Source organism: Modestobacter excelsi (assembly GCF_005930495.1).
Classification (GTDB): domain Bacteria; phylum Actinomycetota; class Actinomycetes; order Mycobacteriales; family Geodermatophilaceae; genus Modestobacter; species Modestobacter excelsi.
On record NZ_SJEX01000009.1, the window covers coordinates 55,361 to 100,354 of the forward strand.

Annotated in this window: 46 protein-coding genes, 2 pseudogenes and 1 riboswitch; of the genes and pseudogenes, 26 read left to right on the forward strand and 22 right to left on the reverse strand. The window is 74.8% G+C overall.

Features of this window, described 5'->3' with window-relative positions; translation table 11 throughout:
- The first annotated feature begins 100 nt into the window (after positions 1-100).
- Positions 101-694 carry a mycofactocin system transcriptional regulator MftR gene (gene mftR / locus FHL80_RS05385; RefSeq protein ID WP_138732424.1) on the forward strand — a complete coding sequence of 198 codons (594 nt, stop codon included), beginning with the start codon at positions 101-103 and terminating at the stop codon, positions 692-694.
- Positions 695-744: 50 nt separating this feature from the next.
- Here the strand turns inward: mftR and FHL80_RS05390 are convergent, their stop codons facing one another.
- On the reverse strand, positions 745-1,299 hold the full coding sequence (locus FHL80_RS05390; RefSeq protein ID WP_138732425.1) for a hypothetical protein: 555 nt from the start codon (positions 1,297-1,299) through the stop codon (positions 745-747).
- Positions 1,300-1,592: 293 nt separating this feature from the next.
- On the opposite strand from FHL80_RS05390, the gene FHL80_RS25235 reads away from it, so the two are divergent.
- The 4 genes from FHL80_RS25235 to FHL80_RS05405 all read left to right on the forward strand — a co-directional run bounded on the left by FHL80_RS25235 (position 1,593) and on the right by FHL80_RS05405 (position 3,887).
- Complete coding sequence (locus tag FHL80_RS25235) at positions 1,593-1,742, forward strand: hypothetical protein (RefSeq protein ID WP_216870442.1); 150 nt, start codon at positions 1,593-1,595, stop codon at positions 1,740-1,742.
- Positions 1,743-1,752: 10 nt separating this feature from the next.
- Positions 1,753-2,469, forward strand: coding sequence for a mycothiol-dependent nitroreductase Rv2466c family protein (locus FHL80_RS05395; protein WP_246078475.1), 717 nt, complete (start codon positions 1,753-1,755; stop codon positions 2,467-2,469).
- A gap of 13 nt (positions 2,470-2,482) precedes the next feature.
- Positions 2,483-3,091 carry a dihydrodipicolinate synthase family protein gene (locus FHL80_RS05400; protein WP_138732427.1) on the forward strand — a complete coding sequence of 203 codons (609 nt, stop codon included), beginning with the start codon at positions 2,483-2,485 and terminating at the stop codon, positions 3,089-3,091.
- A 409-nt stretch (positions 3,092-3,500) separates the two neighbouring features.
- On the forward strand, positions 3,501-3,887 hold the full coding sequence (locus tag FHL80_RS05405; protein ID WP_138732428.1) for a hypothetical protein: 387 nt from the start codon (positions 3,501-3,503) through the stop codon (positions 3,885-3,887).
- Between the two features lie 220 nt (positions 3,888-4,107).
- Here the strand turns inward: FHL80_RS05405 and FHL80_RS27185 are convergent.
- The 3 genes and pseudogenes from FHL80_RS27185 to FHL80_RS05420 form a co-directional block, all read right to left on the reverse strand.
- Positions 4,108-5,570, reverse strand: a pseudogene (locus FHL80_RS27185) (HNH endonuclease signature motif containing protein).
- Between the two features lie 50 nt (positions 5,571-5,620).
- The gene (locus FHL80_RS05415; protein WP_138732429.1) at positions 5,621-6,844 is read right to left on the reverse strand and encodes a cysteine desulfurase-like protein; all 1,224 of its coding nucleotides are present in this window, start codon (positions 6,842-6,844) and stop codon (positions 5,621-5,623) included.
- On the reverse strand, positions 6,841-8,292 hold the full coding sequence (locus FHL80_RS05420; protein ID WP_138732430.1) for a bifunctional 3-(3-hydroxy-phenyl)propionate/3-hydroxycinnamic acid hydroxylase: 1,452 nt from the start codon (positions 8,290-8,292) through the stop codon (positions 6,841-6,843). The genes FHL80_RS05415 and FHL80_RS05420 overlap by 4 nt, the downstream gene beginning before the upstream one ends.
- A 65-nt stretch (positions 8,293-8,357) precedes the next feature.
- Here FHL80_RS05420 and FHL80_RS05425 point away from each other — a divergent pair, with 65 nt between their 5' ends.
- Positions 8,358-8,753 carry a DUF3224 domain-containing protein gene (locus tag FHL80_RS05425; protein WP_216870443.1) on the forward strand — a complete coding sequence of 132 codons (396 nt, stop codon included), beginning with the start codon at positions 8,358-8,360 and terminating at the stop codon, positions 8,751-8,753.
- A 9-nt stretch (positions 8,754-8,762) separates the two neighbouring features.
- Here the strand turns inward: FHL80_RS05425 and FHL80_RS05430 are convergent, their stop codons facing one another.
- Positions 8,763-9,125, reverse strand: coding sequence for a hypothetical protein (locus FHL80_RS05430; RefSeq protein ID WP_138732432.1), 363 nt, complete (start codon positions 9,123-9,125; stop codon positions 8,763-8,765).
- Positions 9,126-9,328: 203 nt separating this feature from the next.
- Here FHL80_RS05430 and FHL80_RS05435 point away from each other — a divergent pair, with 203 nt between their 5' ends.
- The 5 genes from FHL80_RS05435 (at position 9,329) to FHL80_RS05455 (ending at position 13,951) form a co-directional block, all read left to right on the forward strand.
- Positions 9,329-10,459: an NDMA-dependent alcohol dehydrogenase gene (locus tag FHL80_RS05435; RefSeq protein ID WP_138732433.1), complete on the forward strand. Its 1,131-nt coding sequence runs from the start codon at positions 9,329-9,331 to the stop codon at positions 10,457-10,459.
- A gap of 143 nt (positions 10,460-10,602) precedes the next feature.
- Positions 10,603-11,454: an AAA family ATPase gene (locus FHL80_RS05440; RefSeq protein ID WP_138732434.1), complete on the forward strand. Its 852-nt coding sequence runs from the start codon at positions 10,603-10,605 to the stop codon at positions 11,452-11,454.
- 98 nt (positions 11,455-11,552) lie between these two features.
- Positions 11,553-12,491, forward strand: coding sequence for a vWA domain-containing protein (locus FHL80_RS05445; RefSeq protein ID WP_246078476.1), 939 nt, complete (start codon positions 11,553-11,555; stop codon positions 12,489-12,491).
- Between the two features lie 89 nt (positions 12,492-12,580).
- Complete coding sequence (locus FHL80_RS05450; protein WP_216870444.1) at positions 12,581-13,612, forward strand: SPFH domain-containing protein; 1,032 nt, start codon at positions 12,581-12,583, stop codon at positions 13,610-13,612.
- Positions 13,613-13,621: 9 nt separating this feature from the next.
- Entirely contained in the window at positions 13,622-13,951 is a 330-nt protein-coding gene (locus FHL80_RS05455; protein ID WP_138732435.1) for a hypothetical protein, read from the forward strand.
- A gap of 201 nt (positions 13,952-14,152) precedes the next feature.
- Here the strand turns inward: FHL80_RS05455 and FHL80_RS27190 are convergent.
- The 3 genes and pseudogenes from FHL80_RS27190 to FHL80_RS05470 form a co-directional block, all read right to left on the reverse strand.
- Positions 14,153-14,500, reverse strand: a pseudogene (locus FHL80_RS27190) (molybdenum cofactor biosysynthesis protein); the annotation flags it as partial.
- Complete coding sequence (locus FHL80_RS05465; protein WP_216870445.1) at positions 14,497-14,772, reverse strand: ATP-dependent Clp protease proteolytic subunit; 276 nt, start codon at positions 14,770-14,772, stop codon at positions 14,497-14,499. The gene FHL80_RS05465 and the pseudogene FHL80_RS27190, both read right to left, overlap by 4 nt.
- Complete coding sequence (locus tag FHL80_RS05470; RefSeq protein WP_216870446.1) at positions 14,769-14,915, reverse strand: helix-turn-helix domain-containing protein; 147 nt, start codon at positions 14,913-14,915, stop codon at positions 14,769-14,771. The genes FHL80_RS05465 and FHL80_RS05470 overlap by 4 nt, the downstream gene beginning before the upstream one ends.
- A 38-nt stretch (positions 14,916-14,953) precedes the next feature.
- On the opposite strand from FHL80_RS05470, the gene FHL80_RS05475 reads away from it, so the two are divergent.
- Entirely contained in the window at positions 14,954-16,348 is a 1,395-nt protein-coding gene (locus FHL80_RS05475) for a M20 family metallopeptidase (protein ID WP_138732437.1), read from the forward strand.
- A gap of 28 nt (positions 16,349-16,376) precedes the next feature.
- On the opposite strand, the gene FHL80_RS05480 is transcribed toward FHL80_RS05475, so the two are convergent.
- From FHL80_RS05480 to FHL80_RS05500, 5 genes are all read right to left on the reverse strand, one after another.
- Positions 16,377-17,498 carry an XdhC family protein gene (locus tag FHL80_RS05480; RefSeq protein WP_138732438.1) on the reverse strand — a complete coding sequence of 374 codons (1,122 nt, stop codon included), beginning with the start codon at positions 17,496-17,498 and terminating at the stop codon, positions 16,377-16,379.
- Entirely contained in the window at positions 17,498-18,700 is a 1,203-nt protein-coding gene (locus tag FHL80_RS05485; protein WP_246078477.1) for a vWA domain-containing protein, read from the reverse strand. The genes FHL80_RS05480 and FHL80_RS05485 overlap by 1 nt, the downstream gene beginning before the upstream one ends.
- The gene (locus FHL80_RS05490) at positions 18,690-19,580 is read right to left on the reverse strand and encodes an AAA family ATPase (RefSeq protein WP_246078478.1); all 891 of its coding nucleotides are present in this window, start codon (positions 19,578-19,580) and stop codon (positions 18,690-18,692) included. Before FHL80_RS05490 ends, FHL80_RS05485 begins: the two co-directional genes overlap by 11 nt.
- Before the next feature lie 39 nt (positions 19,581-19,619).
- Positions 19,620-19,889, reverse strand: a complete 270-nt coding sequence (locus FHL80_RS05495) for a hypothetical protein (RefSeq protein WP_138732440.1) — start codon at positions 19,887-19,889, stop codon at positions 19,620-19,622.
- Between the two features lie 103 nt (positions 19,890-19,992).
- Complete coding sequence (locus FHL80_RS05500) at positions 19,993-21,039, reverse strand: NAD(P)-dependent alcohol dehydrogenase (RefSeq protein WP_138732441.1); 1,047 nt, start codon at positions 21,037-21,039, stop codon at positions 19,993-19,995.
- A gap of 364 nt (positions 21,040-21,403) precedes the next feature.
- Between FHL80_RS05500 and FHL80_RS05505 the strand changes: the two genes are divergently transcribed.
- Entirely contained in the window at positions 21,404-22,699 is a 1,296-nt protein-coding gene (locus tag FHL80_RS05505) for a M18 family aminopeptidase (RefSeq protein WP_138732442.1), read from the forward strand.
- Positions 22,700-22,756: 57 nt separating this feature from the next.
- Positions 22,757-22,821: riboswitch (guanidine-III (ykkC-III) riboswitch) on the forward strand.
- Positions 22,822-22,831: 10 nt separating this feature from the next.
- Entirely contained in the window at positions 22,832-23,146 is a 315-nt protein-coding gene (locus FHL80_RS05510) for a DMT family transporter (RefSeq protein WP_138732443.1), read from the forward strand.
- Positions 23,147-23,183: 37 nt separating this feature from the next.
- On the opposite strand, the gene FHL80_RS05515 is transcribed toward FHL80_RS05510, so the two are convergent.
- Positions 23,184-24,059: a patatin-like phospholipase family protein gene (locus tag FHL80_RS05515; RefSeq protein ID WP_138732444.1), complete on the reverse strand. Its 876-nt coding sequence runs from the start codon at positions 24,057-24,059 to the stop codon at positions 23,184-23,186.
- A gap of 65 nt (positions 24,060-24,124) precedes the next feature.
- Here FHL80_RS05515 and FHL80_RS05520 point away from each other — a divergent pair, with 65 nt between their 5' ends.
- The 4 genes from FHL80_RS05520 to FHL80_RS05535 all read left to right on the forward strand — a co-directional run bounded on the left by FHL80_RS05520 (position 24,125) and on the right by FHL80_RS05535 (position 28,058).
- Positions 24,125-24,934 (forward strand): ArsR/SmtB family transcription factor, encoded by an 810-nt coding sequence (locus tag FHL80_RS05520; RefSeq protein WP_216870447.1) that lies wholly within the window; start codon positions 24,125-24,127, stop codon positions 24,932-24,934.
- Between the two features lie 83 nt (positions 24,935-25,017).
- A complete protein-coding gene (locus FHL80_RS05525; protein WP_138732446.1) occupies positions 25,018-25,407 on the forward strand; it encodes an STAS domain-containing protein in 390 nt (129 codons plus the stop codon).
- Positions 25,408-25,509: 102 nt separating this feature from the next.
- A complete protein-coding gene (helR, locus tag FHL80_RS05530; RefSeq protein WP_138732447.1) occupies positions 25,510-27,660 on the forward strand; it encodes an RNA polymerase recycling motor ATPase HelR in 2,151 nt (716 codons plus the stop codon).
- Between the two features lie 11 nt (positions 27,661-27,671).
- Complete coding sequence (locus tag FHL80_RS05535) at positions 27,672-28,058, forward strand: YchJ family protein (RefSeq protein WP_216870448.1); 387 nt, start codon at positions 27,672-27,674, stop codon at positions 28,056-28,058.
- A gap of 16 nt (positions 28,059-28,074) precedes the next feature.
- On the opposite strand, the gene FHL80_RS05540 is transcribed toward FHL80_RS05535, so the two are convergent.
- Positions 28,075-29,016 (reverse strand): serine/threonine dehydratase, encoded by a 942-nt coding sequence (locus FHL80_RS05540; protein WP_138732448.1) that lies wholly within the window; start codon positions 29,014-29,016, stop codon positions 28,075-28,077.
- Between the two features lie 96 nt (positions 29,017-29,112).
- On the opposite strand from FHL80_RS05540, the gene FHL80_RS05545 reads away from it, so the two are divergent.
- Complete coding sequence (locus tag FHL80_RS05545; protein WP_138732449.1) at positions 29,113-29,760, forward strand: FMN-dependent NADH-azoreductase; 648 nt, start codon at positions 29,113-29,115, stop codon at positions 29,758-29,760.
- A 108-nt stretch (positions 29,761-29,868) separates the two neighbouring features.
- Here FHL80_RS05545 and FHL80_RS05550 read toward each other — a convergent pair whose 3' ends face one another.
- Complete coding sequence (locus FHL80_RS05550; RefSeq protein WP_246078479.1) at positions 29,869-31,812, reverse strand: non-ribosomal peptide synthetase; 1,944 nt, start codon at positions 31,810-31,812, stop codon at positions 29,869-29,871.
- Positions 31,813-31,991: 179 nt separating this feature from the next.
- Between FHL80_RS05550 and ppk2 the strand changes: the two genes are divergently transcribed.
- Positions 31,992-32,981, forward strand: coding sequence for a polyphosphate kinase 2 (gene ppk2 / locus FHL80_RS05555; protein ID WP_138732450.1), 990 nt, complete (start codon positions 31,992-31,994; stop codon positions 32,979-32,981).
- A 122-nt stretch (positions 32,982-33,103) separates the two neighbouring features.
- Here the strand turns inward: ppk2 and FHL80_RS05560 are convergent, their stop codons facing one another.
- Positions 33,104-34,063 (reverse strand): PRC and DUF2382 domain-containing protein, encoded by a 960-nt coding sequence (locus FHL80_RS05560; RefSeq protein ID WP_138732451.1) that lies wholly within the window; start codon positions 34,061-34,063, stop codon positions 33,104-33,106.
- 235 nt (positions 34,064-34,298) lie between these two features.
- Here FHL80_RS05560 and FHL80_RS05565 point away from each other — a divergent pair, with 235 nt between their 5' ends.
- Positions 34,299-35,177: a DUF3097 domain-containing protein gene (locus FHL80_RS05565; protein WP_246078480.1), complete on the forward strand. Its 879-nt coding sequence runs from the start codon at positions 34,299-34,301 to the stop codon at positions 35,175-35,177.
- 105 nt (positions 35,178-35,282) lie between these two features.
- Here FHL80_RS05565 and FHL80_RS05570 read toward each other — a convergent pair whose 3' ends face one another.
- Entirely contained in the window at positions 35,283-36,122 is an 840-nt protein-coding gene (locus FHL80_RS05570; protein ID WP_138732452.1) for an aldo/keto reductase, read from the reverse strand.
- A 185-nt stretch (positions 36,123-36,307) separates the two neighbouring features.
- Here FHL80_RS05570 and FHL80_RS05575 point away from each other — a divergent pair, with 185 nt between their 5' ends.
- Positions 36,308-36,706: a Rid family hydrolase gene (locus tag FHL80_RS05575; protein ID WP_138732453.1), complete on the forward strand. Its 399-nt coding sequence runs from the start codon at positions 36,308-36,310 to the stop codon at positions 36,704-36,706.
- Positions 36,703-37,698 carry an LLM class flavin-dependent oxidoreductase gene (locus FHL80_RS05580; protein ID WP_138732454.1) on the forward strand — a complete coding sequence of 332 codons (996 nt, stop codon included), beginning with the start codon at positions 36,703-36,705 and terminating at the stop codon, positions 37,696-37,698. Before FHL80_RS05575 ends, FHL80_RS05580 begins: the two co-directional genes overlap by 4 nt.
- Before the next feature lie 2 nt (positions 37,699-37,700).
- Here the strand turns inward: FHL80_RS05580 and FHL80_RS05585 are convergent, their stop codons facing one another.
- A complete protein-coding gene (locus tag FHL80_RS05585) occupies positions 37,701-38,627 on the reverse strand; it encodes a tryptophan 2,3-dioxygenase (RefSeq protein ID WP_138732455.1) in 927 nt (308 codons plus the stop codon).
- Positions 38,628-38,654: 27 nt separating this feature from the next.
- Between FHL80_RS05585 and FHL80_RS05590 the strand changes: the two genes are divergently transcribed.
- Positions 38,655-39,212 carry a DinB family protein gene (locus tag FHL80_RS05590; protein WP_138732456.1) on the forward strand — a complete coding sequence of 186 codons (558 nt, stop codon included), beginning with the start codon at positions 38,655-38,657 and terminating at the stop codon, positions 39,210-39,212.
- Here FHL80_RS05590 and FHL80_RS05595 read toward each other — a convergent pair.
- The 3 genes from FHL80_RS05595 to FHL80_RS05605 form a co-directional block, all read right to left on the reverse strand.
- Positions 39,178-40,782, reverse strand: a complete 1,605-nt coding sequence (locus tag FHL80_RS05595; RefSeq protein WP_138732457.1) for a peptide chain release factor 3 — start codon at positions 40,780-40,782, stop codon at positions 39,178-39,180. The genes FHL80_RS05590 and FHL80_RS05595 overlap by 35 nt on opposite strands.
- Before the next feature lie 61 nt (positions 40,783-40,843).
- Entirely contained in the window at positions 40,844-42,016 is a 1,173-nt protein-coding gene (locus tag FHL80_RS05600) for a GNAT family N-acetyltransferase (protein ID WP_246078481.1), read from the reverse strand.
- A gap of 8 nt (positions 42,017-42,024) precedes the next feature.
- On the reverse strand, positions 42,025-43,263 hold the full coding sequence (locus FHL80_RS05605) for an MFS transporter (RefSeq protein ID WP_138732458.1): 1,239 nt from the start codon (positions 43,261-43,263) through the stop codon (positions 42,025-42,027).
- Between the two features lie 385 nt (positions 43,264-43,648).
- Here FHL80_RS05605 and FHL80_RS05610 point away from each other — a divergent pair, with 385 nt between their 5' ends.
- Entirely contained in the window at positions 43,649-43,918 is a 270-nt protein-coding gene (locus tag FHL80_RS05610; protein WP_138732459.1) for a hypothetical protein, read from the forward strand.
- A 119-nt stretch (positions 43,919-44,037) separates the two neighbouring features.
- A complete protein-coding gene (locus tag FHL80_RS05615) occupies positions 44,038-44,910 on the forward strand; it encodes a hypothetical protein (protein ID WP_138732460.1) in 873 nt (290 codons plus the stop codon).
- Positions 44,911-44,994: the final 84 nt, after the last annotated feature.

Here is a 44,994-nt window from a genome sequence, read left to right on the forward strand (position 1 = left end):
AGTCCGGGGCGCCGGGGCTGGTGGCGCCGGTCCGCTGACCCACCCCCGTGTCGTCGCCCGGCCGCGGCTCCGGCGGTCGGTGGCGGGGCAGACTGGGCCCATGACCCAGGCAGTGGTCGTCCCTGACGCGCGCGAGGAGACCCGCGCCCGGATCGAGCAGGCCGCCCTCGACCTCTTCACCGCGCAGGGCTTCGAGCAGGTGACGATCGACGGGATCGCGGACGCCGCGGGCATCAGCCGGCGCACGTTCTTCCGCTACGTCAGCGCGAAGGCCGACGCGGTGTGGGGTGACTTCGACGCCCACGTCGTCCGCCTCGAGGGGATGCTCGCCGCCACGGCCGCCGACCAGTCGGTGCTGACCTCGATCTGCGCGGCCTACGTCGAGGTCAACGACTACGCGCAGGCCGACCTGCCGATGCTGCGGCAGCGGATGCGGCTGATCCTCACCGAGCCGGCGCTGCAGGCGCACTCCCAGGTCCGGTACGCCGCCGTCGACCGGGTCGTCGCCGCCCACGTGGCCCGGCGCACCGGGGTCACCCCGGACGCGCTCGTCCCGCGGCTGGTGGCCGTCAGCACCCGCGCGGCGGCGACGACGGCGTTCGAGGTCTGGCTCGCCGACGGGCGGAGCTCGCTCGGCACGGTGCTGCACCAGGCCTTCGACGAGTTGGCCGCCGGCTTCCCGGCCCTCCGGTAGTCGCCTGGGGAGCGCGGCCGGTTCCCCGGCCGCGCTCCTGACCTGCGAGGTCAGACGGTGGTGCTGCTCTTCTCCGAGATGCCGCGCAGCACCTCGGACGGGCGCTGCTGCTCACCGGCGTAGGAGCTGATGACGACGAGCGTCCCGGTGATCGCCGGGATGACCCACTGCAGCTGGTCGAGCTTGTTCTGCGCGGCCGCGATGTCCGCGCGGGCGCGCTTGGAGGGCTTGGTCCCCCGCTTCGACGGGGTGGCACCGCCCTGCTTGACGATGTTGCCCAGGACGCGGCTGTAGGCGGTCACGCCCAGAGCCGCGGCGGTGAGCAGGGTCTTGGCCGCCGACATGCCGCCGACGCCCTTCTGCTGGGCGACCCGGTCCTTGTTGGCACCGAGCTGACCGACGCTGCCCACCAGGTGGGCGCCGATGGCGGCGGCGTTGACCGGCGTCCACCGGTTCCAGCCGGCGTTGGCGACGGCGCCGGCGGACTTGTCGCTGCCGGCCTCGGCAGCAGCGGCGTTCAGCGCGACGGCGTTCGCGAGCGTGCCGCCGAACCAGGCGGCGAGGCCGACGTCGTGCAGGGAGCGGGACAGGGTGTTGGTAGCCATTGCTGGGCCTCTCGGGTCGGGGTGGTGGACCAGCGACCGCGGAGGCCGTCGAGGCCTCCACCGCCACCGGGGAACTGCACGAGGGCCGTCCGGTCGACGCGTTCGGCGACCCGGTCCTCGTCGATCCGCATGGGGCTCCGTTACCCGCCCGTTTCCGTTGAACCCTTCCGATGGCCCACTGTCTGCGATTCGTCGGCGCAACGGGCGGACCACCGATGACCGGGCCATGACCACGCCCCCCGAGACCGCCGAGGCATTCTCCGGCCACCGCGACCGAGCCGGCGACCACGACGGTGAAGAGGGTCCGCTTCGTCGTCGTCGCCGGCGAGGGCGCCGCCGCGGTGGACGCCGTGGGCCGCTACGAGTTCAGCGGTGGTCTGCTGACCCCGCTCACCTCCTACGCCGTCGAGCTGGACCCGGCCGCAGCCGCGGACCGCGCCTAGCGTGGACGCCGTGGCCGATCTCCGCTTCTACTTCGACCCGGTCTGCCCGTTCGCCTGGATGACCAGCAGGTGGGTGCGGCTGGTGCAGGCGCAGCGGGACTACTCGGTGGACTGGCGGTTCGTCTCGCTGCGCCTGGTCAACGCCGCGGTCGACTACGACGCGCAGTTCCCGCCGGACTACGAGGTCGGGCACACCGCCGGGTTGCGGCTGCTCCGGGTGGCCGCCCGGACCCGCGCGGAGCACGGCCGTGCGGCGGTGGGCACGCTGTACGAGGCGCTGGGTCAGCGCCTGTTCGACTCCCCACCCGACCCCGAGGACAGCGCCGACCGCCGCGGCACCCGGGCGTTCCTCGATCCGGTGCTGGCGTCGGCCGGCCTCCCCGCGGCGTTGGCCGAGGCGCTGGACGACGCCTCCCTCGACGCCGTCGTGCAGGCGGAGACCGACGAGGCGCTGGCGCTGACCGGCCGGGACGTGGGCACGCCGATCATCCACGTCCAGCCGCCCGCCGGGGTCGCCTTCTTCGGGCCGGTGATCAGCCGGCTGCCCAGCGAGGCCGACGCCGTCCGGCTGTGGGACCACGTCGTCGGCCTGGCCTCGTTCCCCGGCTTCGCCGAGCTCAAGCGCAGCCTGCGGGAGCTGCCGCAGCTGCGTGGCCTGGGCGTCGAGCCCGATGAGGTGGGCGAGCAGGAGGACTGGCACGGCGGGAGCCGGCGCCGGCACCACTAGGTCGAGCCGGTGAGTGAAGGGGATCCGCCAGCACACCGTGGCCGTCGCCGACGCCACCGACCTGCCGGTGATGCGTTACGACGTCCCCGCCCGCACCGGGGTCCGCTGCTCGGTGGAGACGCCGTCCCGTCGCTGCCGGGCTGGTGGCAGGGTGACCACCATGGACAGCCGCACGCACTCGGACTCCGTCGTCGTCCGGACAGGCCCGGAGGAGCTCTACGACCTGGTGTCCGACGTGACCCGGACCGGCGAGTGGAGCCCGGTCTGCACCGCGTGCTGGTGGGACGAGGGCGCGACCGGGCAGGTGGGCGACTGGTTCACCGGCCACAACGAGACCCCGGAGCGCACCTGGGAGACCCGCAGCCTGGTCGTCGCCGCGGAGCGCGGTCGGGAGTTCGCCTGGCTGGTCGGCGGCAGGCTGGTGCGCTGGGGGTTCGTCCTGGAGCCGGTGGACGGCGGCACCCGGCTGACCGAGACCTGGGAGTTCCTGCCCGCCGGGCAGGAGTTCTTCGTCGAGCGCTACGGCGAGGACGCCCAGCGCCAGGTCGAGGAGCGCACCCGCGCCGCGCACGCCGGCATCCCCGCCACACTCGCCGCGATCAAGGCGATCGCCGAACGCTGAGACGAAGCAACAGCCGACGCCTCGGGATCTGGTACCGCGAGCCGCGCTGGTCAGGCCATCTTCCACGTCCGGTCGGAGGCCCAATTCGCAGTGACGATCGTGGGGACGAGGAGGGGGTGAACGCGTAGGCTCCGCGCACCGTACCGGCAGTCTTGGACGTGCGCGGAGGTGCTCGTGATCGTCGTCGAGTTGGCCGTGGGAGCGCCGGCCGCGGACCCGGGCCGCGGTGGAGCCCGGATCCCGGGGGCAGTGCGGTACCTGTCACTGGTCGGCGCGGTAGCCCCGCTGCCTTGTTCCTGGGACCACTGACATGGCCGACAACGGCCCTCTGCCCGCTGCTCATCACCGGCACGCCCACCACCCGACGCCGAGGGACCGCCGCCGGCGCCTGTCCCTGATCGCCGTCGGTGTGCTCGTCGTCGCCGCGATCGCTGCCGCGCTCGTCCTCGCTTCCTCGGATGGCTCCAGCACGGCGGTCGCCGACCAACCCATGGCCGCCACAGCCCCGACTCCGACCACGACGCCGGCCCCGACCGTGACAGTGACTGCGACTGCGACTGCGACCGCGTCGGACGTTCCCGGCACCTTCGTCGACGCAATGCAGCAACTGGGCATCCCGCTGGACGCCAACACCGGCTGGGCCGTCGCCCAGGGGATCTGCGTCCGACTGGGACACCCCGCCCGCTACGACGAGTTCACGATGGCGGAGGGCATCGAGAGGTTGTTCCCGTCGGTTCATGACGAGCAGGCGCACGCGTTCGTGGACATGGTGGTCACGTCGGTGTGCCACCTGTGAGCCCAGCGGGAGATGTGAGGCCTGGTCGATCGGCGCCGGGTGGCTCCACGCCGCGAACTCGGTGACGTGACGCCCCAGGGACGTGCCGAACGCAGCCCCGCTCCGCCTGGTCCGGGCGAACGCAGCCGGCCGCGGTACTGGTCCTGATCTGCAGCTGCACCATCCCGGGCGGTGGCTCTGGTCCCCGTCCTCCACCAGGCAGACGCTGCCGGACCGGGGACTAGAACGGTGGCGGGTCATCTGCTGGTGGCGGTTCGGCCGGCGACTCGGGTGGGGGTCGCATGCCCGGTGGCCTCGTGGTGCGGGTGACGCCCGACGGGGTGGTGACCTGCAGGACGCCGTCGGGGGTCATGGTGAACCGCCAGCCGGGGGCGAAGGTCTTCAGGCGGTGGTGGGAGCGGCACAGGCAGCACAGGTTGGCGCAGTCGGTCGCTCCGCCGCAGTTGTGGGCGGTGACGTGGTCGAGGTCGGCCCAGCCGACCCGCTGCCCGCAGTTGGGGAACCGGCAGCGCCGGTCGCGGATGCTGACGAACGCCCGTTGCCGGGCGGTGGGGGTGTAGGCGGCGGTCCCCGGTGGCCGCCCGGTCACCGGGCACCCGCAGCTGCTGGCGGTCTCGACGTCGTGGTGGGTGGGGCAGCAGCGGCGGGCCAGCCGATCCAGTTCGGCGGGGGTGAGGGTGGCCAGCAGCTCCCCGTCCGGGCCGGTGATCGCGAACCTCAGCGACCCGCCCTCGGGAGCGGCCAAGCCGAGGGCACCGACCCGGGCCAGCAGTGCGCGGACGTGGGCGGCGGTGATCGGCAGCCCGTTCACCTCACCCGGGGTGCTGCCCGTGCCGCCGAGGGCGTCGAGGCCGGCGGTGACGGTCACGTTGGCCGTCACCGGCGGGAGCCCGGAGTCGGCGGGGCGGCGGATCAGCAGGGACAGCACGTGCGCCCGCAGCGCCCCGATCCGGCGGGGGTCGCCGTCGGCCTTGAGCATCCTCGCGAGCTGGTCGACGACGTCGAAGCACTCGAAGGCCTCGTCGGTGGGCAGGTCCGCGGCGATGGTGGACCGGCCGTCGGTGGCGGAGGGGTGGACGTGCACGTCGGCGGTCTGCTCCGCCTCCTTCCGGCGCACGTCGGCCGCCTCGACGTCGAGTTCGACCATCAGCTCGGTGGCCCGGCCACCCAGCTTGTGGACAGACAGGTCGGTCGCCTCGGGCAGCAGTGCCGCCTCGACCTGCCGGCCACCGCTGCGTTGGTGTGCTGCAGGACGTCGGCGAGCTGGCTGGCCCGCCGCTCGTCCAGCTCCCCGGCCTGCAGGGCGGCGAACGTGGCCGGCAGCTTCCGCAGCCAGGTGGAGGCGCGGGCGTAGCGGTAGCCGGCGGTCCGGCGACCGAGGTTGAGCACCGTCGAGAGCTCGGCGGTGAAGAACTCACTCACCCCGTCATAGGCCTCGTCGATCGCCCACCCGGATTGCCGCGCGCCTGGACTGCCCAGGGCCGGATCAGCCGACGCCGGCCGCTGGGCGGCCAGGCTCATGATCAGCTCGGCCTCGTAGGCGGTGTCGGCGGCCCGGCGCTGCTGCACCCGCTGCAGCTCCACCGCCTTCTCCTCATCCGACAGCCAGGACACCGGCAACCGCGGGGCAGCGACACGGTGCTCCCACACCAGGTCCACCACCACGTCGACCGTCGCTGCCATGGGCCGAACACACGTACGGGGTACGACGGTTCCGGGGGTCCGGACACCCGTCAGCGCTCAGATCGGCCCTGGCTCGAGCCGAGGAACTCCCGGAGGCCGGTGAGCAGTCGGTCGACGTCGGCGTCGTCGTTGTACGGCGCGAGCCCCACCCGCAGGCCGCCGGCATCGCCCAGGCCCAGGTGCCGGGATGCCTCCAGCGCGTAGAACGACCCGGCGGGGGCGTTCACACCGCGCTCGGCGAGGAACCGGTAGGCGTCGGCGGCGTCCCGGCCGGCGAAGGTGAGCAGCAACGTCGGCGTCCGGGAGGCGGCGCGGGACCACACCGTCACGCCCGGCAGCTCCCTGAGGCCGTCCTCGATCCGCTCGCGCAGCCGGTCCTCGTGCTCCTCCAGCGCCGTCATCGACGCGACGAGCCGGGCCCGCCTCTCCCCCTCGGGGCCGGCCAGGCCGGCGAGGAAGTCGATGGCGGCCGTGGTGCCCGCCAACTGCTCGTAGGGCAGGGTCCCGAGCTCGAACCGCTCCGGCACGGCGTCGGTCGAGGGCAGCAGCTTGTCCGGGTGCAGCGTCTCCAGCAGCGCAGGCGCGGCGACCAGGCAACCGCAGTGCGGGCCGAGGAACTTGTACGGGGAGCAGACGAAGAAGTCCGCGCCGAGCGCCTCGACGTCCACCGGGGCGTGCGCGGTGAGGTGCACGCCGTCCACCCAGGTCAGCGCACCTGCCTCGTGCGCCAGCGCGGTGATCGCGGCGACGTCGGGGCGGGTGCCGATCAGGTTGGAGGCGCCGGTGACGGCGACCAGCCGGGTCCGCGAGGAGAGCAGGGCGCCGACGGTCGCCGGGTCCAGCTCGCCCGTCGCGGGGTCGAAGTCGGCCCACCGAACGGTGGCGCCGCGGGCGCGCGCGGCCTGCACCCAGGGGCGGATGTTGGCGTCGTGGTCCAGCCGGGTCACCACGACCTCGTCGTCCGGCCCCCAGCCGGCCGACAGCACCCGGGACAGCTCGTAGGTCAGCGTCGTGGCGCTGCGCCCGAAGACCACACCGCCGGGATCGCCGCCGGTGAGGTCGGCGACCGCCTGCCGGGCGCCACGGACGACGGCGTCCGCGTTGCGCTCGGCCTCCGTCACCGACCCGCGGTTGGCGATCGGCGCGGTCAGGGTCGCGGCGACCGCCTGCGCGACGGCGGCGGGGGTCTGCGAGCCGCCCGGGCCGTCGAAGTGGGCGTAGCCGGCGGCCAGGGCGGGGAAGGAGGCGCGGACTGCCGCGACGTCGAGAGTCATCGGGAGCTGACGTTAGGCGGCCGGTCCCACCGCCACCAGCCGCGCTGGCGCCGGGCGACGGCGGCGACGATCCGGTCCGGGCGCACGAGGACCGACCGACCGCGAAGCCAGCGCACCAGCTCGGGCGACCCCAGCTCGTCGGCCCGCACGACCCTCCCCGGCCAGCTCGGCGGGACCGGCCCGCCGGCGGTGACCACCGCCCAGTCCGGACCGAGGACGTCGTCCAGCCGCTGCGGTCCCTCGACCGGCGGCTGCGGCAGCAGGCTCCCCACCGGGGAGCCCGGCGCGAACCGGGGACGGCGCACCTGCGGGCCCGGGCGCAGCGGCGGGGTCCGGCTGGACGCGGTGAAGGCGGCCAGCCGCGGCACCCGGCGCACCCCGGTGAGCACCCCGCGGCGCACCAGGGCGGCGCGGTTCCCACCGCCGGTCATGAGCCGGCCCAGCAGCACCGCCAGCCGGACCAGCGAGCGGGCGTGCGGCGCGCGCTCGGCCTGGTGGGTGTCCAGCAGCGCGTCGTCGGCACCGTCGAGGACGGCGGCGAGCTTCCAGGCCAGCTGGTGCGCGTCGCGCAGGCCGAGCCCCAGCCCCTGGCCGATGAACGGCGGGGTCAGGTGCGCGGCGTCCCCGTTGAGCAGTACGCGGCCCTGCCGCCACCGGTCGGCGACCTGCGCGGCGTACCGGTACTCGGCCGACCGGACCACCGTGCAGCCGGCCGCACCGAACCGGCCCAGCAGCCCGTCGAGGTCGAGGTCGGCGACGGCCTCGTGCTCGCGCAGCCGGAACTCGGCGCGGTACCGGGCCCCGGCGACCGGCATGAAGGTGGCCGGCCGGACGGCGTCGCAGACCTGCTGCACGCCGGGCCAGACCGGCAGCGGCGTGTCGGCCACCAGGTCGACGACCAACCACCGCTCCCCCGGCCCCAGGTCGCGCATCCGGGCGCCGATCTGCCCCCGCACGGTGCTCCTCGCCCCGTCGCAGCCGAGCACCGCGTCGGCGACCAGCTGCTCCTCGGCGCCGGTGTCCCGGTCGCGGACGGTCAGACGGACCGGACCGGCACCGTCCAGGCGCACCACCTCGACGCCACCGCGCAACCGGGCCCGCGGTTCGGCGGCCAGCGCGTCGCGCAGCACCTGCTCCAGGTCGGGCTGGCTGAACATCGAGCCCTGCGGCCAGCCGTGGTCCCCGGCGCCGCGGGGGAACTCGGCCAGCGTGCGGCCGCCGCCGTCCAGCAGCCGCAGGCCGGCCATCGGCCGGCTGACGGCAGCGAACGCGTCGGCGACCCCGGCCGCCTGCAGCACCCGCAACGACTCGTCGTCCAGGTGCACCGCCCGCGGCAGCGGGTGGGCCTCGGCGTGCCGGTCGAGCACCAGGACGTCGATGCCCCGGCGGGCCAGCAGCAGCGCCGCGGTCACCCCGACCGGCCCGGCGCCGACCACCACCACCGTCACGCCGCCGAGTCTGCCTGTCGGGGAAGTGCACGACAGGACGGTGGTCGGCCGGGCAACCTGTCGGCGTGGACCTGCACCTGGACGCCCCGTTCTCCCTCGACACCTGGGACGGCGTCGCCGACCCCGACCCGGCCGACCCCGACGCCCCGCCGACCGCGCGGGTGGTGCTGGCCAAGACCTACACCGGCGAGCAGCTCACCGGCTCCGCCACCGGTCACGCGCTCACCACGAACGGCCCGCGCGGTGCCTCCTACGTGGCGCAGGAGCGGATCACCGGCACGCTGGCCGGGCGCACCGGGAGCTTCGTGCTCGAGCACGGCGCCTCGATGGGCGAGGGCGTGCCGACCGTCCAGTGGGCACGGGTGGTCGCCGGCTCGGGCACCGGCGAGCTGACCGGCCTGCAGGGCACCGGCGTCGTCGCGCACCAGCTGCTGACCCTGGACGCCGTCCTGCCGGACTGAGGCCCGCAGTCAGCGGCCGGCGCGCTCGTCGAGCACGTCGGCCAGCAGCGTCACCGCACCCCAGCCGGCAGCCGCGAGGGCGACCAGCGGCGCGCGCGCCGTCCGGCCCGCCAGCCCGGCGCCGAACGCCGCGGCGTCACCGGCGTCGGCGACCACCCGGGCGGCGGTGGCGAGCCGGCGGGCCCTGCCGGCCGGGGCGGCGACCAGCGCCAGGCCCAGGACGACGTCCCGGACGGCGAGGGAGCGGGTGAGCAGGCGGGTGTCCGGGGTGTCCGCCAGGCCGCACGGCCGGAGCAGGACCGTCGGCGCGGCGACCAGGACCGCCCCGTAACCGGCCGTCGCAGCACCGACGAGGGAGGTCAGGGAGGGCACAGCAGCTCCTTGCGCGCCAGGGGAGGGCGGTGTCCAACCAACCAGCGGGGCACCCGGCCCGCCACCGGGGACCGTTGCACGGACCGTCCACAACGTTGCACGGGACTTCCTTCGGCTGTGACCTGTGCCATAACGTGCGACCGGACTGCGCAGCTGCGCACGCCATCGAGGCCCTCATCGTGGAGGGCGACGAGGAGGACCCTGTGCCTGTCAACACCCGCGGCGCCATCATGCGTTCCGCCCCCGGCAAGTGGGAGGTCACCGACCTGGTCGTCGACGACCCGCAGGCCGGCGAGCTCCAGGTCAAGCTGGCCGCCTCCGGGCTGTGCCACTCCGACGACCACATCGCCACCGGCGACATGCAGGTCGGCAAGTACCCCTTCCTCGGCGGCCACGAGGGCGCCGGCGTCGTCACCGCCGTCGGCCCGGGCGTGACGGGCTTCGAGGAGGGCGACCACGTCGTCTTCTCGTTCCTGCCCGGCTGCGGCCGGTGCCGCTACTGCGCCAACGGCCAGCAGTACATCTGCGATTCGGGCGCCAACCTGCTCGTCGGCTCGCGGTGGGACGACGCGTCGAGCTTCCGGGTCAAGACCTCCGACGGCGAGGACGTCGGTCAGATGTGCGGGCTGGGGACCTTCGCCGAGATCACCACGGTGGACATCCGTTCCACCGTCAAGATCGACAAGAGCATCCCGCTCGACGTGGCCTGCCTAGTCGGGTGCGGCGTCGGCACCGGCTGGGGCACCGCCGTCCAGGCCGGCGAGGTCCGGGCCGGCGACACGGTCATCGTGATGGGCATCGGCGGGATCGGCATCAACGCCGTCCAGGGCGCGGCCCACGCCGGGGCCAGCCACGTCATCGCCGTCGACCCGGTGCCCTTCAAGCTGGAGAAGGCCCGCGAGCTCGGCGCCACCCAGACCTTCGCGAGCATCGAGGAGGCCGCCGACTTCGCGCGCAGCGTCACCAACGGGCAGGGCGCCGACAAGGCGCTGGTGACCGTCGGGGTGCTCAAGGGCGAGCACATCGCCCAGGCGTTCGACGCGATCGGCAAGGGCGGGCGGGTCGTCGTCACCGGCCTCGGCGACCTCACCGACGTCGGCATCCCGATCAACCCCAGCATGCTGGCGCTGTTCACCAAGGAGATCCGCGGCGCCCTGTTCGGTGACCAGAACCCCAGCTCGGACATGCAGAAGATGCTGCGGCTCTACCAGGAGGGCAACATCAAGCTCGACGAGCTGATCACCAAGCGGTACAAGCTGGACGACATCAACCAGGGCTACGAGGACCTGCACGAGGGCAAGAACCTCCGCGGCGTCATCGTCTACGACTCCTGAGCACGGGCCTCGTCGCCCTGTGACGAGGCCGCACCCCGGGGGCCGGTCGTACCGGCCCCCGGGGCCCCACCGTCCCGTTCGACGAGGAGCCGACCATCCCTGCGCCTGCCCGACACGACGCTGCCCGGCTGGACGCGGTGGGGATGGTCCGCACCGCCCAGGAGCGGGTCGTCGCCCGGGTCCGGGAGGCCGAGGTGGTCGCCGCGGCGCTGTCGGCCGGGCGGAACGTCGTCCTCGAGGGCCCACCGGGCACCGGGAAGACGACGCTGCTGCGCGCGCTGGCCGACGGCACCGGCGTGCCGCTGGTCCTGGTCGAGGGCAACGCCGAGCTGACCCCGACCCGGCTGGTCGGCCACCACGACGCCTCCCGGGTGCTCAGCGAGGACTACCGCCCGGAGAACTTCGTGCCCGGCCCGCTCACCCGGGCGATGACCGAGGGCGCGCTCCTCTACGTCGAGGAGTTCAACCGGGTGCCCGAGGAGACGATGAACGTGCTGCTCGGCGTGCTGTCCGAGCGCGAGATGCACGTGCCGCGGTTCGGCCGGGTACCGGCGCGCCCGACGTTCCGGCTGGTCGCGGCCATGAACCCGTTCGACGCCGTCGGCACCGCGCGGATCACCCCGGCGTTGTACGACCGGTCCTGCCGGGTGGCGATGGGCTACCAGGACGAGGACGCCGAGCGCGCCGTCGTCACCGCGGCCACCGGCAGCCCCGACGCGCTGGTGCACCGCGCCGTGCGGGCCGTACGGATCACCCGCGACCACCCCGAGCTGCGGATCGGGTCCTCGGTGCGCGGCGCGATCGACACCGTGCTGATCGCCACCGAGCTCGCCGTCGTCCGAGGCAGCACCGAGGTGGACGAGCGCACCGGCGCGGACGCCGCGCTGGCCGCGCTCACCGGCAAGGTCACCGTCGCCGACGGGCTGACCAGGCCGGTCGAGGACGTCGTCTCCGACATCTGGCGACGGGCCGGTGAGGAGCTGGGAAAACCCTGATCCCCGAGGCGGACGAGCCCCGGGGAGACCAGCCGGAGCCGGGGGCGCCGCCACCACCCGGCGCCGCACCTCCGGGCGCGCGCCCGGGTCCGCCGTCGGTGGTGGAGGACCCCGACCAGGTCGCCGAGCTGCTCCGCCGCCAGGGCGCCCGGGGCGCCAGCCGCGACCAGCTCGCTCGCACGCACGCCGAGTTCACCCAGGTCAGCCCGGAGGCCGGCCAGCTGGACGAGGAGGCGCTGGCCGACCTGGCCGGCCGGGACCCCGATGCGGCGGCCCGGCTGGTGGCCGCCCTGGGCCGGGCCTTCGACCCCCGGCTGCGCGCCGCCGCCCGCACGCTGGCCGCGCGGCTGCCGGTCACGGTCCCGCGCACCGGCGTGCCCGACCGGGCGGGCAGCCGGCGGGTGGTCACCCGCCGCGACCCGACCGGCGCCGACATCGACCTGGACGCCACCCTCGCCGCCCGGGGCGCGGAGCCGCGCTGGCGGGCCGAGCACCTGCACACCCGCAGCTGGCGGGCGGCCGGCCGGGCCTGCGTGCTGGTCGTCGACGCGTCGGGCTCCGTCGCCGGGGACGAGCTGGCGGCCGCCGTCCTGACGGCGTCGGCGCTGGCCCAGCGGATGCGGCCGGGCGACGAGCTGGCGGTGGTGGCGTTCTGGTCGACCGCGGTGGTGCTCCAGCCGCTGACGGCGGGAGCGCGCCCGGAGGTCGTGGTCGACCGGCTGTTCGACCTGCGCGGCGGCGGGACGACGGACCTGGACCTGGCGCTCCGGACCGCCGGACAGCAGCTGGCCCGGACCCGCACCGCGGTCCGCGACGTGCTGCTGCTGTCCGACGGGATGCCCACCGACAGCCCCGACCCGGTCCCGGCAGCGGCGGCCCTGGCCCGCGCGGGGGCCCGGCTGCACGTGCTCGCGCTGTCCGGTGAGCCGGGGTCGGCGGAGGCGTGCGCGGCGCTGGCCGCGGCCGGTGGCGGCCGGTCGGCACCGCTGCACCGCCCCTCGCAGGCGCCGGCCGCCGTGCGCACCCTGCTCGACTGAGGGAGGACCCCGGACGACGTCCCCCCGCCGGGCACCGCGCGGTCGTACAGTCCGCTGCCGCATCAGCGCTCCCAGCAGCAGGAGAGACCGTGCCCCTGAAGTCCCCGACCAAGCCGTCGCCGTCCGGTGCCGCCGACCTGCCGGCCCGCACGGTGCAGCGCCCGCGCGGCCGGCGGGTCCTGCTCAGCCTGGTCGTCGTCCTCGCCGTGGTGCTGGGTGTGCTCGTCCCCGGCATCGCCTTCGCCTCCGGGTTCACCAAGGCCGACGGCGGGCACGTGGTCGTCGTGCGGAACGGCGGCCCGTTCGACGACAACAGCATCCGCCAGGTGATCCAGCCGAACTCCTCGCTGACCTCCACCGGGCTGTTCTCCGCCGAGCACCCCTACCCCTCGACGCAGCGGAACTTCAAGGTCAGCGGGCAGGAGGACGCCGACTCCAACGAGGTCATCAACGTGCCCACCAAGGACGGCGTGCTGGTCGGCGTGGAGGGCACCTTCTACTTCGACGTCAACTTCACCGACGAGGACGTGATGAGCGCCTTCGACGACGAGTACGGCACCCGCACCTACCCCGGCTCGGACGGGCAGATCGCCGCCTGGGACGGCGACGAGGGCTGGAGCGCCTTCCTCAACTTCACCCTGGGCAACCTGGTGCAGAACGTGCTCCGGCAGGAGATCGGCAACGTGGAGTGCGCCGACCTGGTCGCCTCCTGCTCGCTGGCGGCCAACTCCAGCGCCCAGGCCGCAGCGGTGGTCAACCCCGACGCGAACGGCAACCAGACGATCAACCAGGTGCAGGCGGCGGTGAACGACGGGTTCAGCCGGGACGTCAACGACGTCCTCGGGGTGGACATCCTGGTCAACCCACGGTTCGTGCTCAGCAAGATCGAGCTGCCGCAGAACGTGCAGGACGCCATCAACCAGGCGCAGGCTGCCTTCGCCGGGGTCACCGAGTCCCAGGCCGCCCTGCAGCGGGCGCAGATCGACGCCGAGGCCGACGTGGCGCGGCAGAACGGCTACAACGGGTGCCCGACCTGCGCGCAGATCGACGTCCTCAAGGCGCTGCCCGACGGGCTCACCACGTACGCCCCGGGCACCGGGTTCACCGTCACCGGACAGTGAGGCACCGCCGTGGTCCTGCTCGACCTGATCGTCCTCGCCCTGCTGGTCTCGCTGGTCGTGGTCGCGGTGCAGACCTGGCTCGGCCGGCCCGCCCGCCAGTGGCCGGCCGCCGAGGCGGCCGCCCGCTGGGAGGACGCCCATGAGGCCGTCGGGGGCGTGACCCGGGTCGTCGTCCGCAAGGTCGCCCGGCTGCCCACCGGGGAGACCCGGGTGCTCGGCGAGTCGGTCGTCGAGGAGATCCCGGACGGCGCACCGGACTGGCACGAGCGGTTCAGCGCCGCCCGGCAGGTCGCCTACGACCGGGCCATCGACCTCAACGGCCCCTCGCTGTCCGGCTGACCGGGCGGACGGCGTCCCCGGCCCGGGCCGGGTCGAGCGGGACGGCGGACCGGAGCACCGCCGGGCCGAGCACCAGGACGCCGTCGCTGCGGGCCGCGCAGCGGATCCGGCGCGGCCCCGCAGGCCGCGGTGCGCGCCCGGGGCCAGCGCGAGGTCCAGCCACGCGCACGGGTTCGCCGGCCGGCCACCGGCGAGCAGGACGCCGTCCAGGCTGAACGGCTGCCCCCGCAGCGCCTCGACCTCGGCGCCGCGCAGCACGACGTTGCGCCGGGTGGCCAGCGGGTCCAGCGGGCCGCTGCCCAGCTCGGCGGCCAGCGCCTCGAGTGCCTCCGCAGCGATCACGGTGACCGTGGCGTCCCGGTGCGCCGGCCGGCCGGCGTAGCGGTCGCCCACGATCCCGTGTCCGGCCCGCACCTCCAGCCGGTCGCGCCGGTCGACCCCGCCCCCGGCGAGGGCCGCGTCGGGCCGGCCGTCCCAGCGGTGCTCGGGCGAGGCGAGCAGGCCGACCACCTCGACGTCGTACCGGTGGGGCAGGTCGTCGTCGCTCACCCGGCCCGACCGTGGCGTGGCGCGGCCGTGCCGTCGGCCAGCCCGTACGCCCGCGCCTCGTCGGCGGTGAGCAGCCGACCGGCGTGCACGTCGTCGGCGACCTCCTCGACCGGACGGCCGCAGGCCTCGGCCAGTCGCTCGTCCAGCCGCTGGACCTGCCGGGCGTGCGCGGCCGCCCACGTCTCGACGTCCCAGCCACGGACGCCGCGGGGTGGCTGCGGTTCGGGCGGGTCGGGGCGGAGCGGGGGCCGGGTGCCGGTGACGGTGCTCACGGGGACTCCTCGGAGGGTCGGACCTGCCAGTCGACGGTGGAGCCCACCGCGGCTGCGTAGCGCTCGATCGTGGGCAGCCGCGCGTCCCACTCACCGCTCTCCAGCCGGGCGACGGCGGACTGCGACGGTATCGCGGCCAGCACTCATGGCACCGGGGTCCGGGAGGTGCCAGCGTGGGGTCGTGGACCGCCAGACCGCCCTCGACGCCGCGACCGCCACCTTCGACTCCGGTGCCTTCCTCGAGACCCTGGGGCGCCGGGTCCGGTACCAGACCGAGAGCGCCGACCCCGGGCGCGCCGACGACCTACGGGCGTACCTCACCGAGGAGCTGGTGCCGGACGTCGAACGGCTGGGCTTCACCGCCCGGGTGGTGCCGAACCCCATTTCGCCGGGGCATCCGTTCCTGGTCGCGCACCGGTCGGAGGGCTCGCCGCGGCGGGTGCTCACCTACGGGCACGGCGACGTCCAGCCGGCGCACCCCGAGCAGTGGCGCGCCGGGCTCGACCCGTGGCGGGTCGTCGTCGAGGGCGACCGCTGGTACGGCCGCGGCGTCGCGGACAACAAGGGCCAGCACACGGTCAACCTGGTGGCCCTCGAGCAGGTGATCGCCGCCCGCGGCGGGCGGCTCGGCTATGACGTCACCCTGCTGCTCGACATGGGCGAGGAGTCCGGCTCCCCCGGCCTGACCGAGCTGTGCGCCCAGCACCGCGACGAGCTCGCCGCCGACCTGCTGATCGGCTCCGACGGCCCCCGGGTGGCCGCCGACCGGCCGACGGTCTTCCTCGGCACCCGCGGCTCGGTCAACGTGACCCTCCAGGTCACCGCCCGGCAGACCGCGCACCACTCGGGCAACTGGGGCGGGGTGCTGGTCAACCCGGCCGTCGTCCTGGCGAACGCGCTGGCCGCGCTGGTCGACGCCCGGGGCCGGCTGCTGGTCGAGGGGCTGCGGCCGGACGGCGTCCCGGCGCCGGTGCGCGCGGCGCTGCGCGACATCGACGTCGACCAGGGCCCGGACAGCCCGACGCTCGACCCGGACTGGGGCGAGCCGGGGCTGTCCCCCGGCGAGCGGCTCTACGCCTGGAACACCCTCGAGGTGCTGGCGATGACCGCCGGCGACCCGGGCGCGCCGGTGAACGCCATCCCGCCGACCGCCCGGGCGCACTGCCAGCTGCGCTTCGTCGTCGGCACCGACCCCGTCCAGGTGCTCCCGGTCCTCCGCGCGCACCTGGACGCCGCCGGGTTCGCCGACGTGCAGGTCGAGGTCGAGCACACGATGGCGGCGACCCGGACCGACCCCGAGGACCCGTGGGTGACCTGGACGCTCGGCTCGATCGAGCGCAGCACCGGGCTGACGCCGGCACTGCTGCCCAACCTCGGCGGGTCGCTGCCCAACGAGCCGTTCGCGCACGAGCTCGGGCTGCCGACGGTGTGGGTGCCGCACTCCTACCCCGGCTGCGCCCAGCACGCGCCGGACGAGCACCTGCCGACCGCGCTGGTCCGCGAGTCCCTGCAGCTCATGGCCGGCCTGTGGTGGGACCTCGGCGAACCGGACGCCCCTTGGCCGTCGTCCTCCTGAACGCCTAAGGCACGCCTTTGGCGTTCTCCTAGCGGTCGGCGGTGCGGTGGATGGGGCCCTCGGCGCCGGTGAGCCGCTCCCCGGAGCCGCCCCAGCGGCCGGCGATGATCTCCGCGGCGATCGACACCGCGGTCTCCTCCGGCGTCCGGGCGCCCAGGTCCAGCCCGATCGGCGAGGAGAGGCGCTCGAGCTCGTCGTCCTTGATGCCTGCCTCGCGCAGCCGCTCCAGCCGCTCGTCGTGCGTGCGCCTCGACCCCATCGCACCCACGTAGGCCACCGGCAGCCGCAGCGCGACCTCCAGCAGCGGGACGTCGAACTTCGGGTCGTGGGTGAGCACGCAGAGCACGGTGCGCTCGTCGATCCGCCCGGCATCGGCCTCGGCCTGCAGGTAGCGGTGCGGCCACTCCACGACCACCTCGTCGGCGTCGGGGAAGCGGCGCGCGGTGGCGAACACCGGGCGGGCGTCGCAGACCGTGACCCTATAGCCGAGGAACGAGCCGACCCGCGCGACCGCCGCGGCGAAGTCGATGGCGCCGAAGACGACCATCCGCGCCGGCGGGGCGAAGGAGGAGACGAACACGGTGATGTCATCGCCGCGCCGCTCCCCGTCGTGCCCGTAGGTGAGCGTCGCCGTCCGGCCGGCGGCCAGCATGCCGCGGGCGTCGTCGGCGACGGCGCCGTCCAGGTGCTGCTCGCCGAACGAGCCCGACGCGCGGTCGGGCCACAGCACCATCCGCCGGCCCAGCCGGTCGGCCGGGCCCTTCACGCAGGTGACGACGGCGACCGGCTCGTGCGCGGCGACCGACTCGGCCACCTCGCCGAGCTCGGGGAAGGACTCCCGGGAGATCGCCTCCACGTAGACGTCGAGGATCCCGCCGCAGGTCAGGCCGACGGCGAAGGCGTCGTCGTCGCTGACGCCGTAGCGCTCGAGCGTCGGCTCACCGGTGGCGAGGACGTCGGTGGCCTCCGCGTAGACCGCGCCCTCGACGCAACCGCCGGACACGCTGCCGACCGCCGTCCCGTCGGGGCCGACCAGCATCGAGGCACCCGGTGGGCGGGGCGCGGAGCGCCAGGTGCCCACGACGGTGCCCATCCCGACCGTCTCCCCCGCCTGCCACCAACCGACCAGGTCGTCGAGAACATCACGCATCAGGAGGTCCCTCCAGTAGTCCGGCCCCGGGGAGAGGCTCGTCGCGAGCGTGCGAGTGACGAGGAGCCCGGGGTCCTCTCGATCACTCCTGCCAGTTGCTCGAACGCGGCCAGGCTGTGCCCGGCGACGAAGTGGTCGACGGACGGCAGCGCCGCCACCATCCCCGCGGTGAGCGGCTCGTAGCCGGACCTGCCCTTGTGCGGGTTCACCCAGACGACGGCGTGCGCGAGCCGGTGCAGCCGAGCCATCTGCTCGGCGAGCAGCTCCGCGCCACCCCGCTCCCAGCCGTCGCTGCACACGACGACGACCGCGCCGCGGGCGGTGCCGCGCTGGCCCCAGCGGTCCAGGAACGCCTTGAGCACCTCGCCGATCCGGGTCCCGCCGGACCAGTCGGGGATCGCCGAGCCGCTGGCCGCCAGCGCCCGGTCGGGGTCGCGCAGCCGCAGCTCGCGGGTGACCCGGGTCAGCCGGGTGCCGAAGGTGAAGACCTCGGTGCTCGCCGGGCGGGCGCGGACCGCGGCGTGCGCGAAGCGGAGCAGGGCGTCGGCGTAGGGGCTCATCGAGCCGGAGACGTCGATCAGCAGCACCACCCGGCGCGGACGAGGGCGGGCGCGGTGGTGCTCCAGCCGGGTCACCTCGCCGCCGTCGCGCAGCGCCCGCCGCACGGTCCGCGCCCGGTGGATCGAGCCGTGCTGCGACGGGCTGCGCCGCCGGGAGGCGCGCATCGGGGCGGCCGGGACCAGCAGCGCGAACAGCCGGCGCAGCTCCTCGCGCTCGGCGACGGTCAGCTCGGCGACGTCCCGGTGCCGCAGCACCTCCTCGCCGCTGGCCCGGGTGGCGAGGTCGCTGGGCTCGCCACCGTCCTCGCTGCCCTCGCCGGTCCCCAACGGCGCGGTCCGCACCACCCGGGGCTGCTCGGCTCCGGTCGACCGCCGCGGCCGCGGCGCCTCCCCGCCGAAGTACGCGGCGAAGGCGGCGTCGTAGCGGTCCAGGTCGTCGGGGCTGCCGCACAGCGTCAGCCGGCCGGCCCAGTAGACGGCGGTCGGGTCCAGGACGTCGAGGTGCGCCGCCGCGGCGAGCATCGCCTCCACCCGGGCGGGCGAGGCGGCGACGCCGGCGTGCCGGAGGGTGCGGGCGAACCCGAGCACGGTGGTGACGACGTCCCGGGTGCCGTTCCCCGCCGTCCGGTGGTCAGCCGCCACCGAAGAGCGCCCCCCGGGTCAGGGCGTGCACGCGGTCGGTGTCCTCGCGGTACTTGAGCACCGCACCCAGCGTGCGCGCCGCGGTGTCGGGGTCGAGCTCGCGGGCGCCGAGGGCGTGCAGCGCGCTCGCCCAGTCCATCGCCTCCGCGACGCCGGGCGGCTTCAGCAGGTCCAGGCCGCGCAGCTCGGCCGTCGCCCGGGCCACCTGGCGGGCCAGGGCGTCGGTGACGTCGGGCAGCCGACGCCGGAGGATCGCCACCTCGCGCTCGAAGTCGGGGTGCTCCAGCCAGTGGTAGAGGCACCGCCGCTTGAGCGCGTCGTGCACCTCGCGGGTCCGGTTGGAGGTGAGGACGACGAGCGGCGGCGTCTCGGCCCGCACGGTGCCCAGCTCCGGGATGGAGATGGTGAAGTCGCTGAGCACCTCGAGCAGGAACGCCTCGAACTCGTCGTCGGCCCGGTCCACCTCGTCGACGAGCAGCACCGACGGCGAGTCCTCCAGCGCCTGCAGCAGGGGGCGGGCGAGCAGGAACCGCCGGTCGTAGAGCCCGGCCTCCAGCTCGGCGGGATCGCCGGCAGCGTGCGCGGCCTCGGCGGCCCGCAGGTGCAGCAGCTGGCGGCCGAAGTCCCAGTCGTAGAGGGCGTGGCTGGCCTCCAGCCCCTCGTAGCACTGCAGCCGGTACAGGGGTCGGCCGGTGACCTCGGCCAGCGCTCGGGCCAGCGCCGTCTTGCCGACCCCGGCCTCGCCCTCCAGGAACAGCGGGCGGTGCATCACCAGCGCCAGGTACGCCGCGGTGGCCAGGCCCTCGTCGGGCAGGTAGCCGGTGGCCTCCAGCGCGGTGCCGAGTGCGACGGGGTCAGCGGGGAGGGTGGACTGGCTCACGTCCAGCAGCATCCCACCCCCGGGGTGGGTCGCGCGCCGTCAGTCGGTGGCCATCGCCTCGAGGTAGTCGTCGTACCCGGCGATCACGTCCTCGAGATCGAGGACCTCCGGGAAGTCGGCCACCTCCTGGTGCTTGCGGAGGAACAGGACGGTGCGCCGGACGACGTCCTCCTCGTCGTCGGTGCCCAGCCGGTCCATCACCTCGGGTGACACCGTGACGAAGGTGCGCACGTCCTCCAGCTCGCTGGGCTGCACCACCAGGTAGGAGTTCTCGCCCTGCGCGTCGATCTCGATGTCGTCGTCGGCCATGTCCTCCGCCCTACCCGGACCGGCCGGGTGAAACGCGGGCTCCGGCCGAAGGTGGGGGACGTCTCCGGCCGCCCGGCGGGGACGTCCCCTCAGGACGGGCGGGTCAGCCGGCCATCGTGGCGATGTCGATGACGAAGCGGTACCGGACGTCGCTGGCGACCACGCGGTCGTAGGCCTCGTCGATCTGGTCGGCGGAGATGACCTCGATCTCGGCGCCCAACCCGTGCTCGGCGCAGAAGTCGAGCATCTCCTGGGTCTCCCGGATGCCCCCGATCATCGAACCGGCGAGGCTGCGCCGGCCCTCGAGCAGCGGGAACGCCGGCACCGACAGCGGCTCCTCGGGCAGCCCCACGTTGACCAGCGCGCCGTCCAGCTTCAGCAGGCCCAGGTAGGCGCCCATGTCGACGGACGCGGAGATGGTGGAGACGATCAGGTCGAAGCGGCCGGCCAGCGCCTGGAACGTGTCCGGGTCACCGGTGGCGTGGTAGTGGTCGGCGCCCAGGCGCAGGCCGTCCTCCTGCTTCTTCAGCGACTGGCTCAGCACGGTGACCTCGGCGCCCATCGCCTTGGCGATCCGGACGCCCATGTGGCCGAGCCCGCCGAGGCCGACGATGGCCACGTCCTTGCCCGGGCCGGCACCCCAGTGGCGCAGCGGCGAGTAGAGCGTGATGCCGGCGCAGAGCAGGGGCGCGGCGACGTCGAGGTCGAGGCCCTCGGGGATCCGCAGCGTGTACGCCTCGTCGACGACGATCTTCTCGCTGTAGCCGCCGTCGGTCGGGCGGCCGTCCCGGCCGATCGCGTCGTAGGTGCCGATGTTGCCCGTCAGGCAGTACTGCTCCTCACCGGCCAGGCAGGGCCCGCACTCCCGGCAGGAGTCGACCATGCACCCGACGCCGGCCCGGTCACCGACCGCGAACCGGGTGACCTCCGAGCCGACGGCGGAGACGACGCCGGCGATCTCGTGGCCGGGGACGAGCGGGAAGTGCGTGTCGCCCCACTCCCCGCGGGCGGTGTGGATGTCGGAGTGGCAGATGCCGGCGTAGGCGATGTCGATGAGCACGTCGTGCGGGCCCAGGTCGCGGCGCTCGATGGTCGTCGCCACGAAGGGGGCGCCGGTACCGGAGGTGGAGCGGGCGTTGACGGTCAGCACGTAGGGGATCTCCTGGGGTCCAGGGCCTGCGCACTGCCGGCGGCCCGTCTCGTGCACAACCCACGGACCCGGACGAGCCTTCCCGGGTCCCGTCCACGGGGCCGTGGACGGGCGGGAACTGTCGTACCCCATGCCTACGGTCGTGCCGTGCAGCGGTTGTCGGGCCGGTCCTCCATCGAGGGCGTGCTGGTGGACCGGGTGAGCGTGCAGGCCGAGCCCGAACTCGCCCGGCTGGCCGCGAAGGGCTGCCCCGACCACCCCCGGACGGCGCCGACACCGGTGCCGGGACCGGGGTGGTCGGGTGCGGGTGCGCGGTCCCCCGGCCCGCCGCCGACGGCGCCCACCGGTTGGGCAGGATGGCGGCATGCCGACGCCGGACACCCCGCCGACCGACGAGCTCGCCCTGGGCGACGACCTGCGGGCCTTCGTCGACGCCTCACCGTCCCCGTTCCACGCGGTGGCCGAGCTGGCGCGACGGCTGCGCGCGGCCGGGTTCACCGAGCTGGCGGAGCCGGACTCCTGGTCGCTGACGCCGGGCGGCGCGCACTTCGTCGTCCGGCACGGCAGCCTCATCGCGTTCCGGGTGGGCAGCGCACCGCTGGCCGAGGCCGGGATGCGGCTGGTCGGCGCGCACACCGACTCCCCCACGTTCAAGGTGCGGCCGCACTCCGACGTCCGGCAGGCCGGGTACCGGCTGGTCGGCGTCGAGCCCTACGGCGGCAGCCTGTGGCACACCTGGCTGGACCGGGAGCTGACCGTGGCCGGCCGGGTGGCGCTGCGCGGTGGGTCGGGAGCACTGGTGCGGCTGCCCGGCGCCCCGCTGCGGCTGCCCTCCCTCGCCATCCACCTCGACCGCGGCGTCCGGGACGGCCTGAAGCTCGACCCGCAGCGGGAGCTGGTGCCGGTGTGGTCCCGCGACCTGGGCTCCGAGCCAGGGCTGGTCGACGCACTGGCCGACGCGGCGGGGGTGGCGGCCGGGGAGGTCGTCGGCTCCGACCTGGTGCTCGCCGACACGCAACCTGCTGCCACCGCCGGAGCCGACGGCACCTGGGTGGCCGCGCCGCGGCTGGACGACCAGGCCTGCTGCCACTCCGGGCTGACGGCGTTGATCGGCGCGCCGGCCGGCCCGCGCACCCAGGTGCTGGTCTGCAACGACCACGAGGAGGTGGGCAGCGGCTCGATGTCCGGGGCGCGCGGCAGCTTCCTCGAGGACGTCGTCCGCCGGCTGGTGGCGATCACCGACGCCGACGACCCGCAGGCGCTGCCCCGGGCACTGGCCCGGTCGCGGCTGGTGTCGGCGGACATGGCCCACGCCGTCCACCCGACCCGGTACGACCGGCACGAGCCGGCGCACCAGCCGCAGCTCGGCGGCGGCCCGGTGCTGAAGGTGAACGCCAACCAGGCCTACGCGACCGACGCGGCGTCCAGCGGGTGGTTCGCCGAGCGGTGCGGCGAGGCAGGTGTTCCGGTGCAGTGGTTCGTGACCCGGGCCGACCTGCCCTCCGGCAGCACCATCGGCCCGCTGACCGCCACCCGGCTGGGCATCCCGACCGTCGACGTCGGCGCGCCCATGCTGGCGATGCACTCCTGCCGCGAGCTCGCCTCGGCGCTCGACGTGCCACTGATGGTCGGCGCGCTCACCGCCTGCTTCACCGACTGACCCGCGGCGCCGGTGCCCGGGGCACCACCCGGCGGCCGCGGGACGTGACAGAGTGGTGGTGGGGCCGGGATCGGTCTCCCGGACGAGCACGCCGTACCCGGACAGCGACAAGACGGAGTCCCAGGAGATCCCGTGCACTGGCTCGTCCTCGTCCTGTCCGGCGCCCTCGAGGCCGTCTGGGCCACCGCCCTCGGGCGGTCCGAGGGGTTCACCCGGCTCACCCCGACCGTCGTGTTCGGCGTCGCCCTCGCCGCGAGCATGGCCGGTCTGGCACTCGCCATGCGCAGCCTGCCCGTCGGCACGGCCTACGCCGTGTGGGTCGGCATCGGCGCCGCCCTGACCGCCGGCTACGCCATGTGGACCGGTCAGGAGCCGGTGAGCGCCGTCCGGGTGCTCCTGCTGCTCGGCATCGTCGGCTGTGTCGTCGGGCTGAAGCTCACCCACTGACACCGGGCCTGCAGCAGGCCGCCGGCGGGTGAGGCCCTCAGCCCAGCGTCGCAGCCACCCGGGCAGCGGCGGCGGCACCGACGGCCCGGCCGGCCCGCGCGGCCGCGGCGCGGGTCGCCGGCGACAGGGCGTTGCTGCCGAAGGCCTCCACCGAGGCCTGGTCGGCGTGCACGACGGCGACCGCCGCCGGCGCCAGATCGGCGATCTCGTCGGCCAGGCTGCGGCCCCACAGCTGCGGTGCGTCCGCCAGGGCCGGCACCACGACCAGCACCCGCTCGGCCCCGGCAGCCAGGTCGGCGTTGGTCATCGACCGCGTGCCGCCGTCCATGTACCGCCGTCCGCCGATCGCGACCGGCGGCCACACGCCGGGGACCGCGCAGCTGGCCGCGACCGCGTCGACCAGCGCCACCCCGGAGTCGCGGGTGAAGACGGCGACCTCGCCGGAGCCGGTGTCGACCGCCGGCAGCAGCACCCGCCGGTCCGGCCAGTCCGGCACCGGCAGCCGGGCGGCGATCGCCGCACGGCGGGCCGGGTCCACGGTCGGTGCGGCCAGCGCGAGCGCGCCCATCCGGCGGCCGGCGTCGGCCGCGTCCGCCGCACCGGCCATCACCTCGCCCATCTCGGCGAAGAGCGCCAGCAGGTCGACGTCGACCTCGATCTCCGCGGTCTCCCGCCGCAGCTGGGCCTCGTACAGCTCGTCGAGGTCCACCCCGCTGGTGATCTGCGCCGCGACCGACGACCCGGCCGACGTGCCGACCACCAGGTCGGCAGCCAGCAGCCGGCCGGCGAGCGCCGGGTCGGCGTCGGCGATGCCGCGCAGGACGCCGAGCTCCCAGGCGATGCCGGCGACCCCACCCCCGGCGAGGACCAGGGCAGTGCCGGCGGGGACGGGAGTGGGGACCGGGTGCGTCACGAGCCGAACCGTAGGCCGTCGCCGGATGCCTTGACATGCAGGTGAATGCCTGCATGATTGGAGCTGTGGACGGCGACCTGACCCTGGTGTTCAAGGCGCTCGCCGACCCGACCCGCCGCGCCCTGCTCGACCGGCTGCACGACCGCAACGGCCAGACGCTGGGCGAGCTCTGCGGCGAGCTGGCCATGGCGCGGCAGTCGGCCTCGCAGCACCTGGCCGTCCTCGAGGCCGCGAACCTGGTCAGCACCGTCTGGCACGGCCGGGAGAAGTTGCACTACCTGAACGTCGTGCCGCTGCACGAGGTCCAGGAGCGGTGGATCGACAAGTTCGAGACCCCGCGGCTGCGCGTCCTGAGCGCGGTCCGCCATGCAGCAGAGGAGAACGAGATGACCGACCAGCCCACGTTCGTCTACGTCACCTACATCGCCGCCACGCCCGAGCGGGTCTGGCAGGCGCTCACCGACGCCGACCTGACCGCCTCCTACTGGGGCCACCGCAACGAGTCGGACTGGCAGCCCGGCTCGACGTGGCAGCACGTGCGCACCGACGGGTCGGGCATCGCCGACGTGGTCGGCACGGTCGTCGAGTCGGTCCCGCCGGAGCGGCTCGTCCTCACCTTCCCGGGGTCGGACGAGCAGCGGGCCGGCACGCCGTCGACGGTCACCTTCACCATCGACCGGGACCAGGACATCGTCCGGCTCACCGTGCAGCACCGCGACCTCCCCACCGCTGCCGACACCGCCGCGGTGGCCACCGGCTGGCCCGCCGTGCTGGCCAACCTCAAGTCGCTGCTGGAGACCGGCCGGGTGCTCCCGCAGGCGCCGTGGGAGTTCTCTGCCGAGCCCCGGGCGGAGGAGTTGGCACACCACGACTGACGAACCGCCGTCCCGGGCCGTGAGGCGGTAGGGTTTACGACGTAAACCGCCGAACCACCAGCCCGGGACGGACGGAGGTCGCCATGTCTGCACCACTCGGCACCGGCGACCTGGACGTCCGGGTCGGCACGATGGACTGCGGGTGCACCGTCACCGTGGTCGGTGACCTCGACACCCTGGGCGCGCCCGTGCTCGGCGGCTGCCTGGACGAGCTGCTCGCCCACCCGGACCTCCGCGCGGTCGACCTCGACCTGTCGGGCGTCACCTTCCTGGACTCGGCCGGCCTGACCGTCCTCGCCGGCGCGCACCGGACGGCTCAGCGGTCCGGTCAGGTGCTGCGGATGCGCTGCGGCACCGGCCGGGCCGTCCTCCGCCCGCTGCAGATCACCGGCCTGGCCGACGTGTTCACCATCGTCGACGCCCAGCCCCGGACGGCCGGCCAGCAGACCTCTCCCCGCCACTTCAACGTATAGCGCAGCGGGGGGCTTGCGGCAAGACCCCGGTGGGGCCGCACACTCGCGCACCTGGCCGATGACCTGCGCAGACGCAGGTCACGAGATGCAGGAGCGGCGAGCGTGAACACCCTGACCACCCGTGCCTTCGACCTCCCCGACCACCTCACCGCCAAGGCCGCCCCGGCGCTCGTCGCCACTGACGAGCAGCACTTCGCGGCCATCGCGGAGAGCCTCGCGCAGGCCATCGCCGACCTCTCCGGTCGCCTCGCAGCCGAGCGCGCGGCGCCCGGGGGCACCGGGCAGGCGGCGCTCGACCGGGACCTGGAGGTCCACCGGCTGGCCGCGCGGCTGCGCGCCCTGCAGCGGTTCGGGCTGGACCTGTGCCTCGGGCGCATGGTCGGCGCGGACGACCCCGAGCCGGTGTACGTCGGCCGTCTCGGCCTCACCGACAGCGCCGGCCGTCGGCTGCTGGTCGACTGGCGCTCCCCTGCGGCCGAGCCGTTCTTCGGCGCGACGCACGCCGACCCGATGGGGCTGGCCAGCCGCCGCCGGTACCGCTGGACCCGTGGCCGGATCACCGACTACTGGGACGAGGTGTTCACCGCCGACGGGCTCCGGCAGCAGGTCGCGCTGGACGACGAGTCCGCCTTCATCGCCGGCCTGGGCAGCAGCCGCTCGGCCCGGATGCGTGACGTGCTCGGCACCATCCAGGCCGACCAGGACGCGGTGATCCGCGCGGGGTCGGCCGGTGCACTCGTCGTCGACGGCGGTCCGGGGACAGGGAAGACCGTCGTCGCCCTGCACCGCACCGCCTACCTGCTCTACGCCGACCCGCGCCTGGGACCCGGGCGGGGCGGGGTGCTGTTCGTCGGCCCGCACCAGCCGTACCTGGCCTACGTCGCCGACGTCCTCCCGAGCCTCGGGGAGGAGGGGGTGCAGACCTGCACCCTGCGCGACCTGGTGCCCGAGGGCGCCACGGCGACGGCCGAGTCCGACCCGGAGGTGGCCCGGCTGAAGTCCTCCGCGCGCCTCGTGCAGGCGATCGAGGCGGCCGTCCGGTTCTACGAGGAGCCACCCCGCCGCGGGATGACGATCGGGACCGACTGGTCCGAGGTCCGGCTGAGCGCCGAGGACTGGGCCGAGGCGTTCGGGGCGCCGGACCCCGGCACCCCGCACAACGAGGCCCGGGACCAGGTGGCCGACGAGCTGCTGGAGATCCTCGTCGACCAGCTCGAGGAGGACGACGTCCCGCTCGAGCAGCTCCGCGCGTCGCTGGCGCGCAGCGGTGAGCTGGTCGCCGCCGTGGACCGCGCGTGGCCGCTGCTGGAGGCGACCGACCTGGTCGGCGACCTGTGGTCGGTGCCCGCGTTCCTGCGGCGCTGCGCTCCCTGGCTCACCCCCGAGGAGGTCCGGGCGCTGCAGCGCCCGGACCCGCACGCCTGGACGGCGTCCGACCTGCCGCTGCTGGACGCCGCCCGGCAGCGGCTCGGCGACCCGGCGACGTCCCGGCGCAGGCGGCGGCACGCCGCTGCCGTCGCCGCCGAACGCGACCGGATGGCCGGCGTCATCGACGAGCTGATCGCGACCGACGACTCCGAGCTGATGCTGATGACGACCCTGCGCCACCAGGACCTCCGCGACGCCCTGGTGGACCCCGACGTGCTGCCCCGCCCCGGCCCGGACCGGCTGGCCGGGCCGTTCGCGCACGTCGTCGTGGACGAGGCCCAGGAGCTGACCGACGCGGAGTGGCAGATGCTGCTGCTCCGCTGCCCGTCGCGCAGCTTCACCGTCGTCGGCGACCGCGCGCAGGCCCGGCACGGCTTCCCCGAGACGTGGCGGGAACGGCTGGAACGGGTCGGTCTGGACCGGGTCGAGCTGGCCTCGCTGACCATCAACTACCGGACGCCGGAGGAGGTCATGGCCGAGGCGGAGCCGGTCATCCGGGCCGCGCTGCCGGATGCCAACGTGCCGACGTCGATCCGCAGCACCGGCGTACCCGTCCTGCACGGGTCGCTCGCCCAGCTGCGACCGGTGCTCGACGGCTGGCTGGCCGAGCAGCACGAGGGGGTCGCCTGCGTCATCGGCGACCCGACGTTCCCGGGGACGCCGCGGGTCCGGTCGCTGACCCCGGAGCTGGCCAAGGGCCTCGAGTTCGACCTGGTCGTGCTCGTCGACCCCGAGGGGTTCGGCACGGGCATCGAGGGGGTGGTCGACCGCTACGTCGCGATGACCCGGGCGACCCAGCGGCTCGTCGTCCTCACGAGTGGCTGAGACTGGGGTGCGTGTCGACCAGCGCCTGCCCGTGCGGCTCCGGACTGCCCTACGCCGACTGCTGCGGACGGCTGCACGCCGGGACGGCGACCGCGGCGACGGCCGAGCAGCTGATGCGGTCGCGGTACAGCGCGTTCGCCGTCGGCGACCCGGCGTACCTGGTGCGCACCTGGCACTCCACCACCCGGCCCGGCGCGATCGACCTCGACCCGCGGATCCGCTGGGTCGGCCTGGAGGTGCTGCGCACCACCGGCGGCGGGTTGCTGGCCAGCGCGGGCACCGTGGAGTTCCGCGCGCACTCGGTCGTCGACCGCGCCGCCGGCACGCAGCACGAGGACAGCCGGTTCGTCCGCGAGGACGGCCAGTGGCGCTACCTGGACGGCGACCCGCTGCCCTGATGCTCCACGTGGAACATCAGACCTCGGCGGGCTCCGCGGCGAGGGTCACCGGGTCGGTGTTCGCCCCGCAGACCACGGTGACCACCCGCTCGCCCGGCGCCGGCACGTAGGCGCCCGAGGTCAGCGCCGCGTACGCCGTCGCTGCGCCGTGCTCGCTGGCGACCCGGGCCTCGCTCCAGAGCTCCGCGCGGGCCGCGACGACGGCGGCGTCGTCGACCAGCACGCTCAGCAGGCCGCGGGTCCGTCGGGCGACGTCCCAGGCGATCGCCCCCAGCCGGCGGGCGCCGAGGGAGTCCTTGGCCACCCCGGAGACCTCGACGTCCACCGGCTCCCCGGCCGCCAGCGCGGCGGCCAGCGTCGGCGCGGTCACCGGCTCGACCGCCACCACCCGGGCCCGGCCGTCGACCGCCGCCAGCACCCCGGCGAGCAGCCCGCCGCCGCCCACCGCCACGACGACGGTGTCGGCGCCGGGCAGGTCGTCGAGCAGCTCCTCGGCCAGCACCCCGGCCCCGGCCGCGATCTCCGGCTGGTCGTAGGCGTGGCAGAAGACCGCGCCGGCGGCGTCGGCGAACTCGACCGCCGCCGCCTGCGCCTCCGCGTACTCGCTGCCTCGCAGCCGGACGTCGGCGCCGTAGGCGTGCAACCGGTCGACCTTCACCGCCGGTGTCGGCTCCGGCACGAAGACCGTCGCCGGGACGCCGATCGAGCGCGCTGCGAACGCGTGCGCCATCCCGGCGTTGCCCCCGGAGGCCGTCACGACGCCGATCGCCGGGTCCAGCTCGCCGCGCTCGGCCGCGGCCAGCTGCCGGTTGAAGGCGCCGCGGGCCTTGAACGACCCGGTGTGCTGCAGGAACTCCAGCTTCAGCCAGCCGGCCTCCCCCACCTGCAGGAGCGGGGTGCGGCGGACGTGCCCGGCGGTCCGCTGCCGGGCGGCCAGCACGTCGTCGCGGGTGAGCACCGCCTGACCATACGGCCGGTGGCGGGCCGCGGGACGGCCCCTGCTTGGGTGGGGGTCCGCGGTGACCCGCGCACGCCCAGACCCGGGAGGCCCGCCTTGCCGCACCTGCTGCACCTCGACTCGTCCGCCGACCCCCGCAGCTCTGCGTCACGGGCGGTGACCGCGGCGTTCGTCCGCGGCTGGCAGGCCCGGGGCGAGGCCTTCACGGTCACCTCCCGCGACCTGCAGGCCGACCCGCCGCCGCACCTGCCGGACGCCGCGCTGCACTGGGCGCCGCGGCTGCGCACCGCGGGGGAGGCCGTCGCCCCGGCCGACGAGCTCCGGCAGCAGGGCTACCTGGACGAGCTGCTGGCTGCCGACGTCCTGCTGGTGGGGGCGCCGATGTACAACTGGTCGCTGCCCTCGACGCTCAAGGCGTGGATCGACCACGTGCACGTGCTCGGCACCACCGTGCCGTTCGGCGAGTACGAGGCGCGGCCGCTGGCCGGGCGGACGGCGGTCGTCGTCTCCAGCCGCGGCGCGAGCTACGACTCCGGCGGTGAGCAGGCCAGCTGGGACCACACCGTGCCGCCGTTGGAGCTGGTGCTCGGCCAGTCCTTCGGCATGTCGGTGTCGGTGATCACGCTGCAGCTGACCCTGGCCGACCGGGTCCCGGCCATGGCGGACCTGCGCGGCCAGGCCGCGGCCGAGGCCGACGCCGCCCGCAGCTACGCCGAGGAGCTGGCCGCCGGCATCGCCGCCTGACATCGCCCGTCCCCGCCTGACACCGCCCGTCCACAGCTGCCCCGGTGCCGGCACGGGCACCGGGGCGCCGTCCGGCCCGCCGGTACGAGGTCGCGCGGGCCGCATGAGTCAGTGCCGGGCGGTGCCCCGGGAGCCGCGGCCGAGCCGGCCGAGGAGCCGGCCCACCGGGCCGCGTCCGCCCTGCTGCGCGGCCTCGGCCTGCTTCGCGGTCAGCAGCGCGGCGAACTCCGCCAGCGTGGGGTTGCCCGCCAGGTCGTCGACGACGAGGGACACACCGAACTCCCGCGAGAGGGCGGTGAACATCTCCTCCACGTCCAGGGACTCCCCGCCGAGGGCGGTGAAGCTCTCCTCCCGGCCGACGTGCTCGACCCCGAGGATCGGCGCCCACACCTGCTCGACCGCCCGCTCGACGTCGGTGGCCGGGGCTGCGCCCTCGTGCCGCTCCGCGGGCGCGGGCAGCGCCCCGACGTCGACCTTCCCGCGCTCGTTCCGGGGCAGTTCGGGCAGCAGGACGACGTCGCGGGGCACCATCCACTCGGGCAGCTGCTGCCCGACCTCGCGGCGCAGCCCCTGGGCATCGGGCGCCGGGCGGTGCGGGTCGGGCACCACCCAGGCCACCAGGCGAACGTGCTCGTCGGTCCCCGTGCCGCGGACGACGGCGTCGACGACGTCCGGCAGCGCGCGCAGCACCGACTCGACCTCCGCCGGTTCCACCAGGTAGCCGCGGATCTTCACCGAGTCGTCGCCGCGGCCGAGGATCTCCACCACGCCGTCGGCGTCCATCCGGGCGCGGTCACCGGTGCAGTACCGGGTCCGGCCGTCCGGTTCGGCGCGGAACCGGGTGGCCGTGGCCGCCGGGTCGCGCCAGTAGCCGCTGGAGAAGTACTCCGAGGTGGCGTGCAGCACCCCGACCTCGCCGGCAGGCACCGGCTCGTCGGTGGGGCCGAGCACGGAGAGGGTGCGCAGCGGGATCGCCGTCCCGATCGGCACCGCGCCGCTGGGGACCGGGTCACCGGGCCGGATCTCGAAGCTGGTCAGCGCCTCGGTCTCCGACGAGCCCATCCAGTTCATGAAGCTCGCGCCGGCCGGCAGGTGCTGCCGGAAGTCGCTGACGTCGCTGCCGTAGACCTTCTCCCCTGCGGTGGTGACCAGCCGGAGGGCCGGCAGCACGTGGCCGGCGGGCAGGGCGCCGTGCAGCGAGCGCAGCAGCGAGGGGGTGCAGTTGAGCACCGTGACGCCGGTCGCCTCGATCCACTCGGCCAGGTCGTGGATGCCGTGCACCCGGGGATCCCGCACGCACAGCGTCGCGCCGTTCAGCAGCGCCGCGAAGACCGACAGCTGGCCGACCGCGAAACCCTGCGGCAGCGCGAGGGAGACCCGGTCGTCCGGCGTGATCCGCAGCGTCTCGCGGCTGGTCTGGCCGCACGCGAGGACGGTGCGCTGGGTCCACACGACGCCCTTGGGCAGCCCCGTCGTCCCGGAGGTGAAGACGAGCGTCGCCGGGTCGTCGAGGGTCGGCACGGCGGGCGTCGCGACCCGCGCGTCGCCGTCGGCGGCCAGGTCGCGGACGGTGTGCACGCCGGGCATCGCCTCGGCGGCGTCCCGGCGCTCGGCGTCGGCGAGCACCACGCCGACCCCGGCGCGCTCGACGATCACCGCGGCCCGGGCCGGCGGCAGCAGCACGTCCAGCACGACGCAGGCGTGGCCGGTCGCCATCACGGCGAACATCGCCGCGACGCTGTCCACGCCCTGCTCGGCGTAGATCCCCACCGGCTGACGGGCGTCGGCCGGGGTCACCCCCGCGTCGTCGGCCAGCAGCGGGGCGAGCTCGGCGGTCAGCGCGTCGACGCGCTGCTGCAGGCCGGCGTAGCTGACCTCGGCGTCCCCGGTGGTGATCGCGACCCGGTCCGGTACGGAGGCCGCGACCTCGCGCAGCCGCTCGGCCGCCGAGGCCCAGCGCGGTGGCATGACCAGCAGCGGCAGCTCCGGACCGCCGGTCGCCGCGGCGGCGTGGGGCACAGCCGCCTGTCCGCCCGCCATCTCTTCGGTCATACCGGTCTTTCCTCCACGCAGGTAGGGACGGTCCACCCTCCCGGCGGACACGCGTCTGGACACGATGTGCCATCCACGACGTCCGCACAAGCCAGGCCGTTCCGCCGGTCGGGCGGGGTGCGCGGCCCAGGGGCAGGATCGGACCCGTCGTCGCCGTTCCCCGCACCCCTGGAGGCGTCATGACCCAGCCCCCGCGCGACCACGCTCCCGAGGGGACGCCGTCGCCCGTGGCTGACCTCAGCCAGTGGCGGCTCAACGCCCTCCCCGACGAGAACTCCGACGAGGACTGGGACGACGACCGCGAGCTCTACGACCCGCAGGGCAACCGGGTCGACACCTGGCGGGAGGGCTACCCCTACGGCGAGCGGATGGAGCGCCGGGAGTACGAGGTCGAGAAGCGGAAGCTGCAGATCGAGCTGCTGAAGCTGCAGGGCAGGGTGAAGGGGACCGGGCAGAAGCTGGTGCTGGTCTTCGAGGGCCGGGACGCCGCCGGCAAGGGCGGCACCATCAAGCGCTTCACCGAGCACCTGAACCCCCGCGGGTCGACGGTGATCGCGCTGGACAAGCCCTCGGAGCGCGAGCGGGACCAGTGGTACTTCCAGCGGTACGTGACCCACCTGCCGGCCGCTCGCGAGATCGTCATGTTCGACCGGTCCTGGTACAACCGCGCCGGCGTGGAGCGGGTGATGGGCTACTGCACCGCCGACGAGTACCTGCTCTTCATGCGCCAGGCCCCGGAGTTCGAGCGGATGCTCGTCGACAGCGGCATCCGCCTGGTCAAGTTCTGGTTCTCGGTCACCCGGGGAGAGCAGCGCAGCCGGTTCATCGTCCGGCAGATCGACCCGGTGCGGCAGTGGAAGCTCTCCCCCACCGACCTGGCCTCGCTGGACAAGTGGGACGCCTACACCGAGGCGAAGGAGGCGATGTTCCTGCACACCGACACGGAGTACGCCCCCTGGACGGTGATCAAGAGCAACGACAAGAAGCGCGCCCGGTTGGAGGCGATCCGGCACGTGCTGGCGCGGTTCGACTACACCGACAAGGACGCCGCCGCGGTCGGCGTCCCCGACCCGCTGATCGTCGGTTCGGCGGCCGACGTCCTGGAGGAGGAGTTCGGGGACCCGGCCATGCCCGAGCCCGGTGACTCGTTGCCCCTCGAGGCCAGCTGAGCCGCCTGGGCACCGTCGTGTTGCGTCACGGCGGCATCTGACCGCGGACAGCACAGCGCCCGCCCCGAACGGCCGGGGCGGGCGCTGGCGGGCCCTGCGGGTGGATCAGGTGGTGCGGTGGATCAGCGGCGGTCGTCGTCCCGGTTGAGCGCGTCCTGGGCCTTGTCCTTCAGGCTGCGGTTGCCGCCCGTCGTGGCGTCACCGGTGGTGGTGCCGCCGCGGATGCCGTCGGTGTCGACCTGCTCCTTGCGCACCTGCTCGTCCACCTGCACCTGCTCGGTGACGGTCTCGGTGTCCAGGCGCACGCGCTCGACCGGCACGGCCTCCTTCTCCACGACGGGACGCTCGGCGTGCAGCGTCACCTCGTGCTCCTCCTCGGAGATGGCCGGCCCGTCCATCGCGTTGCCGATGTTGCCGTCGGTGATGGGCTCGCGCTGGACGCGGACCTCCTCGTGCGAGACGGGGACCGTCTGGCTCACGTTCTCGGTGACGACGTACTTGCGCAGTCGTGCCCGGCCGGCCTCGACCTGCTGGGTGCCGACGTTGACGCGCTCCTCGGAGAGGGTCATGGCGTCGTCGGTCGTCGGACCGGAGGTGTCGTGGCCCTTGGTGCCGTGGCGGTTGACGTCCGTGTCGGTGTACCCGGCGGTGGTGTTCGCCGTGGTGTCGCCGACCTGGTCGGTGACGCCCGCGCCCATGCCGGTGTTGGTCGTCGTCCGCGACGTGTCGGTGGTGGTCGACTGGACGTCGCTGTGCTGCCCGGTGCCGGTGCCGCCCGTGCCGTAGTAGCGGTACAGCTCCTCTTCCTCCTGCGGGGAGAGGTGGCCGTCCGTGTCGATCTTCGGGGCGTCCTTGACCTGGGCCTTGGTGACCGGTACGCGCAGGCCGTCGCCGGTCAGGTCGGCCTCGCGGATCGGGACGAAGGTCTCCTTCGTGCCGAACAGGCCGGTCTTCACGGTCACCCACTCGGGGTTGCCGGACTGGTCGTCGAGGAAGACCTCGGACGCAGTGCCGATCTTCGTGCCGTCAGCGTCATAGACGTCTGCGCCGATCACGCGATCGAGGGTGTCGGTGCCGATCATGGTTCCGCTCCTTGGCTCGGGGGATCTGACGTGGCTCACGTCGGGCCATGCCCGTCGCGGCCATCCGGAAACGGCCCGTTCATGATCGATCTGACGCTGTGTGATGGGGATGCGCGGCCGTGTCGTCCGCGTCACGTCCATCGCCGCAGGTCAGACCCCCTGCCCGGGTCGGACACGCCGTTGGGGCGGAATGGTCCGACGCGCCGGGACCCGAGGGAGCCTCGCCACCCCGGGCGTGTCGCAGCCGCCGCAGGCGCTCCCCGACCTGAGCATGGAGGACGTGCCTCCTCGCTCGCCGTACGACGACCTGGTCCACCCGCGCACCAAGAAGACGCCCTCACCGGAGGTGGAGGCGCACAAGGACGTCGTCGTGGAGGACCCCAGCAGCGGGTTCGTCGGCGCCGTGGTGCGCTGCGAGAAGGACGTCGTCCACCTGGAGGACCGCTTCGGGAAGGTCCGCGCCTACCCGCTCGGGCCGGGCTTCTGGGTCGACGGCCGGCCCGTCGTCCTGGTGCGGCCCAAGCAGAACGCCCCCTCCGGCCCGCAGCGCAGCGCATCGGGGTCGACCTACGTCGTCGGCGCCCGCGCCCGGGTCGCCCGCGAGGGCCGCATCTACGTCGAGGGCAAGCACGACGCCGAGCTGGTGGAGAAGGTGTGGGGCCACGACCTGCGGATCGAGGGCGTCGTCGTCGAGCCGCTGCACGGCGTGGACGACCTGCCCGGGATCGTGCGGGAGTTCCGCCCCTCGGCCGGCCGCCGGCTCGGGGTGCTGGTCGACCACCTGGTCACCGGGTCCAAGGAGACCCGCATCGCCGCTGAGGTGATGCGGACGGGGTCCGGGGCCCCCGGGGCGCACGCGCTCGTGGTCGGCCACCCGTTCATCGACATCTGGCAGGCGGTCAAGCCCTCCGTCGTCGGCATCAAGGCCTGGCCGACAGTGCCCCGGGGCGAGGACTGGAAGACCGGCGTCTGCCGCCGGCTGGGCTGGGAGGACGACACCGGCTACGTGTGGGCGCAGCGCATCCTGGCGCGGGTGGAGGTCTGGACCGACCTCGAGCCGACCCTCATCGGCCGGGTCGAGGAGCTCATCGACTTCGTCACCGAGGTCCCCTGAGCCGGCAGCGGCCGCCGCCCCGGGAGGGGACGACGGCCGCTGCGCGACCCCGCTGCAGGGTCCCGCCGCGGGAGTGCGAGCGGCGGGGGGCAGCGGGGTCCTTCGTCACGCGGGGATGTAGTTGAACGTGTCCGGGTCGGGGCCGGTGCGCTCGTTGCGGTCCAGCGCAGTGATCTCGCGCAGGTCGTCCTCGGAGAGCTCGAAGTCGAAGATGTCGAAGTTCTCCTCGACCCGGCTGCGGGTGACCGACTTCGGGAACACGATGTCGCCCCGCTGGACGTGCCAGCGCAGGGTCACCTGCGAGGCGGTCTTGCCGTGGCGCTCGGCCACCCGGAGGATCGTCGGGTCGTCCAGCACCTTGCCCTGGGCGATCGGCGACCAGGCCTCGGTGGCGATCTCGTGGTCGGCGTCGAAGGCCCGCAGCTCGTCCTGGGCGAGGTAGGGGTGCACCTCGATCTGGTTGACCGCAGGGCGGATCTGGGTCTGGCCGAAGAGCTTGCGCAGGTGGTGCGCGTTGAAGTTCGAGACACCGATCGACTTGGCGCGCCCGGAGCGGTAGATCTCCTCCAGCGCCTTCCAGGTCTCGACGTAGTCGACGTCGATGCCGGGCAGCGGCCAGTGGATGAGGAACAGGTCGACGTAGTCCGACCCCAGCGCCTCGAGCGTGCCGTCGAAGGCCCGCAGCGCGTCGTCGTGGGCGTGGAAGCCGTTGTTCAGCTTGGAGGTGACGAAGACCTCCTCGCGCGGGACGCCGGAGGCGCGGATGCCCTCGCCGACGCCCTTCTCGTTGCCGTACATCTCGGCGGTGTCGATGTGCCGGTAGCCGACCTCCAGCGCGGCCTGGACGGCGTCCGCGGTGTCCTCCGGCGGGACCTGGTAGACGCCGAAGCCGAGCTGCGGGATCTCGACGCCGTTGTTCAAGGTGATCGTGGGCACGGTGGCCATGCGGGGTCCTCCGGGGGTGGGACGGATGGGAGGCGGCGCGCGAGCCTGCGGGCGCGGCCGACCTGGTCTGCGACGTACCCCGGGCGTCGTCGTCCTACCCGCGAGGCATCTCACCGTGACCGCGGGAATGCGCGCAGACGCTGCTCAGTACGGTGTCGGCACTGTCGTCGGCAGGAAGAGGGCACGTGGCAGAGCTGCAGCGGGTGACCGACGGCACCGGGTGGGAGGCGTCCGCGGGCTACAGCCGGGCGGCCCGCGCCGGCTGCTGCATCGCCGTCAGCGGCACCACCGACACCGGCCCGGACGGGACGGCGGCGCACCCCGGGGACACCCACGCCCAGGCGGCCGCCGCACTGCGGCGGGCGGTCGCCGCGGCCGAGGCGCTCGGTGTAGGCCTCGAGCAGGTGCTGCGCACCCGGCTGCTGCTCGCCCCGGGGGCCGACTGGGAGGGCGCCGCGCGTGCGCACGCCGAGGTGCTGGGTGCGGTCGCCCCGGCCAACACCACGCTGTTCGTGGCCGGGCTGATCGGCGAGGGCTTCCTCGTCGAGGTGGAGCTGGACGCCTGCACCGGGCCGGCGTCGTGACCGGGCGGACCAGCCTGCGGCTGAACAACGACCTGCCGGTGGCGGAGTACGTCGACCTGGTCGTCGCGGCCGAGGCCCTGGGGTTCGACCAGGTGTGGGTCTCCGACGACCTCTTCCTGCGCTCGGCGCCGGTGATGGTGACCGCCGCGGCCACCCGCACCTCGCGGATCGGCCTGGGCATCGGGATCATGAACCCGTACTCGGTGCACCCCGCCGAGCTGGCGATGCTCGCCGCCACCCTGCAGGAGGTCTCCGGCGGCCGGTTCCTGCTCGGTCTGGCGGCCGGCGCCGAGGAGTTCCTCGGCTGGGCCGGCATCCCGCGCCCGCTGCCGCTGACCCGCACCCGGGAGGCCGTCCGGGCGGTGCGCGCGCTGAGCCGGGGGGACCGGCCCTCCGACGTCGCCGGTGCCGGTGCCGGGTGGACCCCGGAGGCCCACCTGCGCTTCCCGCTGGGCGCGCCGGCCCCGGTCTACGTGGGCGCGATGAGCCCGAAGATGCTGCAGATGTCCGGCGCCGAGGCCGAGGGCGTGCTGCCGCTGCTCTACCCGCCCGAGCACTTCCCGGTCGCCCGCGACCTGGTGCACGCCGGCGCCTGCGACGCCGGCCGCGACCCGGCGGAGGTCGACGTCGCCGCCGCCTTCTGGGTGTCGGTCGACGGCGACGGCGCCCGGGCCGAGCGGGCCCTGGCGGCGAAGATCGCCTACTACGGCGCCTCCTTCTCCCCCTACCTGCTGTCCCGGGCCGGGCTGGCGGTCGAGGACTTCGCCGACATCCAGGCCGCGCTGTCCGCCGGCGAGCCGGAACAGGCCACCGACCTGGTCACCCCGGAGATGCTGCGGCTGGGCATCGCCGGGGACGCCGACGAGGTCGTGCGCCGCTGCCGCTGGCTGCAGGAGCAGGGCGCCACCCACCTGTCCTTCGGCCCGCCGCTCGGCCCGGACCCGGTCGCCGCGGTCACCGTCCTCGGCGAGCAGGTGCTCCCCCGCCTCTGACCTCAGACGGCGGTGCGGGCGGCCCAGAGGTCGGGGAAGACGACGCGGGCGGCGCTGCGCTCGAGCCAGACCAGGCCGGCCGAGCCGCCGCTGCCCGGCTTGGCCCCCATCGCCCGGCGGACGGCGGTGACGTGCCGCTGCCGCCAGGTGGTGAACACCTCGGCGACGTCGGTGAGCGCCTCCCCCAGCGCGAACAGCTCGTTCGATGGCCGCGGGTCCCGGTAGACGGCGGCCCACAGCCCGGTCACCGCCGGGTCCGGCTCGTGGGTGACGGACCGGTCCCGCTCCAGGACGGCGGCCGGCACCGGCAGACCCCGCCGGGCCAGGTACGCCAGAACGTCGTCCTCCAGCGACGGCCCGGCCAGCGCGCGCTGCAGGTCGGCGTGCACGACGGGCAGCCCGCGGTGCGGCCGGACGACGGACTCCGCCTTCAGCCCGAGCAGGAACTCCACGTGCCGGTACTCGTAGGACTGGAAGCCCGACGCCTCGCCGAGGGAGTCCCGGAAGCCGTTGAACTCCGCCGGGGTGAGCCAGAGCAGCGACCCCCAGCTCGCGTCCAGCGACCGCAGGTGGTGCACCGAGCGGCGGATCGAGGCGACCGCGCCGTCCAGGTCGTCGGCCCGCAGCTGCCGCTGGGCCAGCTCCCACTCGCGGCGCAGCAGCGTGAACCACAGCTCCATGACCTGCGTGACGACGAGGAAGGCCGGCTCGGCCGGGTGGTCGGTGACGGTGCGCACCAGCGCCTGCAGCTGGCGCACCCCGACGTAGCTCTCGTACGGCGTCGCGTCGGCGAACTCGACCGTGGGCAGCCCGGCGTTGGCGGCCGCCCGCTCGGCGCGGGTGTCGGCGTCCAGCGGCGGCGGCGGGGCGGCCGGGCGGATCGCGGCGGGCGGCTCGGGCCGGGTGCCGGGCGGACGACGGGTGGTCATGGGGACTCTCTACAGCAGCATGGGGCCATGACGACCGCCGCCGTCCCGCCGCTGCCGGCCGAGGACCACGTCTGCCCGGCGTGCGGGCTGGACTTCGCCGACCTCCCCGTGGACGTCGCCGCCGCCATCGTCCGAGCCGTCCCCGGCCGGGCCCGGGCGCTGCTCGCCGGCCGGCCGGACGACGCGCTGCGCCGCCGACCGGACCCGGACACCTGGTCGGCCGCCGAGTACCTGTGCCACCTGCGCGACGTGTACGTCACCAGCACCATCCGGCTGCACCGGGCGCGCACCGAGGAGCTCCCGGTGCTCGAGCCGATGCTCAACGACCTGCGGGCCCGGCGCTTCCGCTACGCCGACTGCGACGTCCCGGCGGTGCTCGGCGAGCTGGCCGCCGCCGTCGACGGGGTCGCCGACGAGGTCCGGCGGGTCACCCGAGAGGGCTGGGAGCGCCGCGTGACCAGGTTGCCGGGTGAGGAGCGGACGGTGCGCTGGCTGCTCCGCAACGCCGCCCACGAGGGCCGCCACCACCTGGCCGACATCGACCGGGGGCTCAGAGCTGGGCCGCCACCAGCGGCTCGAGGGTGAGCTCGGGGCTGCGCTGCTGCAGGGACCGCAGGTCCCACTTGTCCATGAACAGCGCCAGCAGCTCGCCGTCCTCGCGCTCGAGCACCTCCACACCCCGCGAGGAGGCGACCGCCGGGGCCGAGGCGGCGTCGGTGCGGACCGCGATCGTGTACGACAGCCGGTCCAGCTCCACCGGCGCGCCGAACTCGGACTCCATCCGGTGCTGGGCGACCTCGAACTGCATCGGCCCGACGACGGCGAGCACGGGAGCGGCGTCACCACGGCGGTCCGAGCGCAGCACCTGCGCCACGCCCTCGGAGGCCAGCTGGCCGATCCCGCGGCGGAACTGCTTGAACTTGGCGGTGTCCCTGCCGCGCATCACCGCGAAGTACTCGGGCGCGAAGGTGGTCAGCGGCGGGAACTGCACCTTGGAATCGACGTAGAGGGTGTCGCCCACCGACAGCGCGTTGGCGTTGACCAGGCCGACGACGTCGCCGGGGTAGGCCACGTCGACGCTCTCCCGCTCCCGGCCGAACACGTGCTGCGCGTACTTGGTGGCGAAGGGCCGGCCGCTGGTGGCATGGGTGACGACCATGCCGCGCTCGAACACCCCGGAGCAGATCCGGATGTAGGCCAGCCGGTCGCGGTGGGCGGCGTCCATGCCCGACTGCACCTTGAACACGAAGGCGCTGAACGGGTCGTCGAGCTTGCGGACCGCACCGTCGGCGTCCGGCCGGCCGGAGGGCGCCGGGGCGAGGTCGACCAGGACGTCCAGCAGCGCGCCGACGCCGAAGTTGGAGACCGCCGAGGCGAAGATGACCGGCGTCGTCTCCCCGGCCAGGAAGCGCTCCTGGTCGTGGTCGGCCTCGGTGGCGTCGAGCAGCTCGCCCTCCTCGACCGCCCGGGACCAGTCGACGCCCTCGCGGGCCTCGGCAGCCGCCGCGGTGAGCACCTCCTCGGGCGCGATCGTCGCGCCGCCCGCGGTGCGGGTGAACCGGTGGTAGCTGCCGTCGCGGCGGTCGAGCACACCGCGGAAGTCACCGGCGATGCCGACCGGCCAGGTGAGCGGGGTGGGCACCAGGCCGGTGCGCTCGCTCACCTCGTCCATCAGCTCGAGGGCGTCCTTGCCCGGCCGGTCCCACTTGTTGACCACGGTGATCACCGGGATGCCGCGGTGCCGGCAGACCGCGAACAGCTTCATCGTCTGGGCCTCCAGGCCCTTGGCGGCGTCGATCAGCATCACCGCGGCGTCGACGGCGGTCAGCACCCGGTAGGTGTCCTCGGAGAAGTCGGCGTGCCCCGGGGTGTCCAGCAGGTTCACCACCGCGTCCCGGTACTCGAACTGCAGGGCCGCCGAGGTGATGGAGATGCCGCGGGCCTTCTCCATGTCCATCCAGTCCGACACCGTGCCGCGCCGGCCGGCCTTGCCGTGCACCGCGCCGGCCTGCCCGATCACCCGCGCGTGCAGCGCGAGCGCCTCGGTGAGCGTCGACTTGCCCGCGTCGGGGTGGCTGATGACGGCGAAGGTCCGCCGGCGCGCTGCCTGAGGGAGCACCTCGGCCGCGGCGGCGGCGATCGACGGGCTGCTCATGGACGTGCGAGGTCTCCTCGGCTGGAACGGGGTGTGCTGCCGACTGTACGGCGGTCGCCGGTCAGAAGTAGTCGAGCAACTGCGCGGCGGGACCACTGGCCAGCAGGTCCAACGCCGCCGGGTCGCCGGTTCCTCCCACCAGCCCCGCCTGGGCCGCCGACCGGCCGGTGCCCACGCCGCAGTACAGGACGCCGAAGCCGCGCACGTCCAGCGATAGGTCCGGCTCCCGTGCGGCCGGGGTGAGCGTCCCCGCGCCGTCGGCCACGGTGAGCTCCCAGTCCCCGGCGTTCCACGGCGCCAGCGCGTCGCCGAGCCGGAACGACACCCGCCCGCGCACGTGCGCCGGCCAGCCGCGGGTCTCCACCGCCCGGACGACGTCGACCGGCCGGTGCATCCAGACCTGACCGGAGTGCTCCGCCCGCTCCAGCGGCAGGACCACGGAGAACGGGTCCCCGGCCAGCAGCGGCACCCGGACGGTGCGGGTGACCGTCCGCCAGCCGGCGAGCACGCCGGCCAGCGCCCGGGCGGTCGGTGCGTCGCGGGCCAGCAGCGTGGTGACGTCCAGCCGCGCGTCCGGCCCGTAGCCGCGGCCCCGGCCGAACAGCAGCGCGCCGCTCAGCTCGCCGTCGACCTCGGCCAGGGTGAGGGCGTCGACGCCGCGGGGCAGCGGGGTGTCCGCCGGCTCGAGGTCGAAGAAGCCGCCGCGCCGGGTGAGCAGCCCGTCGCGGGTGCGGGCGACCTGCTCGTACAGGTCGGTGACCAGCGGCAGGTCGGCGGCGTCCCCCGGGCGCAGCGCCACCCCGCCGGTGTCCCGGGGCCGCGGCAGCCCGGCGGTGTCCAGCTCGACGGCGCCGAGCACACCGGCCACCTCCCAGCCCGCGGAGCGGTAGACCTCGGAGACCGTCGGGTACAGCGCGCTGACCGCTGCGCCGCGCTCCCGGGCGTGCTCCAACAGCGCGCCGAGCATCACCCGGGCCACGCCGCCGCCCCGGCTCTCCGGGCGGACCGCGACCCCGCTGACCCCCGCCGAGACCACCCGCCGGCCGCCCCACCAGTGCTCGTGCGGCAGCTCGGTGATCTTCCCGACCAGCCGGCCGGCGTCGTCGAAGGCGCCGAACCGGACGACGCCGTCGACCTCCCGCAGCGCCGAGGGCGGCGGCTCGTCCGGGCCACCGAAGGCCAGCCGGCCCAGCGCCCAGCCGGCCGGCAGCTCGTCGGCGGTCAGCGGGCGCACGGTCGGGGTCAGGACGTCACCCCCGCCGCGACGGCGGCGTCGACGTCGGTCCGGCGGAGCACCAGCCAGGCCACGACGGCGAGCAGCCCGGCGACGGCGGCGCCCAGCGCGGGGACGGCGAAGGCGGCCTCGGCACCCCACTCGTCGATCGCCGTCCCGGCCAGCGCGGAGCCGGCGGTGATCCCGACGGTCAGCCCGGTCGAGGTCCAGGTCAGCCCCTCGGTCAGCCCGGCGCGGGGCACCCGGGACTCCACCAGGGACATCCCCGCGACGAGCACCGGGGCGATGGTCAGCCCGGCCAGGAAGGCGATGCCGACCAGGACCGGCAGCGAGCCGACCAGGTGCAGCGACTGGGCGGCGACCGCGAACAGCAGCGCGGTCCCGACGAAGCGGCCGACGAGCGTGCCGGGGATGCGGGCGATGCCGTAGACCAGCCCGGCCACCAGGCTGCCGCCGGCGTAGGCGGACAGGGCGACCCCGGCTGCGGCGCCGCGGCCCTCCGCCTCGGCGAAGCCGACGACGACGACGTCCATCGCGCCGAACACCGTGCCGACCGCCAGGTAGGTGACGGCGATCCCGATCAGCCCGGGGGTGAGCACCCGGACCCGGGTCCGCGGCTCACCGGCCACCCGTGCCGTCACCGGCGGCGCGGTGCCGTCCAGCCGGGAGAGCGCGAGTCCGCCGGCCACGCCGAGCAGCAGCCCGGTGAGGAAGCCGACCGGTGGCGCGATGAGCGCGGACAGGAAGGTGACCAGCGGCGGCGCCAGGACGAACACCACCTCGTCGGCGACCGACTCGAACGCGAACGCCGTCTGGCGTTGCCCCGGGTCGGCCAGCGCGTTGGCCCACCGGCTGCGCACCACCGAGCCGACGTTGGCACCGCTGGCCCCGCTGAGCGCGGCGAGGGCGAACCACGTCCAGTGCGGCGCGTCGGCGAGGACGACGGCGACGAACGCCAGCCCGAACACCAGGTAGAGCAGCGCGGTGCCGCGCAGCACCCGGCTCTGGCCCACCCGGTCCATCGCCCGGGCCCACTGGGGGCTGCCGACGGCGAAGGAGAGGGAGAGGGTCCCGGCGACGGCACCGGCCAGCGCGTAGCTGCCGGTCTCACCCTCCACGAGGAGGACCGAGCCGAGGCCCACGGTCGCCATCGGCACGCGGGCGACCAGTCCGGTGAAGGAGAACGCCCGGGTGCCGGGGACGGCGAACAGGTCGAGGTACGGGGTGAGGACGGTGCGGGGTGACACAGCTGCTCTCGCGCTTCCTGGCCACAGGCGAGTGCGGGGATGCCCGCCGGACCCTCGGGTGGCCGCTCGAAGGTAACAGCCGGACGGGCCACCCGGACGGTGCACGGGACACTGGCCCGGTGAGCCCCCGATCGGTGAGCACGGCCCTGCGCACGCTGGCCCGGCATCGCGACGACGTGGCCGCCGAGCGCGCCGAGAGCCGGGTGTCGGCCTACGTCTACGGCGACGTGCTCGTGCTGGCCGCGGTGGTCGGCGCCTCCCCCGCGGCGGTCCTGTCCGGGACGGCCGTGGTGCTGGTCGTCGGCACGGTCCTGTCGACCTATGTGGCGCACGTTCTCGCCCACGCGATCGGCGGGCTGTTCGGCGGTGAGACGGCCGTGCGGCGGTGGCCGTCGAGCTGCGCGACGCCGTGCCGATCATCAGCTCCGGCGTCACCCCCGCGCTGCTGCTCGGCGTCGCGGCGCTGGGCTGGCTCCCCGAGCTGTGGGGGCAGGGCCTGTCCGCCGCGGTGCTGCTGGCGCGGATCGCCGGCACCGGGGTGGTCTACCGCCGACTGCGGGCCGAGGTCCCCCTCCGCCGGGCCTGGGCGGTCGGCGCACTCGCCGCCGCGGTGGCCGGGGTGGTCGTCGTCCTCAAGCTGGCGCTCACCCACTGACACGCCGGGACACGGGACGACTCTCCGGGCGGTCCTGGACACTGCATGAACCTTCATGCATCAATGCGTGAGCGCGCGCACACGTGTCGTGACCACAGCATCTCCCGGAGGCCCTGCCCATGTCCCGCAGCACACCCCGTCGGCTCCTCGCCGCCCTCGCCGTCTCGACCGCCGTCCTCCTCGTGCCCGGCACCGCGCAGGCCCAGGGCGGTGGCGATGACGGGAGCACCGTCAAGGACGGCGGCGGCGGCGCGGTCACCGGCGACTTCGCGGTCACCGTCAACGGCCGGACGGCCAATCCCGCTGCGGGCAAGGACTACCGGGTCGACGACGTGGCGCCGACCTCGCCGGTCGTCGTCACCGGCAAGAACGTCCGCTTCCGCATCGACCCGACCACCCTGGGCGTCTACGACTACACCCTCACGGGCGCGCCGAGCCCGGAGCGGATGGTCACGGCGCCGACCGTGGTGTTCGCCGCCAAGGTCCCGGTGCTGACCACCGCCCAGCGGGCCGGCGTGCGGATCCGGGAGCTCCGACTGCGCGACGACACGCTCGTCGTCACGTTCGGCACGGCGGCCGGCACGCTCAAGGTCCAGGCCAAGGACGCCGCCCAGGGCGGCATCTTCCAGATGGAGCAGGAGTTCGGGGCCCCGGTCGAGTTCGTGCACACCCTCGGCGCCGGGCTGTTCTTCTTCGTCAACGAGTTCACCGGGAAGGTCAACTTCGGCAACGGGGTGGACGGCGACGCCACGCACCAGATGCTGCTGGGCAAGGACAGCCCGCAGGTCGCCACCAAGCTCGCCCAGTCCGCGACGGTGAGCCGCTGGTCGGTCGCCTCGGGAGGCCGGATGGGCGGCGTCCTGGGCGAGGACGCCGTCGAGCTGTCGGCCGGCGCCACCAACTGCACCAGCGACTGCCAGGCCCGCAACCGCGTCCAGGGCTCGCTGCCGGTGCCGGCGGACCCGACCGCCCCCACCCCGATCGGCGGCTGACCCCGACCGTCCTCCCCGGTCCCCGTCCGGCCGCTCCCCGGTCCCCGTCCGGCCGCTCGCCGGGCGGGGACCGGCGCGTTCCGC

What these genes read in the sequence shown, in the direction of transcription:
- mftR (WP_138732424.1), top strand. Translation starts at nt 101, where the DNA reads ATGACCCAGGCAGTGGTCGTCCCTGACGCGCGCGAGGAGACCCGCGCC.
- FHL80_RS05390 (WP_138732425.1), bottom strand. Translation starts at nt 1,299, where the DNA reads ATGGCTACCAACACCCTGTCCCGCTCCCTGCACGACGTCGGCCTCGCC.
- FHL80_RS05415 (WP_138732429.1), bottom strand. Translation starts at nt 6,844, where the DNA reads ATGACTCTCGACGTCGCGGCAGTCCGCGCCTCCTTCCCCGCCCTGGCC.
- FHL80_RS05440 (WP_138732434.1), top strand. Translation starts at nt 10,603, where the DNA reads ATGGTCCGCACCGCCCAGGAGCGGGTCGTCGCCCGGGTCCGGGAGGCC.
- FHL80_RS05480 (WP_138732438.1), bottom strand. Translation starts at nt 17,498, where the DNA reads ATGCGTGATGTTCTCGACGACCTGGTCGGTTGGTGGCAGGCGGGGGAG.
- FHL80_RS05495 (WP_138732440.1), bottom strand. Translation starts at nt 19,889, where the DNA reads ATGGCCGACGACGACATCGAGATCGACGCGCAGGGCGAGAACTCCTAC.
- FHL80_RS05505 (WP_138732442.1), top strand. Translation starts at nt 21,404, where the DNA reads ATGCCGACGCCGGACACCCCGCCGACCGACGAGCTCGCCCTGGGCGAC.
- FHL80_RS05525 (WP_138732446.1), top strand. Translation starts at nt 25,018, where the DNA reads ATGTCTGCACCACTCGGCACCGGCGACCTGGACGTCCGGGTCGGCACG.
- FHL80_RS05550 (WP_246078479.1), bottom strand. Translation starts at nt 31,812, where the DNA reads ATGACCGAAGAGATGGCGGGCGGACAGGCGGCTGTGCCCCACGCCGCC.
- ppk2 (WP_138732450.1), top strand. Translation starts at nt 31,992, where the DNA reads ATGACCCAGCCCCCGCGCGACCACGCTCCCGAGGGGACGCCGTCGCCC.
- FHL80_RS05560 (WP_138732451.1), bottom strand. Translation starts at nt 34,063, where the DNA reads ATGATCGGCACCGACACCCTCGATCGCGTGATCGGCGCAGACGTCTAT.
- FHL80_RS05570 (WP_138732452.1), bottom strand. Translation starts at nt 36,122, where the DNA reads ATGGCCACCGTGCCCACGATCACCTTGAACAACGGCGTCGAGATCCCG.
- FHL80_RS05585 (WP_138732455.1), bottom strand. Translation starts at nt 38,627, where the DNA reads ATGACCACCCGTCGTCCGCCCGGCACCCGGCCCGAGCCGCCCGCCGCG.
- FHL80_RS05590 (WP_138732456.1), top strand. Translation starts at nt 38,655, where the DNA reads ATGACGACCGCCGCCGTCCCGCCGCTGCCGGCCGAGGACCACGTCTGC.
- FHL80_RS05595 (WP_138732457.1), bottom strand. Translation starts at nt 40,782, where the DNA reads ATGAGCAGCCCGTCGATCGCCGCCGCCGCGGCCGAGGTGCTCCCTCAG.
- FHL80_RS05615 (WP_138732460.1), top strand. Translation starts at nt 44,038, where the DNA reads ATGTCCCGCAGCACACCCCGTCGGCTCCTCGCCGCCCTCGCCGTCTCG.